Annotated in this window: 61 protein-coding genes (1 of these 61 cut by a window edge); 6 read left to right on the top strand and 55 right to left on the bottom strand. The window is 41.7% G+C overall.

Features of this window, described 5'->3' with window-relative positions; all coding sequences use genetic code 11:
• Together ACTJJQ_RS05620 and rnz are read right to left on the bottom strand one after the other, a co-directional pair.
• A protein-coding gene (locus ACTJJQ_RS05620; protein ID WP_440600014.1) for an aminotransferase class I/II-fold pyridoxal phosphate-dependent enzyme crosses the window boundary here: on the bottom strand, positions 1 to 467 show its 5' portion. Its footprint begins 841 nt before the window's first position; only the first 467 of its 1,308 coding nucleotides appear in the window; its start codon is at positions 465 to 467; its stop codon lies beyond the left edge, outside the window.
• A gap of 139 nt (positions 468 to 606) precedes the next feature.
• Entirely contained in the window at positions 607 to 1,536 is a 930-nt protein-coding gene (rnz, locus tag ACTJJQ_RS05615; RefSeq protein WP_144625425.1) for a ribonuclease Z, read from the bottom strand.
• 222 nt (positions 1,537 to 1,758) lie between these two features.
• Here rnz and zwf point away from each other — a divergent pair, with 222 nt between their 5' ends.
• A complete protein-coding gene (gene zwf / locus ACTJJQ_RS05610) occupies positions 1,759 to 3,234 on the top strand; it encodes a glucose-6-phosphate dehydrogenase (RefSeq protein WP_008342269.1) in 1,476 nt (491 codons plus the stop codon).
• A gap of 50 nt (positions 3,235 to 3,284) precedes the next feature.
• On the opposite strand, the gene ACTJJQ_RS05605 is transcribed toward zwf, so the two are convergent.
• The 9 genes from ACTJJQ_RS05605 to ACTJJQ_RS05565 form a co-directional block, all read right to left on the bottom strand.
• Positions 3,285 to 4,007, bottom strand: coding sequence for a GntR family transcriptional regulator (locus ACTJJQ_RS05605; RefSeq protein ID WP_017357941.1), 723 nt, complete (start codon positions 4,005 to 4,007; stop codon positions 3,285 to 3,287).
• A 175-nt stretch (positions 4,008 to 4,182) separates the two neighbouring features.
• Complete coding sequence (locus tag ACTJJQ_RS05600) at positions 4,183 to 5,589, bottom strand: glycoside hydrolase family 1 protein (protein WP_440600013.1); 1,407 nt, start codon at positions 5,587 to 5,589, stop codon at positions 4,183 to 4,185.
• Positions 5,573 to 6,919: a PTS cellobiose transporter subunit IIC gene (gene celB / locus ACTJJQ_RS05595; RefSeq protein ID WP_007501108.1), complete on the bottom strand. Its 1,347-nt coding sequence runs from the start codon at positions 6,917 to 6,919 to the stop codon at positions 5,573 to 5,575. The genes ACTJJQ_RS05600 and celB overlap by 17 nt, the downstream gene beginning before the upstream one ends.
• 25 nt (positions 6,920 to 6,944) lie before the next feature.
• Positions 6,945 to 7,277: a PTS lactose/cellobiose transporter subunit IIA gene (locus tag ACTJJQ_RS05590; protein ID WP_017357943.1), complete on the bottom strand. Its 333-nt coding sequence runs from the start codon at positions 7,275 to 7,277 to the stop codon at positions 6,945 to 6,947.
• Positions 7,278 to 7,280: 3 nt separating this feature from the next.
• The gene (locus ACTJJQ_RS05585) at positions 7,281 to 7,592 is read right to left on the bottom strand and encodes a PTS sugar transporter subunit IIB (protein ID WP_017367558.1); all 312 of its coding nucleotides are present in this window, start codon (positions 7,590 to 7,592) and stop codon (positions 7,281 to 7,283) included.
• A 573-nt stretch (positions 7,593 to 8,165) separates the two neighbouring features.
• On the bottom strand, positions 8,166 to 8,951 hold the full coding sequence (locus tag ACTJJQ_RS05580; RefSeq protein WP_100325338.1) for an SDR family oxidoreductase: 786 nt from the start codon (positions 8,949 to 8,951) through the stop codon (positions 8,166 to 8,168).
• A gap of 13 nt (positions 8,952 to 8,964) precedes the next feature.
• Positions 8,965 to 9,810 carry a GRP family sugar transporter gene (locus ACTJJQ_RS05575; protein ID WP_024718904.1) on the bottom strand — a complete coding sequence of 282 codons (846 nt, stop codon included), beginning with the start codon at positions 9,808 to 9,810 and terminating at the stop codon, positions 8,965 to 8,967.
• A 255-nt stretch (positions 9,811 to 10,065) separates the two neighbouring features.
• Positions 10,066 to 11,475 carry an NADP-dependent phosphogluconate dehydrogenase gene (gndA, locus tag ACTJJQ_RS05570; protein WP_025207592.1) on the bottom strand — a complete coding sequence of 470 codons (1,410 nt, stop codon included), beginning with the start codon at positions 11,473 to 11,475 and terminating at the stop codon, positions 10,066 to 10,068.
• 98 nt (positions 11,476 to 11,573) lie between these two features.
• Complete coding sequence (locus ACTJJQ_RS05565) at positions 11,574 to 12,830, bottom strand: DNA polymerase IV (protein WP_440600012.1); 1,257 nt, start codon at positions 12,828 to 12,830, stop codon at positions 11,574 to 11,576.
• 120 nt (positions 12,831 to 12,950) lie between these two features.
• On the opposite strand from ACTJJQ_RS05565, the gene ACTJJQ_RS05560 reads away from it, so the two are divergent.
• Together ACTJJQ_RS05560 and ACTJJQ_RS05555 are read left to right on the top strand one after the other, a co-directional pair.
• The gene (locus tag ACTJJQ_RS05560; protein WP_008342247.1) at positions 12,951 to 13,232 is read left to right on the top strand and encodes a hypothetical protein; all 282 of its coding nucleotides are present in this window, start codon (positions 12,951 to 12,953) and stop codon (positions 13,230 to 13,232) included.
• A 25-nt stretch (positions 13,233 to 13,257) separates the two neighbouring features.
• Positions 13,258 to 14,076 carry a membrane protein insertase YidC gene (locus ACTJJQ_RS05555; RefSeq protein WP_007501121.1) on the top strand — a complete coding sequence of 273 codons (819 nt, stop codon included), beginning with the start codon at positions 13,258 to 13,260 and terminating at the stop codon, positions 14,074 to 14,076.
• A 126-nt stretch (positions 14,077 to 14,202) separates the two neighbouring features.
• On the opposite strand, the gene ACTJJQ_RS05550 is transcribed toward ACTJJQ_RS05555, so the two are convergent.
• The 4 genes from ACTJJQ_RS05550 to mce are packed head-to-tail and all read right to left on the bottom strand — an operon-like array spanning position 14,203 to position 17,698.
• A complete protein-coding gene (locus ACTJJQ_RS05550; RefSeq protein ID WP_008342245.1) occupies positions 14,203 to 14,667 on the bottom strand; it encodes a chemotaxis protein CheW in 465 nt (154 codons plus the stop codon).
• Between the two features lie 14 nt (positions 14,668 to 14,681).
• Positions 14,682 to 15,803, bottom strand: a complete 1,122-nt coding sequence (locus ACTJJQ_RS05545; protein WP_440600011.1) for a M20/M25/M40 family metallo-hydrolase — start codon at positions 15,801 to 15,803, stop codon at positions 14,682 to 14,684.
• A gap of 16 nt (positions 15,804 to 15,819) precedes the next feature.
• Positions 15,820 to 17,283: an acyl-CoA carboxylase subunit beta gene (locus ACTJJQ_RS05540; protein ID WP_046343931.1), complete on the bottom strand. Its 1,464-nt coding sequence runs from the start codon at positions 17,281 to 17,283 to the stop codon at positions 15,820 to 15,822.
• Complete coding sequence (mce, locus tag ACTJJQ_RS05535) at positions 17,276 to 17,698, bottom strand: methylmalonyl-CoA epimerase (protein WP_035702812.1); 423 nt, start codon at positions 17,696 to 17,698, stop codon at positions 17,276 to 17,278. The genes ACTJJQ_RS05540 and mce overlap by 8 nt, the downstream gene beginning before the upstream one ends.
• A 101-nt stretch (positions 17,699 to 17,799) precedes the next feature.
• Between mce and prli42 the strand changes: the two genes are divergently transcribed.
• Positions 17,800 to 17,892, top strand: a complete 93-nt coding sequence (gene prli42 / locus ACTJJQ_RS05530) for a stressosome-associated protein Prli42 (RefSeq protein ID WP_017357951.1) — start codon at positions 17,800 to 17,802, stop codon at positions 17,890 to 17,892.
• 39 nt (positions 17,893 to 17,931) lie between these two features.
• On the opposite strand, the gene ACTJJQ_RS05525 is transcribed toward prli42, so the two are convergent.
• The 6 genes from ACTJJQ_RS05525 to ACTJJQ_RS05500 form a co-directional block, all read right to left on the bottom strand.
• Positions 17,932 to 18,441 (bottom strand): L,D-transpeptidase, encoded by a 510-nt coding sequence (locus ACTJJQ_RS05525; protein WP_440600010.1) that lies wholly within the window; start codon positions 18,439 to 18,441, stop codon positions 17,932 to 17,934.
• Positions 18,442 to 18,493: 52 nt separating this feature from the next.
• Entirely contained in the window at positions 18,494 to 19,447 is a 954-nt protein-coding gene (locus ACTJJQ_RS05520; protein ID WP_007501130.1) for an aromatic acid exporter family protein, read from the bottom strand.
• Positions 19,448 to 19,559: 112 nt separating this feature from the next.
• On the bottom strand, positions 19,560 to 20,282 hold the full coding sequence (locus ACTJJQ_RS05515; protein WP_008342240.1) for an amino acid ABC transporter ATP-binding protein: 723 nt from the start codon (positions 20,280 to 20,282) through the stop codon (positions 19,560 to 19,562).
• Complete coding sequence (locus tag ACTJJQ_RS05510) at positions 20,275 to 20,928, bottom strand: amino acid ABC transporter permease (protein WP_008342239.1); 654 nt, start codon at positions 20,926 to 20,928, stop codon at positions 20,275 to 20,277. Before ACTJJQ_RS05510 ends, ACTJJQ_RS05515 begins: the two co-directional genes overlap by 8 nt.
• A 125-nt stretch (positions 20,929 to 21,053) precedes the next feature.
• A complete protein-coding gene (locus ACTJJQ_RS05505) occupies positions 21,054 to 21,818 on the bottom strand; it encodes a transporter substrate-binding domain-containing protein (protein WP_440600009.1) in 765 nt (254 codons plus the stop codon).
• 196 nt (positions 21,819 to 22,014) lie between these two features.
• A complete protein-coding gene (locus ACTJJQ_RS05500; RefSeq protein WP_007501138.1) occupies positions 22,015 to 22,452 on the bottom strand; it encodes a BrxA/BrxB family bacilliredoxin in 438 nt (145 codons plus the stop codon).
• A gap of 167 nt (positions 22,453 to 22,619) precedes the next feature.
• Here ACTJJQ_RS05500 and ACTJJQ_RS05495 point away from each other — a divergent pair, with 167 nt between their 5' ends.
• On the top strand, positions 22,620 to 23,513 hold the full coding sequence (locus ACTJJQ_RS05495; RefSeq protein ID WP_440600008.1) for a YegS/Rv2252/BmrU family lipid kinase: 894 nt from the start codon (positions 22,620 to 22,622) through the stop codon (positions 23,511 to 23,513).
• A 14-nt stretch (positions 23,514 to 23,527) separates the two neighbouring features.
• Here ACTJJQ_RS05495 and ACTJJQ_RS05490 read toward each other — a convergent pair whose 3' ends face one another.
• The 9 genes from ACTJJQ_RS05490 to ACTJJQ_RS05450 form a co-directional block, all read right to left on the bottom strand.
• Positions 23,528 to 23,821 carry a YesK family protein gene (locus ACTJJQ_RS05490; protein WP_008342236.1) on the bottom strand — a complete coding sequence of 98 codons (294 nt, stop codon included), beginning with the start codon at positions 23,819 to 23,821 and terminating at the stop codon, positions 23,528 to 23,530.
• A 68-nt stretch (positions 23,822 to 23,889) separates the two neighbouring features.
• Positions 23,890 to 25,146, bottom strand: a complete 1,257-nt coding sequence (locus tag ACTJJQ_RS05485) for a dihydrolipoamide acetyltransferase family protein (protein ID WP_440600007.1) — start codon at positions 25,144 to 25,146, stop codon at positions 23,890 to 23,892.
• A gap of 19 nt (positions 25,147 to 25,165) precedes the next feature.
• Positions 25,166 to 26,149, bottom strand: a complete 984-nt coding sequence (locus ACTJJQ_RS05480) for an alpha-ketoacid dehydrogenase subunit beta (protein WP_007501148.1) — start codon at positions 26,147 to 26,149, stop codon at positions 25,166 to 25,168.
• A gap of 12 nt (positions 26,150 to 26,161) precedes the next feature.
• A complete protein-coding gene (locus tag ACTJJQ_RS05475; RefSeq protein ID WP_039955993.1) occupies positions 26,162 to 27,154 on the bottom strand; it encodes a thiamine pyrophosphate-dependent dehydrogenase E1 component subunit alpha in 993 nt (330 codons plus the stop codon).
• Positions 27,155 to 27,171: 17 nt separating this feature from the next.
• Positions 27,172 to 28,596, bottom strand: a complete 1,425-nt coding sequence (lpdA, locus tag ACTJJQ_RS05470; protein WP_440600006.1) for a dihydrolipoyl dehydrogenase — start codon at positions 28,594 to 28,596, stop codon at positions 27,172 to 27,174.
• On the bottom strand, positions 28,586 to 29,707 hold the full coding sequence (buk, locus tag ACTJJQ_RS05465) for a butyrate kinase (protein WP_440600005.1): 1,122 nt from the start codon (positions 29,705 to 29,707) through the stop codon (positions 28,586 to 28,588). Before buk ends, lpdA begins: the two co-directional genes overlap by 11 nt.
• Before the next feature lie 33 nt (positions 29,708 to 29,740).
• Positions 29,741 to 30,835, bottom strand: a complete 1,095-nt coding sequence (gene bcd, locus ACTJJQ_RS05460) for a branched-chain amino acid dehydrogenase (protein WP_024718888.1) — start codon at positions 30,833 to 30,835, stop codon at positions 29,741 to 29,743.
• A 25-nt stretch (positions 30,836 to 30,860) separates the two neighbouring features.
• Positions 30,861 to 31,754 (bottom strand): phosphate butyryltransferase, encoded by an 894-nt coding sequence (gene yqiS / locus ACTJJQ_RS05455; RefSeq protein WP_008342231.1) that lies wholly within the window; start codon positions 31,752 to 31,754, stop codon positions 30,861 to 30,863.
• 125 nt (positions 31,755 to 31,879) lie between these two features.
• Positions 31,880 to 33,952 (bottom strand): sigma-54 interaction domain-containing protein, encoded by a 2,073-nt coding sequence (locus tag ACTJJQ_RS05450; RefSeq protein WP_041506974.1) that lies wholly within the window; start codon positions 33,950 to 33,952, stop codon positions 31,880 to 31,882.
• A 149-nt stretch (positions 33,953 to 34,101) separates the two neighbouring features.
• Here ACTJJQ_RS05450 and ACTJJQ_RS05445 point away from each other — a divergent pair, with 149 nt between their 5' ends.
• Positions 34,102 to 34,338, top strand: a complete 237-nt coding sequence (locus tag ACTJJQ_RS05445; protein WP_017357960.1) for a DUF2627 domain-containing protein — start codon at positions 34,102 to 34,104, stop codon at positions 34,336 to 34,338.
• A 33-nt stretch (positions 34,339 to 34,371) separates the two neighbouring features.
• Here the strand turns inward: ACTJJQ_RS05445 and ACTJJQ_RS05440 are convergent, their stop codons facing one another.
• From ACTJJQ_RS05440 to ACTJJQ_RS05320, 25 genes are all read right to left on the bottom strand, one after another.
• Positions 34,372 to 35,109 (bottom strand): glycerophosphodiester phosphodiesterase, encoded by a 738-nt coding sequence (locus tag ACTJJQ_RS05440; protein WP_440600004.1) that lies wholly within the window; start codon positions 35,107 to 35,109, stop codon positions 34,372 to 34,374.
• Positions 35,110 to 35,335: 226 nt separating this feature from the next.
• Entirely contained in the window at positions 35,336 to 36,436 is a 1,101-nt protein-coding gene (locus ACTJJQ_RS05435) for a Rap family tetratricopeptide repeat protein (protein ID WP_007501159.1), read from the bottom strand.
• Between the two features lie 449 nt (positions 36,437 to 36,885).
• Complete coding sequence (spo0A, locus tag ACTJJQ_RS05430; protein ID WP_440600003.1) at positions 36,886 to 37,689, bottom strand: sporulation transcription factor Spo0A; 804 nt, start codon at positions 37,687 to 37,689, stop codon at positions 36,886 to 36,888.
• 282 nt (positions 37,690 to 37,971) lie between these two features.
• Positions 37,972 to 39,249, bottom strand: coding sequence for a SpoIVB peptidase (gene spoIVB, locus ACTJJQ_RS05425; RefSeq protein WP_007501161.1), 1,278 nt, complete (start codon positions 39,247 to 39,249; stop codon positions 37,972 to 37,974).
• A gap of 198 nt (positions 39,250 to 39,447) precedes the next feature.
• The gene (gene recN / locus ACTJJQ_RS05420) at positions 39,448 to 41,181 is read right to left on the bottom strand and encodes a DNA repair protein RecN (protein ID WP_073413970.1); all 1,734 of its coding nucleotides are present in this window, start codon (positions 41,179 to 41,181) and stop codon (positions 39,448 to 39,450) included.
• Positions 41,182 to 41,215: 34 nt separating this feature from the next.
• A complete protein-coding gene (gene ahrC / locus ACTJJQ_RS05415) occupies positions 41,216 to 41,665 on the bottom strand; it encodes a transcriptional regulator AhrC/ArgR (protein WP_007501163.1) in 450 nt (149 codons plus the stop codon).
• Between the two features lie 366 nt (positions 41,666 to 42,031).
• Positions 42,032 to 42,886, bottom strand: coding sequence for a TlyA family RNA methyltransferase (locus ACTJJQ_RS05410; RefSeq protein WP_007501164.1), 855 nt, complete (start codon positions 42,884 to 42,886; stop codon positions 42,032 to 42,034).
• Positions 42,883 to 44,784, bottom strand: a complete 1,902-nt coding sequence (gene dxs, locus ACTJJQ_RS05405; RefSeq protein WP_008342222.1) for a 1-deoxy-D-xylulose-5-phosphate synthase — start codon at positions 44,782 to 44,784, stop codon at positions 42,883 to 42,885. The genes ACTJJQ_RS05410 and dxs overlap by 4 nt, the downstream gene beginning before the upstream one ends.
• A 151-nt stretch (positions 44,785 to 44,935) precedes the next feature.
• Positions 44,936 to 45,832 carry a polyprenyl synthetase family protein gene (locus tag ACTJJQ_RS05400; RefSeq protein WP_434083013.1) on the bottom strand — a complete coding sequence of 299 codons (897 nt, stop codon included), beginning with the start codon at positions 45,830 to 45,832 and terminating at the stop codon, positions 44,936 to 44,938.
• Positions 45,816 to 46,076 (bottom strand): exodeoxyribonuclease VII small subunit, encoded by a 261-nt coding sequence (locus tag ACTJJQ_RS05395; protein ID WP_003215880.1) that lies wholly within the window; start codon positions 46,074 to 46,076, stop codon positions 45,816 to 45,818. The genes ACTJJQ_RS05400 and ACTJJQ_RS05395 overlap by 17 nt, the downstream gene beginning before the upstream one ends.
• A complete protein-coding gene (gene xseA, locus ACTJJQ_RS05390; protein WP_440600002.1) occupies positions 46,060 to 47,418 on the bottom strand; it encodes an exodeoxyribonuclease VII large subunit in 1,359 nt (452 codons plus the stop codon). Before xseA ends, ACTJJQ_RS05395 begins: the two co-directional genes overlap by 17 nt.
• A 70-nt stretch (positions 47,419 to 47,488) precedes the next feature.
• The gene (folD, locus tag ACTJJQ_RS05385) at positions 47,489 to 48,340 is read right to left on the bottom strand and encodes a bifunctional methylenetetrahydrofolate dehydrogenase/methenyltetrahydrofolate cyclohydrolase FolD (protein ID WP_007501171.1); all 852 of its coding nucleotides are present in this window, start codon (positions 48,338 to 48,340) and stop codon (positions 47,489 to 47,491) included.
• A gap of 14 nt (positions 48,341 to 48,354) precedes the next feature.
• A complete protein-coding gene (nusB, locus tag ACTJJQ_RS05380; RefSeq protein WP_008342218.1) occupies positions 48,355 to 48,747 on the bottom strand; it encodes a transcription antitermination factor NusB in 393 nt (130 codons plus the stop codon).
• A 209-nt stretch (positions 48,748 to 48,956) separates the two neighbouring features.
• Positions 48,957 to 49,364, bottom strand: a complete 408-nt coding sequence (locus ACTJJQ_RS05375) for an Asp23/Gls24 family envelope stress response protein (RefSeq protein ID WP_017357965.1) — start codon at positions 49,362 to 49,364, stop codon at positions 48,957 to 48,959.
• A gap of 25 nt (positions 49,365 to 49,389) precedes the next feature.
• The gene (gene accC, locus ACTJJQ_RS05370; protein WP_008342217.1) at positions 49,390 to 50,739 is read right to left on the bottom strand and encodes an acetyl-CoA carboxylase biotin carboxylase subunit; all 1,350 of its coding nucleotides are present in this window, start codon (positions 50,737 to 50,739) and stop codon (positions 49,390 to 49,392) included.
• A gap of 11 nt (positions 50,740 to 50,750) precedes the next feature.
• A complete protein-coding gene (gene accB / locus ACTJJQ_RS05365) occupies positions 50,751 to 51,233 on the bottom strand; it encodes an acetyl-CoA carboxylase biotin carboxyl carrier protein (protein WP_019743732.1) in 483 nt (160 codons plus the stop codon).
• Between the two features lie 194 nt (positions 51,234 to 51,427).
• On the bottom strand, positions 51,428 to 52,060 hold the full coding sequence (locus ACTJJQ_RS05360; protein ID WP_024718861.1) for a SpoIIIAH-like family protein: 633 nt from the start codon (positions 52,058 to 52,060) through the stop codon (positions 51,428 to 51,430).
• The gene (spoIIIAG, locus tag ACTJJQ_RS05355) at positions 52,060 to 52,695 is read right to left on the bottom strand and encodes a stage III sporulation protein AG (RefSeq protein ID WP_373467216.1); all 636 of its coding nucleotides are present in this window, start codon (positions 52,693 to 52,695) and stop codon (positions 52,060 to 52,062) included. Before spoIIIAG ends, ACTJJQ_RS05360 begins: the two co-directional genes overlap by 1 nt.
• A 28-nt stretch (positions 52,696 to 52,723) precedes the next feature.
• Positions 52,724 to 53,356, bottom strand: a complete 633-nt coding sequence (gene spoIIIAF, locus ACTJJQ_RS05350; protein WP_098680824.1) for a stage III sporulation protein AF — start codon at positions 53,354 to 53,356, stop codon at positions 52,724 to 52,726.
• Positions 53,357 to 53,370: 14 nt separating this feature from the next.
• A complete protein-coding gene (gene spoIIIAE / locus ACTJJQ_RS05345) occupies positions 53,371 to 54,564 on the bottom strand; it encodes a stage III sporulation protein AE (RefSeq protein WP_017357967.1) in 1,194 nt (397 codons plus the stop codon).
• Positions 54,565 to 54,583: 19 nt separating this feature from the next.
• The gene (gene spoIIIAD, locus ACTJJQ_RS05340) at positions 54,584 to 54,997 is read right to left on the bottom strand and encodes a stage III sporulation protein AD (RefSeq protein ID WP_440600066.1); all 414 of its coding nucleotides are present in this window, start codon (positions 54,995 to 54,997) and stop codon (positions 54,584 to 54,586) included.
• Positions 54,994 to 55,200, bottom strand: coding sequence for a stage III sporulation protein AC (spoIIIAC, locus tag ACTJJQ_RS05335; protein ID WP_003153142.1), 207 nt, complete (start codon positions 55,198 to 55,200; stop codon positions 54,994 to 54,996). Before spoIIIAC ends, spoIIIAD begins: the two co-directional genes overlap by 4 nt.
• Before the next feature lie 19 nt (positions 55,201 to 55,219).
• Positions 55,220 to 55,735, bottom strand: coding sequence for a stage III sporulation protein SpoIIIAB (spoIIIAB, locus tag ACTJJQ_RS05330; protein ID WP_007501189.1), 516 nt, complete (start codon positions 55,733 to 55,735; stop codon positions 55,220 to 55,222).
• Positions 55,729 to 56,652 carry a stage III sporulation protein AA gene (gene spoIIIAA, locus ACTJJQ_RS05325; RefSeq protein WP_440600001.1) on the bottom strand — a complete coding sequence of 308 codons (924 nt, stop codon included), beginning with the start codon at positions 56,650 to 56,652 and terminating at the stop codon, positions 55,729 to 55,731. The genes spoIIIAB and spoIIIAA overlap by 7 nt, the downstream gene beginning before the upstream one ends.
• Before the next feature lie 66 nt (positions 56,653 to 56,718).
• Positions 56,719 to 57,000: a YqhV family protein gene (locus tag ACTJJQ_RS05320; RefSeq protein ID WP_017367580.1), complete on the bottom strand. Its 282-nt coding sequence runs from the start codon at positions 56,998 to 57,000 to the stop codon at positions 56,719 to 56,721.
• Between the last annotated feature and the right edge of the window lie 229 nt (positions 57,001 to 57,229).

The following is a 57,229-nucleotide window of genomic DNA, read 5'->3' as shown; positions in this document are numbered from 1 at the left end:
ATCATCTCTATGTTAAAATGCTCACAAATGGCAAAATGACGATCATACCCTGGGCTTGGTGCAAGGAATTTTACCTTTGGAAGCTCTCCCCAAGGTGTTTTGCTGCCATATACGCCGTGAGTCATAGCACGTGCAATCGCGTCGTGCATCATATTCAGACTAGAATTACCGCCAATGATGATTTGTTCTGGCTTCAGATTGAGCACACTTGCAAAAAATTTCTTTGTTTCAGGAAGGCCTGTCAAGCCGCCATAGTTTCGCACATCTGTACCATCCTCAGCTGTCATTGCATCCTTTGATGTCACGACATCGAGCATGCCCATAGATAAATCGAGCTGTTTTGGTGAAGGTTTCCCTCTAGACATGTCTAAGTGTAAGTTTTTACTTTTGTACGTTTCATACTCTTTTTGTCGTGCTGCATATAGGTCATTTAATTCTGCTTCACTTAACGCTGTAAAACCGCTCATCTTTGATTGTGCCTCCCGTATTCTTCATAATGTAATTCGTCATTTGTTTTTTCTTCACCATTTTACCACTACCTGAAAAAGAGCGTCATCATAAATATCAAAAAAATCACACAACTATTTTTGACGATTCATCCAATTTTTACAGGGTACGGTCAATAGGAAAAGAAGAGAAATCATGTGCAGCTTCAGTCAGCGGGAATATATCGCGGGCTTCTTTGAGTAATTGTTTCAGTGACTCTTCCCCTTGGTATCGTGCACTAATATGGGTCAAAATCAGTCTTTTTGCGCCTGCTTCCTGCGCTGTTTTTGCTGCCTGTTCTGTCGTACTGTGATAATAATTATAGGCTAGTTCTGCATCTTCTTTCCCAAATGTTGCTTCATGGACTAACACATCCGCATTCTTGGCAAGCCTTGTTATATTCTCGCACAAACGGGTATCTCCTGAAAATGCAACGATTCTCCCTTTTTTAGGGGGTTCCAAATAATCGGTTCCATCAATCATTCTTCCATCTTCGAGTGTAACGGTTTCCCCATTTTTCAACTTTTGATACAAAGGTCCAGGTTTTACACCGATTTTTTTTAGGTCTTCGGCTTTTAGTGCACCGGGTACATCTTTTTCCACGACCCGATAACCGTAAGCTGGGATCCCATGAGACACTCGTCTTGCTTCTACTTGAAAGGTCTCATCTTCAAAAACGATCCCTTCCTCTATTTCTATGATATGCAGCGGATAAGTCAAATGCGTTTGTGTCGCTGAAAGTGCCGCGTTTACAAAAGCTTTAATGCCGCTTGGACCATATATCGTCAATTCATCCTCTCCGCCTTGAAAGGACCTGCTGCCAAGCAGACCCGGGAGACCATATACATGATCACCGTGCATATGCGTGATAAAGATCTTCTCAATTTTTCTTGGTTTAATCGTTGTATGTAATATTTGATGCTGCGTCGCTTCTCCGCAATCAAAAAGCCACACGGCTTTTCTCTCTTCTAAAAGCTTCAGCGCAGTGCAAGTGACGTTTCTTGTTTTTGCAGGAATGCCTGCACCTGTTCCTAAAAAGAGCAGTTCCATTACGATTTCCTCCTACAGCCGGTATACAATCTCTTCATTCATATAGAATACATGAAGACAGGATAAATGTGAATTCAGCGGAATTTTTGAAAAAAGTCAAACTCGGGCAGAAAAAGTCGAATCAAATGTTTGCTTTACGAACAATGAACCTTTAAAATAAAGAAAATGTACATACATTCTCGGTTTTTACAACAATGCTACGAATAAAGTGAGGTACTTTTCGTGAATACAGAAACTAACTATCCAAAAGCAGTCATTGTCATCTTTGGCGCAACAGGAGACCTTGCAAAACGCAAGCTCTACCCTTCTATACATAGACTTTATCATAGCGGAAAGCTTGGAGATCAATTCGCTGTTGTAGGTGTTGGACGTCGTCCTTGGTCTCATGAAGACCTAAGAGCTGTGGTAAAAGAATCGGTCTCTTCTGATGATGCAGAAGCAAAAGCAGAGGAATTTATTTCTCATTTCTATTACCATGACTTTGATGTCTCAAGCCCTGCTTCCTATCAAGCACTGAACACACTTCTTTCTGGTCTTGAAGATACATACAGTATCCCAAATAACCGGATGTTCTATTTAGCGATGGCACCGGAATTCTTCGGAACCATTGCGAAGTTTTTAAAAAGTGAAGGCGTATCAGAAACGACTGGATGGTCTCGACTTGTCATTGAAAAACCGTTTGGTCATGACCTCCCTAGTGCCAAAACATTAAATGAAGAGATCCGAGATGCATTTACAGAGGATCAAATTTATCGTATTGACCACTACCTCGGTAAACAGATGGTGCAAAACATTGAGGTGATTCGTTTTGCGAATGCGATCTTTGAACCGCTTTGGACAAACCGTTACATTTCAAACATTCAAATCACATCGAGTGAATCATTAGGCGTCGAAGACCGTGCGAGATATTACGAGAGTTCTGGTGCACTGAGAGATATGGTACAAAACCATATGCTTCAAATGGTTGCACTACTAGCCATGGAGCCGCCGATTAAGCTCAATACAGAGGAAATCCGTAGCGAAAAACGGAAAGCATTGCGTGCGCTTCGTCCTTTCTCGAAAGATGAAGTGGATCAATTCTTTGTCCGCGGACAGTATGATGCAGGAACGATTGATGGCAATATGGTTCCTTCCTATCTTGAAGAGCAAAATGTGGACCCAAACTCCAACACAGAAACATTCGTTGCAGGGAAACTTCTCATCGATAACTTTAGATGGGCCGGGGTACCATTTTACATTCGTACAGGAAAACGTCTAGAAAAGAAATCCACTCAAATCGTGGTGCAATTTAAAGACATTCCGATGAACCTGTACTATGGAAACGGGAATTCCATGCATCCAAACTTACTTGTGATTCACATTCAGCCAGACGAAGGCATTACCCTTCACCTGAATGCTCGCAAGCTTGATGGCGGAACGTATGCTAAACCAATTAAGCTGGACTATCAAACAAATTACAACGACATCATGAATACACCAGAAGCATATGAAAAGCTGATTCATGACTGTTTGCTAGGTGACGCAACAAACTTTGCCCACTGGGATGAAGTGGCACTGTCTTGGAACTTTGTTGATCCAATTTCAGAAAAATGGGCTGAAACCAAAACGTTAAAACCAAATTATCCTGCTGGTTCTATGGGACCAAAAGAAGCAGATCAGCTTCTTGAAAAAGATGGATATCACTGGTGGAATATATAAAATCAACAAAAAAAGAGCAGTCTCCCGATTGAGGGGGTTCTGCTCTTTTTTTAAAGTCGTGTTTTCGTAATTTCAACCGTTGAAAAATCAAATTTATCATAGCGATGATGGCTAAAGGAATATTCAAACGGCCGGCCTGTGTTTAAATAAGCCACCTGCTCCACTTCTAGCACCGGATCCGTAGGGTCACAGCCTAAATATTGCTGATCAAGCTGATCTGATTTAGCCGCTCTAATTTTTTTGTGCGCTCCTGCCACTTTTAAATGAAGTGTGTTTGTAATGTAGCTATAGATAGACCCCAATAAAACCTCTTCATCTATTCCCTTAATGACATTGACAGGCATAAAGGTTTTTTCTAATACATATGGCTCTTCTTCCACCAAACGGAGCCGAATAATGTCATAGACGGGTGTACTTGAGTCAATGGATAAATGAGCTGCCACCTCTTCACTTGGAAAATGCACATCAAAGCGAATGATTTGGCTCGTCACGTTTTTATCTGCCATCACTTTCGTGAACCCTTTATTTTCATGACCTGATACGTTGATCGCACCTTGATTTAGCGCTGCCTTCACAATAAATGTGCCATGACCTCTTTTTCTAAAGAGCAGACCTTCCGCCACTAAAAGATCAAGCGCACGCTTCATCGTCATTCTGCTGCATTTAAATTCAGCGGCAAGCGAGTTTTCATCTGGAATGGGTTGATCTTCTGGATAATATGCTGTTCCTATTCTTTTTCTAATTTCTTCTGAAATGAGTTCGTACTTTGTCATCTCACACCACCAACTGACTTGTTTTTTCATATCCTATTATAGCGCTTTCTAGCCTTCCTCTCATTCTACACTAAGCCTAGTGCGCTTAAAAGGTTCGAGCCACTTTCATTTCAACCCTTTCATCTTTACATAAGAAAAATACTTGCCCTTTTCAAGGAAAGAGCAAGTATCTTGATTAGAAACCATTATTCTCTGAAACCGATTGAAACCAGTAGCCACTTTTTTTGATGGTACGTTTCCCGTCTTTCTCAAGGTCCACTGAGACAAATCCATAGCGATTTTTATAGGCATTCGACCATGACCAATTATCCATAAACGTCCACAGGTGATAGCCTTTTACATGACTTCCTTCTTGAATGGCTTGATGCACCCATTTAAGATGCTCAGAAATAAAATCAATGCGGTAATCGTCGTGAATCATTCCTTCTTCATCCTGAAACCGCTCTTCTCCTTCGACACCCATTCCATTTTCAGAAATAAAGCATTCAATATTCCCATAGTCTGTCTGGACTTTTTTCAATATATCGTAAATACCCTTTTCATAGATTTCCCAGCCGCGGTACACATTCATTTTTCTGCCCGGCATTTCAAAAGAATCGAAATAATGGTCTGGCATAAATGGTGCATCAGGGTGAGGCATATGTTCCTTTGCTTTCACTCTTCTTGGCTGATAATAGTTGATGCCGAGAAGGTCGATCGTGTTCTCTTGAATGAGTTCAAGGTCTCCTTCCTCCATAGCCGGCATCAATCCTTCTTTCTTTAACACGTCCACTAGCTTTTCAGGGAAATGTCCTTTCACAGCTGGATCTAGGAAGGACCGGTTAAAGAAGGCGTCAGCCATCTCAGCTGCTTCGACATCCCGCGGATTCTGGCTTCGCGGATACGAAGGAGTAAGGTTCAGGATAATGCCTATTTTCCCATCCTGCTTCATCTCTTTATAAGCCGCAATGGCCTTAGCATTTGATAAAATCTCATGAAATCCAACTTGCACTGCCTTTTGGAAATCAACTTCGTTTGGATAATGGAAGCTATACATATATCCACCCTCTACAGGAACAATCGGCTCGTTATGGGTAAACCATTTTTTCACCCGGTCGCCAAATAGCTGAAAACACAATGTCGCATAGCTGACATAATCTTCTACGACCTGCCTGTTTACCCATCCTCCCGTCTCCTGAAGCGCCATTGGCATATCAAAATGATACAAGTTCACAAACGGTTCAATGTCACTCGCTATCAGTTCATTGATCACATCATTGTAAAAAGCCACAGCTTCTTCATTAACAGCCCCTTTTCCCTCAGGTAAAAGGCGTGACCATGATATAGATAGACGAAACGAGTTGTGCCCAATCTCCTTCATGAGGCGGATATCCTCTTTGTATTTACGATAAAATTGCGAGGTCACACCTGGACCGACGCCCTGAAAAAAACGATTCGGCTCTTTTTCAAACCAGTGATCCCAAATGTTCGGTCCCTTTCCATCTCCTGGATAACTGCCTTCTGTTTGCGTAGCAGAGGCAGAAGATCCCCACCAGAAATCTTCTGGAAATGTATATGATTGACTGTTAGTTTCCATCGACATGTATTGAGTCTCCTTCACCTTTGATGTTTGTTTGTTTCGTTTTTTCTGTCGTGACTATTTTTTCATTTTTCACATTCATACGATCAATAAATTTTAGGAACGGGAACCAAATGACAAACACAATCATTAAATTAAACAGCTGAAGCAGACCGCCCGCTAATGAATTTGTTGCCATGACTCCGCTAATAAAGATCGGTACTGTCCATGGAATATTCACGCCTGTCGGAGGCGGCACAATACCTGCGGCCATCGCAAAATAAGAAATACAAGTAATCACCATTGGCGCCAAAATCCATGGAATGAGAATAAGCGGGTTCATCACAATCGGTAAACCGAAGATAATGGGTTCATTGACGTTAAATAATCCTGGTCCTAAGCCGAGCTTTGCTACTTGTTTCAATTGCTTACTTTTAAGAAAAATTAAAATCGTAAACACAACAGCCAGCGTCATACCGGTTCCACCCATACCCACTGTATAGATTTCGATAAACTGCTTGCTGATGATGTTCGGAACCTCACCTGTTTTTGTGTAGCTTTCTAGATTTTGAATGGACAATGTATTCCAAATCGGGTCCATGACAGAGTTGATAATAATTTGGCCGTGGAGCCCAAAGAACCAAAGAATTTGTATAAAGAAAATAGCGATCAAGGTTGGAATGATACCGCTTCCAAGTCCGACAAGCGGCGCCTGAATCGCATTGTAAATCAAGTCATGCATGTTGGTTTTGAACCCTTGTGTAATGATGATATTGATCAGTAAAAAGGTTGTGAGTGTCAAAGTAGCCGGGATGAGTGCAGCAAAAGACTTAGAAACAGCTGGCGGAACCCCTTGCGGCATATTGATGACAAATTTCTTTTGGACAAAATAGCGATAAATTTCAGCAGACAAAAAGCCTGTGATCATTCCAAGGAACATTCCCTTTGCGCCCAAACGATCGACTGGGATGACGCCTGCAATGGATGCACCGCCCTCTTGTTCTAGTAAAAATGGCGTAAGGAGCAGAAAAGAGGCTAAAGCGATCACACCGCCAAAGACAGCTTCCACATCATAGCTTTTCGATAAATAGTAGCCAATCCCAAATACAACAAACACACTCATAATGCTGATGGTCGCACTAGGTGCAATATTCAGTGCAGACTGAACACCTTCCAGTGCTGTTTGACTCATGATCTTATCTAAAAATGGCAGATTCATTAATACGACCATGATGGAACCAAAAATCGTTAATGGGAACGCAAGCATAAAGGCATCCCTTAATACCCCTAGATAGCGATTGTTGTTCAATCTCCCAGCAATCGGAACCAAAATCGCACTTATTTTATCAAACATTGGTTTCCCCCCTTGTTTACACCCTTTATTGTTTCAGTGATTGCAATATCGGTAAGAGCTCTCCCACAAGCTCTTTTATCGTCATCGTTGACATGAAATGATCTTCGGCATGCATGAGCAGCAAGGAGAATGAAATCGTTTCTCCGCTTGCCTCTTGCTGTACCATTTGAAAATGGATATCATGTGCATTCCGCAAGTCATCTTCCGCTTCTTTGAGAAGGTCAGATGCTACTGTTTCATGACCTTCTCTAAATTGTTTAAGAGATTGAAGCAATTTGCTTCGTGCATTTCCGCTGTGTAAGATCAATTGAAAACTGATTTGTTCTTCCGTGAGTCCTTCGAGTGTTTTCTTTTCCATCCTTTAAGATTCCCCCATCAATGAAACCGCTTGTTCATACGCTTTTTGTCCATCTGCTAGCCCATACGCCTGCATATCGATGACCTCTACTTCAATCCCATATTTTTGAGCTTCTTTTTGAAGATCCCCTTTTAAAAAGCTCATTTGCGGTCCAATTAATACAACATCGGCATGTGCCATTTCTTTTTTCGCTTGGTCTTGTCCGACTGCCCAAATCTCTGCTTCCTCCCCTATAGACTCAGCATGTGCCTTCATCTTTGTGACTAGTAAACTCGTAGACATACCTGAACTGCATGCTAATAAAATACGTTTCATTTCTCTCACCCCATTGTTGTAATAAAAGCGCTTCCAGTTAATATTATATATTTTTATTTTTAAATGTCTAGACATTTAATTTTATATGTATGTATTTTATTTCATAAATGACCGTATCAATACTCACATCAAGCTTTCAGAACAAAAGAGATCTCATCCAGATATGAACGAGACCCCTTTTCTTTTAAAAAATACTCTCCGAATGAACCATAAAGTAGCTTTTTCTTCAGAAGATTTGAGAACTTTGTTAAAATAAGTGCTAATGACTTAGCTCATTCAAAAACCCATAAATCATGAGAAGTAACTGCCCCGAGATGGAAACAGATGCTATTCCCACTCAATTTGATGGATAGGTAAACGTCTTTTGCTGCTACTTTTCGAATCTATTCATATCTTTGTAATCAAAATTTGGGTAAAGCCTGTAAAAGAAACAAGCATATTTGAATAAGGCGTATAAACGGATAAAAGCGTGTGAATGTTTATACACACGCTTTTCATTAGTCTTCACATGCACATACTAGATCATAATTTGATGTTGTGTTATCCTCTGGACCCAGCCCGTGATCATCACGATTATCCTTTTCCTGCTTGGAATCCCGGGTACTTGGTCATACCGCCGTCTACATATAACGTCAACCCTGTCACATAGCTCGCCTCTTTTGATGCAAGCCAGACAGCACATGCTGCCACTTCTTCCGGTTTTCCGATATAACCAATCGGTATCAGCTCAATGACGCCCTTTTTCAATGCTGGATCATCAAATTTTTCGGCATTGATCGGGGTATCAATTGCGCCTGGTGCAATGCTGTTTACGCGAATTTTTTTAGGGGCATATTCTAGTGCCAGCGTTTCCGTCAAAAGCTTGGCGCCTCCTTTACTTGCTGCATAATGGACAAAATGAGGCCACGGAATTTGCTGATGGACCGACGACATATTAATAATCGACCCCTCGATCCCGTGTTCTGTCATATACTTTAATGCATCACGGCACCCTAAAAACATACCTGTTAAATTGGTGGACATCACTTTGTTCCAGTTATCTAGCGTCATTTCAGTTGAAGGAACTTCATTTTCAATTCCTGCATTATTGATCATGACATCAAGACTGCCATATGTATCGACAGCTTGATCAATCATCGCCTTCATATCCTCTTCTTTTGAAACATCCCCTTGAATTTTGACAGCCTGTCCGCCACTTTTTTGAATCTCAGCAATCGTGTCGTCCGGGTTTTCTTTATCTGAGAAATAATTGATCACTACATTGGCTTTTTCTTGTCCAAACCGGCGTGCCATCGCCTGACCTATCCCTGTACCTGCTCCTGTGATGAGAACTGTTTTTCCTTTCAAATCTGGATACATTCGCTTAAACCTCCTATTTTGTAAAACCTAGTAGCACACCGCCTGCGATAATCATCAAGCAGCCTGCAATGACAAAGCTTGTTTTAGATGCTTTCTCTTTTAATAAATAAATACCGCCTAAAGTTGAGATGACAATTCCTGTTTGAGACATGGAAAAACTTACTGCTACGCCAATGAGTGGAATCGCCAAAAGAAGTCCTAGATTTCCTGTCGACCACACAAGACCAGCAATGATATTTCTGAACGTATATTTGCTAAACGGGTCTTGCTTTAGACTAATCGCTAACGATGAAAGCAGCATGCCGACAGATTGCGGAACGAGCGCAGACCAGCCATCTATATGAAACCATCTTAAAATGACGACGTATCCTACGTAGCCTACGGTTGAGATGAGCAAAATGATGATTCCCTTTTTAAAATTGCCGCCTTCGTTCCCGCCACTCTTTTTTTGACCGAGGGATGTCATGACAACGCCAGCAATAATAAATAAAATGGCACAAGAACCAATAAGTATGACCGTCATGGTTTGCCATTCTTTGAAGACGATGACACCAAATAATGTCGTGCTCACAAGCTGCATACCCGTTGATAAAGGAACAGCCTTTGACACCCCTAGAAAGGCGACACTTGAAAGCTGATTCATTTGCCCAATACTCCAAAAGATCCCAGAGATAACGGAAACCGCAAAAATAAGCGGTGTCAGTTCCGGCATTTTGATCAAATAGGCGCCGATTGAAAACAAAAAAGCGCCGAGGGTAATGCCGAGTGTTTGCTGATAGGCATTCCCGCCAAGTTTGACACTGATGAGAACAATACTTCCCCAAAATATCGCTGGGAGAAGTGCATATAAAATGCCCACTTCTATCCCTACTTTCTGTTCTTTTTTACTTAGCATCCCTCTTTTTCGGATTTTTAGCCGAATAGATGTAAACACAAAAAAGACCTTACCAAAGGTAAGGTCACAGCGTGTAGACAAACCCTCGCATTCGGTGTCAGTCCTGCAAAGGTTTTCTATCACGCTAAAAAGAAGACAAAGGGCTAAAATCAAGTTCAATTTAGCCCTTTGTCAACAATCTAAGACCTTACCAAGGTAAGGTCTTTTGAGGTTTTATACTTATTTCATCCATTCAGTATGGAAGACGCCTTCTTTATCTGTGCGCTCATACGTATGTGCGCCGAAGTAGTCACGCTGTGCTTGAATTAAGTTAGCTGGAAGGACAGCTGTACGATAGCTATCAAAGTAAGCAAGTGCACTTGAGAATGAAGGAACAGGAACACCTTGTTCTACTGCAAGTGAAATCACTTTACGAAGTGATGATTGATAGCTTTCTACGATATCCTTGAAGTAAGGATCAAGCAATAGGTTTTTCAATTCAGGGTTACGGTCATATGCTTCTTTGATTTGCTGCAGGAAGGCTGCACGAATGATACATCCACCGCGGAAGATCATCGCAATTTCACCGTATTTCAAATCCCAGTTATACTCATCAGACGCTGCTTTCATTTGCGCAAAACCTTGTGCATATGAGCAGATTTTACTCATGAAGAGAGCTTTTCTAACAGCTTCAATTAATGCTTGTTTATCTTCAGCTGATTGAGTTGGCTCAGGCCCTTGAATTAATTGACTTGCTTCCACACGCTCATCTTTCATCGCAGAAATAAAACGAGCGAAAACAGACTCCGTAATGATCGGAAGCGGAACACCTAAATCAAGTGAGCTTTGGCTTGTCCATTTTCCAGTTCCTTTTTGGCCAGCTTTATCTAAGATGACATCTACTAGCGGCTGGTTCGTTTCTTCGTCCACTTTTGTGAAAATGTCAGCTGTGATTTCGATTAAGTAGCTGTCAAGTTCGCCTTTATTCCACTCTGAGAATACTTCATGAAGCTCCCCTGCTGATAAACCAGCGACATGCTTCAAGATAAAGTATGATTCAGAGATCAATTGCATGTCTCCGTACTCGATACCGTTATGAACCATTTTGACATAATGTCCTGCTCCATCTGGACCGATATACGTTGTACAAGGCTCACCATCTACTTTCGCAGAGATGGCTTCTAAAATTGGTTTCACTAGCTCGTGCGCTTCTTTTTGACCGCCAGGCATGATAGAAGGACCTTTAAGTGCGCCTTCTTCACCGCCAGAAACACCTGTACCAATGAAGTGAATACCACTTTCCGCAAGCTCTTGGTTACGTCTTTGTGTATCCTTGTAATATGTATTTCCACCATCAATTAAAATGTCACCTTTCTCTAGGTGAGGCAGTAATGATTGAATGGTTGCATCTGTTGCTGCACCCGCTTTTACCATTAAAAGAATTTTACGCGGCGTTTCAAGCGATTGAACAAATTCTTCAATGCTGTATGTGCCTACAACGTTTTTCCCTTGTGATTCTTGAAGAAACTCTTCTGTTTTGCTGCTAGATCTGTTATAAACGGACACGGAGAAACCGCGGCTTTCAATATTTAGGGCAAGGTTTTTCCCCATAACGGCTAGTCCAACGACACCGATTTGTTGTTTTGACATAATTCTGACGTCCCTTCTAACACACTATATTGATTACTGCTGAAATGATGTACCCTTTGAAATTACCACAACATCACCTCTTTTATCAAGTTTTCAGGCTAGTCATTTCCTCTTTCGTCCTGAAAAAAGTCTTTATTAAAACTTGTACCACTTGTTTTGCTCTCTTTTTCCTTAATGGTCACTCCTCTTTGAATGAGTGGTTTACCGTATTTTTCTTGCAGTCCGTCTAAAAGAGATTGGAGCGGTTCGTCTTTTGCATCTTCTGTATAAGAGAATAAATCAAGCTGCTTGACGGCTGATTTTCGTTCCACAAGATCGGTCCCCGTCACCCCTAAAAGTCTTACTGGCTGGTCATTCCAATGCTTTAGGAATAGCTGCTTTGCCGCCTCAAAAAGATCTTCCTTTCGATCAGTTGGATTCGTGAGTGTGACGCTCCGTGTGATATTTTTCCAGCTTGCATACCGAATCATAATGAGCAGCCGGTTCGCCATCACTTCTTTTCTTCGTAATCTGGCACTCACCGATTGCGACAGTTTTTCTATTAATGAGACGAGTTCATCTGTATCATCAGAATCGTGAGGAAGAGTGGAAGAATTGCCGACAGATTTAAATTCGTATATTCTTTCTGGGTCGACAATGCCGTCATGCTCTCCGTTTGCTTTTTGCTTTAACCTCGGTCCATTGATGCCTAATAACTCTTTCAGCGCATATGCATTCGCTTTCGCTAAATCTTCAATTGTATGAATTCCGATGGTTTTCAGCTTATCTGCCGTTTTCTGTCCAACCCCATGCATGTCACCTGCAGGGAGCGGCCAGAGCATTGTCGGGACATCTCGTTTACGCAAAATGGTAATGCCCATTGGCTTTTTCCAATTAGACGCCATCTTCGCTAGAAATTTATTCGGTGCAATGCCAATACTCGATGGAAGCATGAGCTCTTCTACGAGCCTCGTTTGAATATCATGAGCGGTTTTCACGGCATGCTCAGCATAAGGTGTATCGGTTAAATCAATATAGCCTTCATCAATTGAAACGGGTTCAACTAAGTCACTATATTCTCTTAGTATAGTAAACATTTCTTGTGAGGAGCTGCGGTACCGGTCGAAGTTGGGTGTACGCACAATCAGTCCCGGACATAGCCGCTTCGCTTCCCAAAGTGGCATCGGCGGCTTCACCCCGAGTGCTCTTGCCTCGTAGCTGCAGGTTACAACTATGCCTTTGCGCTCTTTTGCATTTCCGCTAATGGCTAAAGGTTTCCCTCTCAAAGAAGGATCATACGCCATTTCTACCGATGCATAAAAACTATTCATATCAATATGAAAAATGATTCGCCCTTTCTTTTGAGAATCAGCCATTTGCTTGCCTCCTTAGGTGATCTACTTTCCTTCACTTCACCGTGATTTCACCTGTTTGTTCCATTAGACATTTCATATGGTGTATAGTACACTGTGAGTAATGAAATGGATGTGATAATCATGATTATTGATACATTCAATGAAGTCTTTTTCCTTGTTGAATTCTTTACGATTATTCTTCCAGCGCTGACCGCCATTGGTATTGCTTTCTTATTAAAAGACTGCCGAATGAACGAGCACCTCGGAGGACATCGTTTAGAAGAGTTGGATGCATCTTGTTTGAATCGAACAGACTTTCTGTTTATCATATATGATCGCATTACAACTTGGATTAGTAAAGTCATTCGAATGAAAAGATCATCAAATGATGATGAAGACCATTCGCTTCCTCTCTCTTATTAGATTTTATTATTGAGGAGGAAACGAATTGAAACGTTTATTGACTATTTGTACGACTTTATTTTTGATGATGGTAGCGTCACCGGCATTTGCTGCGAGTGCGCAAACAAATACAAGCTCTGATGGGTTTTTCCATCATTATTTTGTTCAGCCTTTTTCTGAGTTGATTATCTGGCTTGCGAACTTTTTCCATGATGACTACGGTTTATCCATTATGTTCGTGACATTGATTGTCCGGCTGCTTATTTTCCCGCTTTTTGCAAACCAATTTAAAAAGCAGAGAGTGATGCAAGAGAAAATGGCACTCGTTAAACCTCAGATTGACCAAATACAAAGCAAATTGAAAAAAACGAAAGAACCTGAAAAACAAAAAGAACTGCAAATGGAAATGATGAAAGTATATAAAGACAACAATGTGAACCCGCTGGCAATGGGCTGTCTGCCGATGCTGATTCAAATCCCAATTGTTCTTGGCTTTTACTCGGCAATTCGCTCAACACCTGAGATCGCAACGCATTCGTTCTTATGGTTTAACTTAGGACAAACTGATCTTTTGGTGGCAATCTTTGCAGGGGCCATGTATTTCTTGCAATTTTATGTCACACAAAAATTCGCAAAGCAATCAGGCACCCAAACAGAAGCTGCACTGAAACAAGCAAAAATCATGGGCATGATTTTCCCAGTCATGATGCTGTTTCTATCAATTAATGCTCCCGCTGCTCTTCCTTTATATTGGATGACAAGTGGACTTTTACTCACCATTCAAACGATTATTTTAAATGTGATGTACCAAAAATCAAAAACAAAAGCTGCGGCAAACGATTCAATTAACCCAGCAGCTGAATAAATGATAGCCCCCTTACCTAAACATGATAAGGGGGCTATATTTGTCTTCTGTAGAGCGCAACAAATAAAAGATTCGTGAGCTCCGGCACGCAAAATGACCCCTTATCCATGGATAAGGGGCCTTTGTTTATGCCAATTCCTCTTTCAATCGCTCAGGCAATTGATCAAGATCCTCAATTTTCCCTAGAAACTTATTAGGGTCCACTTGTAAAATCATCTTGTTCTCTCTCTCAACGACGCCGAAGAAATATTCAGATGCTTTTGTGTTCATATGAAATGGCTTGATCTCACTTAGCTCGATATCAATGATATCTTTTGCATCAGAAACAAGGCAGCCAATCATTTGATCGTTTAATTCAAATAGTAGAACCTTAGACTGTTCGGTTACATCCAGAGGTTTTCCGTGCAGCATGACACCTGTGTCACTGACTGGAATGACCTCTCCTCTTAACGACATGAGTCCTTTAATCTCTTTTGGAAGGTTCGATACTTCTTGTAAATAAGGGACCTTCTCAATCGAGCGTATATGCTCTACGCTGATACCAAAATCCTCTTGTCCCACTTGGAAAATAATGATCTTTTGCGTGCTCACAGAGTCTCCTGCCTTTACGATGGATTTGTCGTTTCTTCGATAATGGCGAGAACCATTTCAGCTGTCTTGACTAATTCTTCAATCGGCATTTTCTCATTTTTCGTATGAATATCTTCATATCCAACAGCTAGGTTGACAGTTGGGATGCCATTTCCAGCAATGACGTTTGCATCACTGCCTCCCCCGCTTGTCTGTAGTTCTGAAGGGCGGCCAATTTTCGCAGCCGCTTTTTTCGCCACTTCAACGACTTGATCGCCGTGTGAGAATTTAAAGCCTGGATACATGATGTCAATTTGTACATCGGCACTTCCGCCCATTTCTTTAGCGGTTTTTTCAAAGGCTGCTTTCATTTTTGCTACTTGTGCTTCCATTTTTGCCGGTTCTAAAGAACGCGCCTCTGCCAGAATATCCACTTGATCACAGACAATATTCGTTTGTGTTCCACCTTCAAAACGGCCGATATTCGCCGTTGTTTCTTCATCAATACGGCCAAGCGGCATGCTGGCGATCGCTTTTGATGCAATCGTAATCGCAGAAACGCCTTTTTCTGGTGCCACACCTGCGTGAGCTGTCTTTCCGTAAATGGTTGCGCGTACTTTCGCCTGTGTTGGCGCAGCCACGATAATGGTACCGACCTTGCCATCTGAATCAAGGGCATAACCATATTTTGCTGTCATCAGTTTCGGATCTAACGCTTTTGCTCCTACAAGTCCTGATTCTTCACCAGCTGTAATGACAAATTCAATCTTGCCATGCGGTAAATTTTTCTCTTTTAGGACACGGATCGCTTCAAACATTGCAGCAAGCCCTGTTTTATCGTCAGCACCAAGAATGGTTGTGCCATCTGTCTTGACATAGCCTTCTTCAATGACTGGCTTAACACCATTACCTGGTACAACTGTATCCATATGAGAAGTAAAATAAATCGTATCTGCCTCTTGATTCCCTTCAAGTGTGCAAATAAGATTGCCTGCTCCATGGCCGGTTGTCTCTTTTGAATCATCTTCAACTACATTAAGCCCTAAACCAGTAAATTTCTCTTTTAGGACTTCAACAATTTTTTCTTCATGTTTCGTTTCTGAATCGATTTGTACAAGTTCTAAAAATTCGTCTAATAAGCGTTTCTCATTGATCATGATGAAGCTCCTCCTCTTATAGCGGCATGTTTCCATGCTTTTTTAACGGTCTATCTTCTTCCTTACTGCGAAGCAGGTCAAATGAGCGAATGAGCCGCTCTCTCGTTTCATCTGGCATTAAAATATCGTCGATTAATCCTAATTGTGCTGCCTTCATGACACTAGGTTCATTGTCCACCTCACGCAAAGCAGGATGAACAATTTCGTCTGCAAACGATTTTCCCATGACATCAATTTCTGCCTCTGGCCATGCATATACAAAGTCAGCACCTAATCCCTTACTATTCATCGCAACGTATGCGCCGCCAAACGCCTTTCTCAAAATCACAGTGATTTTTGGAACGGTCGCCTCAGCATACGCATACAGAAGCTTTGCGCCGTGGCGGATAATGCCTGCATGCTCAGCTTTCTCACCTGGCAAAAAACCAGGAACGTCCACAAGGGTTAAAATGGGAATATGAAATGCATCGCAAAATCGAATAAACCGAGCCGCTTTATCAGCAGCATCGAGGTCAAGGCTTCCTGCCAGCACCTTAGGCTGATTGGCTACAAGACCAATGGAAGACCCTTGTAATCTGGCAAAACCTGTGACGATATTTTTGGAGAAACAACGCTGCGTTTCAAAAAATGAGCCGTGGTCGGTGATCGCTGTCACCACTTGTTTGACATCATAAGTACGTGATGGCTCCTTTGGCAAGATGTTCCCAAGATCGCTCGCATCATGCTTTTGCACCTTACGATGAATGACAGGCCGTCGTTTCGTTGGTATGTACGTTAAAAGCGTTCGAACTGCTTTTAACACGTCTCTCTCATCTTTCCCTGTATAGTGCACATTCCCGCTTGTTTGATGCTGAACTGCTGCACCTCCAAGCCGGTCAGGACAGACCGTCTCTCCTGTTGCTTTTTCTATCACTTTCGGTCCAGTTAAAAACATATGAGCTGTTTGCTCCGTCATGAATACAAAATCCGTCAGTGCAGGTGAATAAACTGCACCTCCCGCACAGGAGCCTAAAATAACGGATATTTGCGGAATTTGACCAGAGTACAGCACATTCCGTTTAAAAATCTGACCGTATCCCTCTAATGATACCACACCCTCTTGAATTCTCGCACCACCTGAGTCTTTTAGACCGATAACAGGCATTTGATTTTTAGCAGCCAAATCCATTAAAGCCGCTATTTTTTTCGCATGCATGTCCCCTAGCGAACCCCCGTACACGGTCGCATCTTGTGCATAAACGCCTACTTGTCTCCCATGAATCAGTCCCGTCCCAGTGACAACGCCATCCCCTAAATGTTCTGAGCGGCAGCCTTTAGCAAATGACTGAATTTCCATAAAGCTGCCTTCATCAAGAAGTTCATGAAGCCGCTGCCGAACAGTCAGCTTTCCTTTGTTTCGGTGAGCTGCTGCTCGTTTTTCACCGCCGCCCCTTAAAGCTTTCTCGCGCCATTCAGACAAGTCATTGAACGATTCATGCATCTTCCTGTTTCTCTCCTTTCAAAGGTTCACACAATTCAATTAGCACACCTGACGTTTCTTTTGGTGAAATAAACGCAATGCGATTTCCGTTCGCACCATTTTGTGCGCCCTTTTGAATGAGCTGCATGCCGAGCTCCTCAAGTTGACTGAGATCAGCCTGAATGTCACCTGACTTTAATGCAATATGATGAAGCCCCTCTCCTCTTTTTATTAAAAAGGTATGTAATGTGCTGTGATCCTCCATCGGTTCAATCAACTCAATGTGCAGATCACCTAGGGAAGCAAAAGATACTTTGACCCCTTGATTCGGAAGTACTTCTATGTCTGAAAATTCCCAGTTAAACAGCCTAGAGAACGTACGTGCTGTTTTTTGAATTGAGAAAACGGCAATGGCTATATGATCGATTTGATTCATCCGTTCACTTCCTTTGTACATCACTTGTCGCCTGCGTAAAAACGAGCTAGAATAAAGAAAGGTGCGCTCGTCGCAAAAACATTTGATTATAGGGGTGCGATATGTCTCAGAAATTCATGAAATTTATGGTATTGCTCATGATTAGCTTACTGTTAATTTCTTCACTTTTAGCAGGAGCGGCAGCCTTTTTATAAAGTGTTGATAAAAAAGCAGACAAGCAGGTGATTCGTTTTTTAACGAATGGCCTGTTTGTCTTTGGCCAGTTTTTCAAATGCATCGCTTGATGTCGTGATCCATACCTTTGTACCAACTGGAAGCTGATCAAATAGCCGTTCTACATCTTGATTATGAAGACGTACACAGCCTGCCGTAATAAATTTCCCTATCGATGTCTCATCACTTGTTCCATGAATGCCATAGGTTCTCCCGTCGGTTCCTAGCGCATCAAATCCAATCCACCTTCGGCCGAGTGGGTTATTCTTCGCACCGCCTTCAATATTTTTTCTTCTGTAATAAGGATCTTTCGCTTTGATCATAATCGTAAATTCACCTTCTGGCGTTAAATCAGCTGTTTTGCCAGTAGAAGCCGGGTAGACTTTTTGAATTTCCCCATGATCAATATACGCAAGCTCGTTCGTTTGTTTATTAATAATGACATACGGGTCTCCTGGAAGCGGGTTTTGCCCGAGCGGCCAGATGGGTGAAAGGGACATGGTCAGCACAGTATAAAATAAAAGACGCATAGGCTCCTCCTTTTTCATTAGATTGACCAATGAAGGAGGAACTCATGCGTCTTTATTCTTTCATCCCTTTAAAATAGCTTTTCAGCACCAAATATTGTTCCATTTCTCCGAGAAAATGAAAGAGTGCGGCTCTAGCCTCAAATTCTTCACGTGTTTGCGGAAGCGGCAGTGCATCAAACTCTTCTTTCATATCAATCAGGCGTCTTAAGAACTTATGCGCCGTGTTCCCTGGGTGAATATGTTCTCGTAAATCTCTAATATATTCTGCAATGATTTGCCCATGCTCCGTTGTAACAGATATGGACGTAATTTTCGGAAGCACCCGCTCAATGATTTCAAATTGCTTTTGTCTCATGTTGAAATAATGATAATACAGATTTTCATGTCTTAAGACATGATTTTCAACATCACGGTATGCAAGAGCTTTCGCTTCTTTAATCAATTGATGCGTCTCTGGTATTTCTTTTCCTGTCCAGTCTTGTTTTCCGGTCATTAAATATTGCTCGATTTCTTCAAAGATTTTCGCAAAATTCGCTTCAATTTGTTCACTGTATTGTTTCAGCTTTTTATCAACGCTAGGCATATACAGGTTCATAATGAGTGCGACCCCTACACCAATGGTGATAAGTAAAAGCTCATTCCAGATGAGATGAAGCGTAATGCCTCCAGACATATACAAATGAAGGATGATCACTGAACTTGTGACAATCCCTTCTTTAATCCGAAGCAAGACCGTTGTTGGAATAAAGACGAGCAGCATCAGTCCAATGACGAAAGGATGATACCCAATCAGATCAAAAAACAAATAAGAAAATAAGATGGCAAGACTGCATGCGGCAAAGCGGGCCCCAGATGCGAGGAGTGACCTTTTTTTCGTCACCTGAATACAAAGGATCGTAATAATGCCGGCAGCTGAATAGTTTTGCAGACCGAGCATTTGTGCAATGTAAATGGCTAGAGCTGTTCCTAATGCTGTTTTCAGCGTTCGGTAGCCGATTTTAAACATGATGTGATTCACTCTTTTCTGTCTACTTTTGTGAAATGATGAACTTTTTTTTACTTTCCCCATTATAATCAAAAAAAGAAGGAGATGTTAAGTCTCCCCCTCGTTTTTTTCATTATAATATTTTTTGCAAGAAATCTTGAGCACGCTGTGAAGACGGAGATTCAAAGAATTCTACAGGATTTGCATCCTCTACAATTTTCCCATCATCCATAAAGATCACACGGTCTGCCACTTCTTTTGCAAAGCCCATTTCATGTGTGACGATCATCAGCGTCATCCCAGATTGAGCGAGCTCTTTCATGACCTCTAATACTTCCTTTACCATTTCTGGATCAAGAGCAGACGTCGGCTCGTCAAAAAGCATGATGTCTGGTGTCATCGCAAGGGCACGTGCAATGGCGACACGTTGCTTTTGACCACCTGACAACCGATTCGGATAATCATCTTTTTTCTCTAAAAGTCCGACCTTTTTTAAAAGATCCTCTGCCTGCTTGATGCTGTCTTCCTTCGATTGGTTCTTTACATTCATTGGCGCATACGTAATATTTTCTAGCACTGTTTTGTGCGGGAATAAATGAAAATGTTGAAACACCATACCAATATTCTCGCGCACTTTTAGTGCATTTGTTTTTGGATTGGTAATTTCCGTCCCCTGAATCGTAATCACTCCAGAAGTCGGTTTTTCAAGTAAGTTAATACAGCGAAGAAATGTTGATTTTCCTGAACCAGACGGCCCGATGACAGCTACCACTTCGCCTTCTTTAATCGTGGTATCAATCCCTTTCAACACTTCATTTTTACCGAAAGATTTTGTGAGTTTCTCTATTTTAATCATTTGATTTTAACTTCCTTTCCACCGATTTGCCGACGAAGGTAAGAATAAGCACGATGACATAATAGATGAGACCCGCAAAAATAAGCGGTTCAAGATAGTTATAGGTGACGGCACCTGCTTGATAGGCTCGTCTCATGACATCGCCCAGTCCAATGACTGTGACAATCGCTGATTCTTTTGTCAGTGTAATCGTTTCGTTCACTAGTGCTGGGGAAATATTTTTGAATGCTTGCGGAAGCAATAAGTCCTTCATCATTTTAGCATACGGGATACCTAAAGCAACGGCTGCTTCTTTTTGCCCTTTATCAATGGCATTGATTCCCGCACGAATGATCTCAGAAACGTACGCCGCCGAGTTTAGTGAAAAGGCGGCTACAGCAGCCCAGTATTGATCAATTTGAAAGCCGAGCAGCTGGGGAAGACCAAAATAAATAATCAAAAGCTGAAGCACAAGCGGTGTGCCTCGGAAGATTGACGTATAAAAATCGGCAAGCCAGATAAGCGGCTTAAATACACTAATTTTACAGAGCGTTAATAAGATTCCTAAAATAAAACCAAGGAACAGTGATACCACAACAATAGAAAGCGTTACTTTAAGACCTTCTAAAATAAAGGGCATCTGAGGTATTACATCTTTAAAATCCATCATGATATTCTCCTTTTTTCCTTCAGATAAAATTAAAGAATAAACAGGAAAAAAGTTCAACACATGTTGAACTTTTCAGCGCTTTCTACTTGATTTTCATGAATGACGCTGATCCTTTTCCTGACTTACTTTTCATCAGCAAACCATTTTTTAATGAGTTTATCAAGTTCGCCATTATCCTTCATTTCTTTTAATGATTTATTGAATTTCGCTGTTAAGTCGCTATTTTTTTTGAATGCAATGGCTGAACCTTCGTTTGAGCTATTCAATCCAAATGCTTGGAAATCTTTTTCCTTTTTCAAGTAGCCAGCCGCTACTTTATCTTCAATAATGGCTGCATCAAAACGGCCTGCTTTAATTTCTTGAATGATATCAGAGATTTTATTACGATCTTCAACCGTTAAGTTATATTTCTTTTGCAATCCGTTTGCTTCATCTTGCTGGATAGAACCTAATTGAACGCCAACCGTTTTGTCTTTTAAATCTTTCTCTGTTTTTATACCGCTAGATTTTTTTGATACAACCAAGTTTTCAGCGTTGTAGTAAACATCTGAGAAATCAACTTGTTTTTTACGCTTTTCAGTAGGTGTCATGCCTGCAAGCACAATATCAGCTTTATTTGTTTTAAGAGCTGACACAAGGCTTGCAAAGTCCATATCTTGAATTTCTAGCTTGTAGCCGTTCTTTTTCGCTAGAGCTGTAGCAAGGTCGACATCAAAACCGATAATTTTATCACCGTCTTTTGATTCAAATGGCGGATAATCTGCTGAAGTCGCCATAATGAGTGTTTTGTCGTCTCCTGATGCGTTTGAATTATTAGAAGAAGTTCCGCATGCTGCTAATACAGCTGCAAGACCAGCTGTCATAAGTAATAATAACCACTTTTTCATATGATAATGCCTCCTAGTATTTACAATCATGAGTAGATTTGAATATTTATTCACTATAATGTATTTTAAACACTTTCTTTTTGATATGCAATAGTATTTTGCTAAAATTATTTTGATTCTTATGTCATATAAAACAAAAAAACAGACCGATCAAAAGACCGGACTGCCTCTAAATGATTCATTCAAAAGTAACATGTTACACTTCTTCGCAATACTCATCGAAAGCGGCTTGAAGTTTTGACACCACTTCCATCGGTTCATGTCCTTCGATTTCGTGACGTTCGACCATTTTAATGATTTTCCCGTCTTTTAATAGAGCAAATGATGGTGAAGATGGCGGGAAGCCTTCAAAGTATTCACGTGCTCTTGCGGTTGCTTCTTTGTCCTGTCCAGCAAACACTGTGAGCAATTGATCTGGACGCTTATCGTAATGAACAGAATAACCAGCCGCTGGTCTAGCAATACCGCCTGCACAGCCGCACACTGAATTCACCATGACAAGTGTCGTTCCTTTTTTCGTCAGCGCTTCATCGACTTCTTCAGCTGTTGTCAGTTCCGTATAACCTGCCTGTTTAATCTCTTCTCGTGCTTGTTTAACAATATCATTCATAAATAAATTAAAATCAATATTCATAACCGTCCACTCCTTCTACGTACCAAACCATTTTAACTACATCATATCAAGGAAAACGCCGGCGGGCAAATGTCTTGTTTCGCCCCCTTCACTTTTTTCAAACGTCGTTTATGACCTGTGGAATTGGGGAAAAGTGATAGTAAAGTGATGAAAGGGAGAACTGCGTGATGGCACAATTCAAAAAAGCGATACTCATTTATAACGGAAATGCTGGACAAAAAAACATGGAAAAAACACTAGGTCAAACAGTACCTCTTCTTTCTTTACATATTGATGAACTCATCCTTAAGCCTACAAAACAGCCGAATGATGCCTATCATTTCTGTCGTGAAATGGATGAGTCGGTTGAATTGCTGATTATACTTGGCGGAGACGGAACCGTCCATGAATGTATGAATGGAATTGGCGGTTTAGAAAAAAGGCCGACTGTAGCGATCTTACCTGGCGGGACGTGCAATGACTTTTCTAGAACGCTGGGCATCCCTCAGCAGATGCCAAAGGCCGCTCAAATGGTGATAGATGGCACTGAAAAAAAGGTCGATTTAATCAAAACAGAGGATCGATACCTTTTAAATTTTTGGGGGATTGGTCTCATCGCAGATACCTCAAACAATATTAATGATAAAGAAAAAGCTGTCCTCGGAAAAATCAGCTACTTCACGAGCGCTCTTCGAACCCTTCAGCAGACAGAACCTTTCTACGTACGCATTGAAACCGAAGAGGAAAACTGGGAAGAAGAAGCTGTGATTGTCCTTGTCATGAATGGGCACTTTATCGGTACAAATAAAATAGATCTGCCAAATGCTTCAATTGATGATGGAAAAGCCGAAATTTTAATTTGCAGAAATACGAGTTTCTCTGCTTTAAAAGAGATTTTTTCAATGAACCGCGAAGAGCTAGAGGATTTTAAAGGTGACCTGTCTCTTATACAAGCATCCCGCATTCATATTCATACTAAAGAGGAAATGGATGCAGATACAGATGGTGAAGTATACATGACCGCTCCTTCTTCCCTTGAAGTATTAAAACAGCATTTGACCTTTATCGTTCCGGCAGAATAAAGAAAACGCCTGCATCATTTCGATGCGGGCGTTTTTTTGATATAACGTCTGTATAAATATTCAAGTGCATACCCTAGCAGTGTACCTATCAGAAGGGAAATGCCTAATAAACTATTGGCGACTCCTTTAAATCCTCCTATCATCAACAAGCAATAGGCGATTTGAATGATTGAAACGATCGATATGATGAGCAGTAAGCGTTCAGGATGATTGCGTGATTTGGAAATATACCGAAGAAAAGCGAACGCAATGGCTGTGATAAACATCAGACCGATCGTAAGAAAAGCAAAAAAATCTAGTCCAGACATCTCATCGCTCCTTTCTGATTGATATGGAAATCCCCCTCTCATTGTGAGAAGGGGACATATAAATGAGCTTAATAGACGGACGTCTCTTCGTCAATGCCTTCAAGAATTTGTTTGATTCTTTGCAGGAATCTACCGCATACAAGACCATCGAGTACTCTATGATCTAATGAAAGACAAAGATTCACCATATCTCTTGCGGCAATCATTCCATTTACAATCATCGGGCGCTTTACAATAGATTCTACTTGTAAAATGGCTGCTTGCGGATAGTTAATAATCCCCATTGATTGAACCGAACCAAATGATCCTGTGTTGTTCACAGTAAAAGTGCCGCCTTCCATGTCACTTTGCTTCAGTTTGCCTTGTCTGACCTTGAAAGCAAGTTCATGAATTTCTTTGGCGATTCCCTTAATCGTTTTCTCATCCGCATCTTTAATCACTGGGACAAAAAGAGCGTCATCTGTCGCAACAGCAATGGAGACATTGATCGCTTTCTTTTGAACAATTTTATCACCAGCCCACATGCTGTTCATTTCAGGGAATTCCTTTAAGGCCTGAGCCACTGCTTTGACAAAGAATGCAAAGAACGTCAAATTAAAGCCTTCTTTTGCTTTGAATTGATCTTTTAGCTGATTTCTTCTTGTCACAAGGTTTGTCACATCCACTTCCATCATCGTCCAGGCATGTGGAATTTCATGCTTGCTTCTTAGCATGTTTGCGGCAATCGCCTGTCTAATCGGCGTGACCGGCAGTTCAACATCTCCAGGCATTGAAGAGATGGAAGGAGCCGCTTTTGCTTGTGACGGCTTTGCAGGTTCTGTTTGACCCGTACCTTCACTCACAGGTGCTGCCGTTTCTTTTACGCCTCCACTTTCGATAAGCTTCAGCAAATCTTTTCTTGTGATTCTGCCGCCAGCTCCCGTTCCTTGAACAGTCGCTAAATCAATTCCGTGCTCATCTGCTAAACGCAGGACTGCCGGAGAGTATCGTTTCTTTTGACTCTGATCCACATTTGTTTGGTCAGGTGCTGGTGCTTCATCTTGCGCAGGCGCCTCTTCTATTTTCGCACTCTGCTGCGCACTGCCTTCTACTTCAATTTCACAAAACACTTCTCCTACTTGAAGTGTATCACCTTCTGCAGCCGCTAGTTTAGTGATTGTTCCTGTAAAGGATGACGGAACCTCTGCATTTACTTTATCTGTCATGACTTCCGCAATCGGATCGTATTTATTCACATGATCACCAGGTGAAACGAGCCATTTGCTAATGGTTCCTTCTGTTACACTTTCACCAAGCTGAGGCATTTTCATTTGTTCAGTTGCCACTTTGAAACCCTCCTCTTTCTTAAAACGCCGCTAGTTCTCTCATTTCAGCTTCTACCTTATCCGGATTAACCATGAAGAATTTCTCCATTGTCGGTGCATAAGGCATTGCAGGGATATCAGGTCCTGCTAGACGTTTAATAGGCGCATCTAAATCAAACAAGCAGTGCTCTGAAATGATGGCAGCTACTTCACTCATGATGCTTCCTTCTTTTGTATCTTCTGTTAACAAGAGTACTTTCCCTGTTTTTGATGCCGCTTCAATAATCGCTTCTTGATCAAGCGGGTACACTGTACGTAAATCGAGAATATGAGCAGAAATTCCGTCCTTCGCAAGGCGCTCTGCTGCTTGGAGGGCAAAATGAACACAAAGGCCATATGTAATGACCGTAATGTCATCGCCTTCTCGTTTCACATCCGCTTTTCCAATAGGAAGCGTATAATCCTCTTCAGGCACTTCTCCTTTAATGAGACGGTATGCACGTTTGTGTTCAAAGAACAATACAGGATCTGGATCACGCACTGCGGCTTTTAACAACCCTTTGACATCATAAGGTGTAGAAGGCATCACAATCTTTAAGCCTGGCTGATTGGCAAAAATGGCTTCGACCGATTGTGAATGATAAAGCGCCCCGTGTACGCCGCCCCCGTAAGGAGCACGAATGACCATTGGGCAGCTCCAATCATTATTGGAACGATATCTAATTTTTGCAGCCTCTGAAATGATTTGGTTGATGGCTGGCATAATAAAATCCGCAAATTGCATCTCCGCGATCGGACGCATTCCATACATAGCAGCCCCAATACCTACACCTGCAATCGCTGATTCGGCAAGAGGCGTATCCATGACGCGTGCTTCTCCAAATTGCTCGTAAAGACCCGCTGTTGCTTTAAATACGCCGCCTTTTTTCCCGACATCCTCTCCGAGCACAAACACTTTCGGATCTCGCTCCATTTCTTCTTTCATCGCTAGTGTAATAGCGTCTATATATGACATAACAGGCATTTTTCTTCCCCCTTACTCCGCATACACGTAACGAAGTGCGCTTTCTGCATCGGCATAAGCTGCATTTTCCGCTTCATCAGTGGCTTCGTTTACGATTTGCATGATTTCTTTGGTCATGTCTTCTTTCATTTCAGAACTCATGACATTTCCTTCGATTAAGTACGTTTCATATTGAATGAGCGGATCTTTCTTTCTTGCTTCGAGCACTTCTTCCTTTTCTCGATAGCTAGAATCATCGTCATCACTTGAATGCGCAGTTAACCGGTAAGAAATGGTTTCGATCAATGTTGGTCCTTCGCCTCTTGCCGCACGGTCTCTCGCTTCTTTGACCGCTGCATACACTTCAAGCGGATCATTTCCATCAACCGTCACACCAGGCATTCCGTACCCTATTGCACGATCTGAAATACGCTCACATGCCACTTGTTTGTCATACGGGACAGAAATCGCATACTTATTGTTTTCACACATGAAAATAACAGGCAGCTTATGCACCGCAGCAAAGTTGGCGCCTTCGTGGAAGTCTCCTTGGTTTGAAGAACCTTCACCGAACGTAACAAAGCTAACAAAATTCTTTTGCTCTAGACGCCCGGCAAGTGCGATGCCAACCGCATGAGGAACCTGTGTTGTCACAGGTGATGATCCAGTCACAATTCGGTTTGATCTTTGCCCAAAATGACCTGGCATCTGTCTCCCGCCTGAGTTTGGATCGTCTTTTTTCGCAAAACCAGACATCATCAAATCTTTCGCCGTCATCCCAAATGCAAGGACAACCCCCATATCACGGTAATAAGGTAAAACGTAATCCTCTTCCCTATTGAGGGCAAAAGCGGCACCGACTTGCTGCGCTTCCTGTCCTTGACAAGAGATGACGAATGGAATTTTTCCAGAACGGTTTAAAAGCCACATCCGTTCATCAATTTTTCTTGCTAAAAGCATGGTTCTATATATGTCAATCGCTTGTTCATCTGATAATCCTAATTCCTGATGACGCATGTTACTCATCATGTTTCCCTCCTTGATTAAAAATGGATCGCCTTTCCGTCAACAGCCAGTGCTGCCTCGCCAATTGCTTCTGACAAGGTTGGGTGCGGGTGGATCGTCTGCCCCACTTCCCACGGAGTTGCATCTAATACTTTGGCTAATCCAGCTTCAGATATCATATCTGTTACATGAGGACCAATCATATGAATCCCTAAGATATCATCTGTCTTTTGGTCAGCAATGATTTTGACAAATCCATCAGACTCTCCAAATACAAGCGCTTTTCCGATGGCCATGAAGGGAAACTTCCCAATCTTGACTTCGTAGCCTTGCTCTTTTGCCGCCTGTTCAGTCAGTCCAACACTAGCGGTTTCTGGGTGAGAGTACACACATTTAGACACGAGCGTTTCATCAAGCGGCTTTGGATCTTGACCAGCCATATGTTCTACTGCAATCATGCCTTCATGTGATGCGACATGCGCCAGCTGAAGACCGCCAATGACATCACCTATTGCGTAAATATGCGACTCTTTCGTTTGATAATGCTCATTCACGACAATGCCTTGCTTTTCTGTCTGAATGTCCGTGTTTTCAAGTCCTATGCCTTCCACGTTTGGCACTCGGCCAACTGAAAGAAGCAGTTTCTCTGCTTCAAACGACTGAGTGTCTCCACCTTGTTCCACTTGGATCTTGACCAAATTCTCATGCTTTTCGGCAGTATCTGGCAGAACCTTCGCATTTGTCACTAAGGTAATCCCTTTCTTCGTCAAAAGCTTTTCCATTTCTTTAGAAATATCTTGATCCTCTGTTGGCAAAATGCGATCTGCAAATTCGATCACTGTGACTTTTACGCCAAAATCATTGAGCATAGAAGCCCATTCGATTCCAATCACGCCTCCGCCGACAATCAGCATGGACTGAGGGAGTTCTTGCAGTTCAAGTGCTTCGTCTGATGTAAGGATGTGTGTTCCATCTGCTTCAAGTCCGGGTAGGACGCGCGGTCTTGATCCAGTCGCAATGATGACTTGCTTAGGAATCAGCATTTCATTTTCATCACCATTCGCCATTTCTACCGAGATGGTGCCTGGCATTGGCGAAAAAATCGAAGGGCCTAGGATACGGCCTATTCCTTCGTATACATCAATTTTTCCTTGTTTCATTAAGTGTTTGACGCCGCCTGCTAATTTGTCGACAATCTCTGTTTTTCTTTTTTGTACGCTTGCAAATTGTAAGGCAATTCCGCTTGCTTCAATGCCAAAATCAGCGGCACGTTTGACCGTTTGATAGACTTCTGCACTTCTAAGCAGCGCTTTAGATGGAATACAGCCTTTATGAAGACATGTTCCACCGAGCTTTGATTTTTCTACGACTGCTGTTTTCAATCCAAGTTGAGAGGCACGAATGGCCGCTACATAGCCGCCTGTGCCTCCACCAAGAATGACGAGGTCATATTCAGTTGCCATGACTTGTCACTCCTTTCTCCGCCTTTTGATCATTTGGGTATTCTTTTGGTGATTCTTCTTCTTTTAAAATGCGAAGCGCCCCTTCTGCTAAGGATTGCAATTCATTTTCGCCTGGGTACACAACAACATCTGAAATCCAGTCAATGTATCCTCTAATGCTTGACGTAATTTGTTTGCTGTAGGCAAGGCCGCCTGTTAACACAATGACGTCTACAGCTCCTTTTAAGACCGCACTAGCCGCACCGATTTCTTTGGCGATTTGATAGCACATCGCTTCATAAATAAGCGCCGCACGCTCATCGCCTGTTTCAATCATTCGCTCTACTTTTACTGCATCTGTCGTACCAAGATAGCCTGCAAGACCGCCTTCGCCAATAATGCGTTTGAGCATTTCCTCTTGCGAATATTCACCAGAAAAGCATAAATTAACAAGGTCACCTGTTGGAAGAGTACCTGCCCGCTCTGGGCTGAAAGGACCCTCGCCATGAAGACCGTTATTCACATCAATGACTTTTCCTTTTTGATGTACACCAATCGTAATTCCGCCGCCCATATGGGTAATGATCATGTTCAAATCTTCATAACGTTTTCCAAACGAAGCAGCCGTTTTTCTTGCGACTGCTTTTTGATTTAACGCATGAAAAATGCTTTTCCGCTCAATTGTTGGCAGTCCTGAAATACGAGCAATCGGCTGTAGTTCATCTACGACTACGGGATCAACAATAAAAGCTGGGATGTTAAGACCAAGTGCAATTTCTCGGGCAATGATTCCGCCTAGATTAGAGGCGTGCTGGCCAGCATACCCTTCTTTTAGATCTTCAACCATTTGCTCATTTACTTCATATGTGCCACCTTCAATCGGACGAAGAAGACCACCGCGTGCGCAAACTGCATCAAACTTTGAGATGTTCATCCCCTGTTCATGCAGTGTTTTCAAAATGGTTTCTTTACGAAATGAAAATTGATCAATGATATGAGGAAACTGCTTGATTTCCTCATCTGTATGTCTTAATGTCGTTTCAAAAATAGATCGTTCATTATGAAACACACCGATTTTTGTTGAAGTAGAGCCAGGATTAATAGTGAGTATACGCCATTCTTTTGTCAGCAAAAACAAAACCTCCGTTTCAACTCATTCATCCATTTAGCGACGACTTAAAATATGTTGACCATTTTGCAGGAATTGGCTTCTTGATTTGCGCATTCTTTCAATCCGCTCTTCAGCCAATCGGTCTGCCGCTTTATAAGTTGGAATGGCATCACGGTTAGAGATTTCAATCACTCGCTCAATGTTTTGGTAAATGCCTTCTACTTTTTTCATTGCACGATCGGCATTATAGCCATAAAGCTCATCTGCAACGTTAATCACACCGCCTGCATTGATCACATAATCCGGTGCGTACACAATGCCCATTTCATGAATAAGATCTCCATGATGTGTTTCTCTCAGCTGGTTATTCGCTGCACCTGCAATGACTTTTGCCTTTAATTTAGGAATCGTCACATCGTTAATGGTTGCACCGAGTGCACATGGTGCGTAAATATCACATTCTTGATCATAAATATCATCAGGGTCTACCGCTTTTGCACCGAAGTCTTCTACAGCTCGCTGAACTGAGTCTTTGTTGATATCAGTAACGATAAGCTGTGCGCCTTCTTCATGCAGGTGTTTACATAGGTTGTAAGCCACGTTTCCAACACCTTGAACGGCAATTGTTTTTCCTTCTAATGAATCTGTACCGAATGCTGCTTTTGCAGCTGCTTTCATGCCTTTATATACACCGTAAGCAGTCACTGGAGATGGGTTTCCTGAAGAACCAAATGCAGGAGAGATGCCTGTGACAAAGTCTGTTTCTTCATGGATAAGATCCATATCTTCTACCGTTGTACCGACATCTTCAGCAGTGATATAACGGCCATTTAATCCTTGAATGTAACGGCCAAAAGCACGGAACATTTCTTCATTTTTTTCTTTTCTCGGATCACCAATGATGACCGTTTTACCGCCGCCAAGGTTAAGCCCTGCCGCCGCATTTTTATAAGTCATACCTCTTGCAAGACGCAAGGCATCTTCGATAGCTGCTTCTTCATTTTCATATGTCCACATTCTTGTTCCGCCGAGTGCTGGCCCAAGTGTTGTATCATGAATGGCAATGATGGCTTTTAAACCAGACTGTTCATCCTGACAAAATACAAGCTGTTCATAATCGTATCGTTCCATATATTTAAAAAGTTCCATTTTCTATTCCTCCTAATACTTTCGCTTAATTAGATGTACAGATGGCAAGTGCAATTGAATAGAGCTTGCTTTCAGCTGAATCAGACCGGCTTGTTAAAGCAATCGGTGCTTTCGCTCCTGCCACCACAGCTCCCACTTTTGCATGAGCAAAGTAGATGAGAGATTTATAAAGAATGTTGCCTGCTTCAATGGTTGGCACAAGCAAAATATCTGCATGACCAGCCACATCACTCGTAATATTTTTATGAGAAGCTGCCGTTTGAGAAATGGCATTATCTAAAGCAAGCGGCCCATCAATCAGGCAGCCAGAAATTTGACCTCTTCGATTCATTTGCGCAAGACTTGCAGCTGTGAGCGTCGAATCCATCGCTGGGTTTACGACTTCTACCGCTGATAATACCGCCACTTTGGGCATATCATTTCCGACAGCTTGCGCGACTTGAACGGAATTCACCGTAATTTCTTTCAGCATATTTAAATCAGGCGCAATGTTCATCGCAGAGTCCGTCACATAGATAAAACGGTCAAAGCCCGGTACTTCGAAGGCTGCAACATGTGAAAGGACACTCGCTGTCCGAAGACCATATTCTTTATTTAGGACAGCTTTTAACAGTACGGCTGTCGGGACATGACCCTTCATGAGAATATCTGCATGATTTTCACTTACTGCCTGAACGGCAATTTTTGCAGATTCTTCTGGTGAATCTGAATGAATAATATCTATCCAGTCTTCATTGATCTCATGCTGTTTGACTAGCTCCTTTAGGTTGCGTTTGTTTCCAACCAGCAGGAAGCGAGCGACTTTTCGTTCGATTGCCATTTTGATGGCATGAAGCACTTCTTCGTCTTCTGCATGAGCCACAGCCGCTGTTTTATTCTGCAGCTGCGAGGCTTTGATAATCAGATCGTCAAGCTTCATACTTGCCCACCTTTCCTTGTGCTCGGTTCCTCTTTTTATATGCAAGTTCCGTGCCAGCTTGAAATGTGTGAAAAATAAGCCTTTTTGCAAAGAAATTATGCAATTTCTTGCAGGTTACGTGCATGTTACTGCATGCTATCTTTTGCAAGCTGATACTTATCCATTTTATAGTAAAGATTTCGAATGCTGATCCCTAACGTTTTCGCTGTTTTTGTGCGATTGAATTGATGTTTTTCAAGGGTTTGTTTGATCAACTGCGCTTCAAATGCTTCTACAGCATCCGAGAGCGTCTCCCCCTCAAATTGACTAACAGCCAGTTCCTGCTGCTCTTTTTCCTCATGCTCGTCTGACTCCATGAAGGCGATATGCGCTTCATCGATCCATTCTTCTTGCGGATTCAAAAAGATCATCGCTCGTCCAAGCACATTTTCAAGCTCTCTCACGTTGCCTGGCCAGCTATATGATCGAAGTCTATTAAGCGCACGATCTGTTAAGCCGCTGACGTTTCGCCCATAGTCTAAATTGATCTTCTGGATGAGGCGTTTACTTAATGATTCAATATCTTCGAGACGCTGTCTGAGCGGTGGGATCGATATCGGGTATCTGTTCATTCGATAATATAAATCCTCTCTGAACTTTCCTTCTGCCATCGCCTTTTCAATATTGACATTTGTCGCTGTGATCACACGCACATCAACCGGTATCGCTTTCGTTCCGCCTACCCGAACAATTTCTTTTTCCTGCATGACACGCAGCAATTTCGCTTGGGTACTTGGCGTCATTTCACCGATTTCATCTAAAAAGATACTGCCGTGATTGGCTTCTTCAAACAGCCCTTTTTTCCCGCCACGCCTTGCACCAGAAAACGCTCCTTCCTCGTAGCCAAACAGTTCTGACTCTAAAAGAGTTTCTGATAAGGCAGCACAGTTGACACGGACAAAGCGGTTGTACTTGCGATCACTTTCATTGTGAATGGCATGCGCAAACAGCTCTTTCCCAGTACCTGATTCTCCGCGGAGTAAAATGGTTGCCGGCGTTTTTGCACCCAGCTTTGCCTGCTCAAGTGCGACAAGCATTTGTTCACTTTCTCCAATAATGTCTTCAAATGTGTACTTTGCTTCAAGTGTTCGAATGAGCTGTCTTGCTTTATTTAATTCATTCGTCAATGATTGAATTTCGGATACATCGTGAATGACCCCGACACTGCCTTTTAGAATGCCGTCCACAATAACAGGTGCTACATTGACGATGACATCTTTTTTATTTGGACCAACCTTCATTCTGACGCCTCGAACTGGTCTTCTTGTTTCAAGCACCTTTAAGTGCATGCTTTCCCCTTCGGAAATATCAGCGCCTGCCGGTTTCCCCACGACCTCTTTATCCGTTAAACCGGTCATTTTCGTATAAGCACGGTTGATCAAAATACCTTTTCCCTGCTCATCGACAACCGATATGGCTTCATCTGATGATTGAATAATGGCCTCAAGCATCGTTCTTACTTCTTTGAGGTTCGTTACTTCCTCCGCAAGCTCCACCGCATCTGTAATGTCTTTAAAGATGGATAAAGCACCTAACATTCTCCCCGCGTCATCAATAATCGGCAGACGGGTGGTCACAATTTGAATTTGCTGATTCAAAAATTGCTTTTGGTTAAATTCTGGCTCCCTTGACCTTAATATATCGGGAAGTTTCGTGTTCGGAATCACTTCTCGAATGTGACGGCCAATCGCATCCTTTTGCGAACACCCCACCATTTTGGCAGCCGATCGATTAAACAGGACCACTTCTTCATCCATATTAATAAAAATCATGCCATCATTCGTTGCATTAAAAATGCGGTCATGTTTATAGGTTTGTTCCTTCAATATTTGAATAAGCTGTTGTTTCTCTGCCATTAATTCTGAAATGACGTATGCCATCGAGCTAGGCACAATCACAGCATGCTCTGGTTTTTGTTCAATTAGTTCCTTCAGTACAGCAGAACTGCCTGTGGTTTCAATGATGATATCAATGTCATCTTTTATGTATTCTTTCCAATCCGTCGTCGTCTCAATTCCATTCTTTTTCGCTTCATCCATCCCCGGTGCCTCGAGATCAAGGTCGGCGATCGCAATGATTTGAACCGTATTTGTTTTCAGCAATGTTTCAAGCAGTGCTGATCCACCTTGTCCTGCACCGACAATCAAGACTCTCTGCATCCCGTTACCCCTTTATATGAAAAATTTTGCACACCATATTTTTCCGTTGCAAAAAATTGCACAACACCTATATTACCACGTTTTCCTTTCTTGACAAAATATTTTTTGAATTAGACAATGGAAGTAAATGACGTTTAAGGGGACATTTGATGGGGAGAATACTGGCATTAGTGATTATTTTAATACCTGGAGCCTTTGCAGCACTTGGCATTAAGCTGCTGCGTGACACTGTTTTCGGCATCATCATTGCACCATTTCCATATTTATGGCTGCAAGGAATTGCAGGGTTGTTATTTTTAGGGGGAGGTCTTTACGTTGTTGCAGGATTTATTTTATATAGGGACCGTAAACGAAATAAAGTAACAACTCGTTTTAAGCAAAGGTAATCATGAAAAAGACCCGCTGTTGATAGCAGGTCTTTATTTCATTTCTTCTCTTATTTTGACGGCTCGATCAGGAAAATCAGTAAAGATTCCATCAACACCCAATCTCAACATATTTTTTATTTGCTTCTCACTGTTTACAGTAAACGGTCTAATCACTTGTTGGTCCGCATGGAGAGCGGCTACTACTTCTTTTATCACCCCAGCGCCCTTTATATTCGGATGGTAGCCCTTAGCCGGGATTGTTTTTAAATACATGTCCGGCTGATGAATCACATCCATCGTGAGGACTGCCAGTTCAATGTGCGGCATCAGCTTGTGAAAAAGAGCTAAACTGCCGTGATGAAATGATGAGACAAGTACTCGTTCCTCTATTTGAAAGTGCTCAATTTGCTCTTTTACTTTTTCTTCAATCCCTGGATATCGATAAATAGAGTTTTTTAATTCGATGTTGATCATAAAGGATGGTCTCTGCGTCACTAGCTCTAATACTTCTTCTAATAGAGGAATGGAGACCGCACCCGTTTCTTCATAGAAAGAATGACTCGCATCTCCTCTTTTTAACTCTTCATATGTATAGTCTTTCACTAACCCTTTCATATTGGTCGTTCGGTTCAGCTTTTCATCGTGAATGACAGCTAGTCTGCCGTCTTTGGTGAGCTGAACATCAAGCTCAATCCCATCCGCTCCAGAATGGAGTGCGTGCTCAAAGGCAATCATGGTGTTCTCTGGATAGTTTCCTTTAAAGCCTCTATGTGCAAAAATTTTCGTCATATGCCACCTCTAAATATGATGATTACCTATATTATGACGTGTCTGTTTTCGTTTTGCCAGTTTGAGCACATAAAAAAACCTCTTCTAATAAGAGAGAAGAGGTTGACAGGTAAATTCGATCACGTAATCGCTCTGATGGCTTGCTCTGTCGTCTCTGCGTCAAGAGCAAAAAGGGAAGAAACAACTGCGACTGCTGTAACGATTGTTACACCTAACAACAACTTTTTCATAAGATAACCTCCACTTTCTTTTGAAGTATTTGCGCATCGAATTTCTTTTCAAGAAAACGAATGGCATTTTGATAATCATTTCGTTCCTTGAAGTATTTCGATATTTGTTCAGACAAATCCTCAAGCTCCACATATAATCTATTTTTTTCTATGTAGTCTAATTTTTCAGAGAATACGTCTGCTGCTCCACTATTTTCGCACATCAAATCCAAAATTTCAAATTTTACTATATATTCATTATTTTGGATATCGCAGCTATATTGAATCCCCTCTTTAATATATTCTTTCGCCTCATGATCTCCTAAATGAACTAAGGCATTTGCGAGAACATATAAAGATTGGATGAAATAATGGCTATTGTCGCGATGAATTTGAATGCTCATCCCTTTTTTGGCGTATTGCGCACTTTTTTCATAATCATGTTTTGCGTAATAAAGAACCGCTAAATTGTGATAGCACTTCCCAATCAGCACTTCATTGTTAATGCGCTTACTTTTCTCAAGTGCCTCTTGGTACTTTTCCTCAGCTTCATCAAACTGTAGTAAATCGATACAGTTGCTCGCATGTAAGATCAAGCTGTCAATCGCCTGTGCGGTATATTCTTCATGCGCTTTAAACGTATCAATGGCTTTTTTAATATGATTAATGGAAATGAAATTTTGCTTCAGTTCGTAATAAATGGAAGCGACTTTATGATGAAAAGTTCCGACTTCAAGATCTTCATTCACACGTTTTAGCCGCTGCTCAGCAATCTTATAAAAACTAATCGCCTCATCATATTTTTTGACATAGGCAGCATATTGGCCTTTATAAAAGTAAAAATAAAAATTAATAATGTCATCTGCTTTTTCATCCAGCGTTCCGACACTTTTCATAATCTGATTGGCTTTTTCAATATTTCCAAGTAACATTTCATGTCTGCCGTCGACTAGCTGATAATAAAGAAGAACTTCTCGATCCTCATCTGTATTTTTTAGCAAATTCTGAATTTTCTCTTTATAGACAGCAGATTTTTCTAGGTCATTCTGAGAAATGACCCTCGTCCACTTGCTAATTTCGTTCGCAACCTCAGCAGAGTGGATTTTCAGCTTTCCCATAACCTCACCCTCTTCTTTTCATTATTATAGCATAGTAAAAGAATGTGAAAATTATTAAATTCGACAATGGGAATATTCAGTTCAAATGGCACAATCTCTAAGAAGCCAGTGACTTTAAAACGCCAACCAATCAGGTCAATAGAAATAGAACTTTCGATCTCATTTACTTTATTTACTAATTACATAAGACCTTTTCCTCTCATCCTTTTTCTTACGAATGAGCGTTTTCTTCTTCTATAAGCCAATTGATTAGCGTAGCTGATTACCACTATTTTATGTCCTATTCATTTCTTTCATGCTTTATTTTTCATTTTATTCTGAAAATAAAGCGACCCGTTTGTCCAATTTAAACATTAAAGATGATTTTATCAACATATCCATTTTTTAGCAATATTTTACAAAAATAAAAAAACGCCTCATTGAAGAAACGTTTTTTTATGGAAGGTGACTTAGCTTGCTCTATGCTCTAAACGCAGACGATCAGCCACCATGGCAATAAATTCGGAATTGGTCGGTTTGGCTTTTGACATGCTGACTGTGTAGCCAAAGAGTGACGAAATGGAGTCAATATTCCCTCTGCTCCAAGCCACTTCAATGGCATGACGAATCGCTCGTTCTACCCTGCTGGCTGTCGTGTTAAATTTCTTTGCAATGTCTGGGTACAATACTTTTGTAATACTGCCGAGTAGTTCTATATCATTGTACACCATTGAAATGGCTTCTCTTAAGTATAAATAACCTTTAATATGAGCTGGCACGCCAATCTCATGAATAATCGTCGTAATGCTCGCATCTAAGTTCTTACGTTTCGATTCAGGTTTGCTGCGAAGGACACTGTTTTGGATAGATGAAGATCGATGGCTGACTTGTGTGCCGTTTCCACTGACTTGACGAATATGACCTACGAGGTTTTCCATATCGAATGGTTTCAAAATGAAGTAGGATGCGCCCAAATCGACTGCTTTTTTCGTTACGTCTTCTTGTCCGAAAGCCGTCAGCATAATGACACTTGGCTGTTTGGTCATTTCATTGTTTTCACGGAGGCGTTCCAGTACAGCAAGACCATCTAAATGAGGCATGATAATATCTAAGTGGAGAACGTCGGGCTCTTTATCTTTAAATAATGTCAGACATTCCTGACCATTATACGCCACGCCAAGTACTTCCATATCTTCCTGTCCCTCAATATACTCTGTCAAAAGGCCAACAAGTTCTCGATTGTCATCAGCTACACACACTTTAATTTTCTCCACGTTCTTTCCTCCCCAATGTCGATTCCTTAGTCTTTTGCATTTCTCTTCTGAGTGTTCAATTCGACAAAACCATGCTATCCCCTTTAAAAAAGTTTAATTTTCCGAATAATAGAGCATTATCTAGCTTTTTCTACGTTTTTCTTAATGAATCGACGATTATTGCAATTTGACAACACACTGTTTTCCATTTTGTCGAAAAATCTCTTTTCCCTTATTTTATAACATGATGGAAGAGAAAGAAAGGGTAGAAAAAAACTGCCGGAAGATTCGCGGCAGTTTTCATCAGCTTGCTTTTTTGTTTTTTTGATAAAGGTCAATTCCTGCTTCTGACAGCATCCATTCAATGTGTACGCCGTATCCGCTTGTCGGGTCATTGACGAACACGTGAGTGACCGCTCCAATGACTTTGCCATTTTGGATGATCGGACTACCGCTCATTCCTTGAACGATCCCGCCCGTTTTGCTTAATAAGCGTTCATCTGTTACTTTAAGCACCATTCCTTTTGTTGCCGGGAATTTTTGTGGTGTTGTGCTGACGATTTTAATATCAAATTTCTCTACTTTATCATGGTCCACAACCGTTAATATTTCGGCTGGACCTTCTTTTACTTCATTTGATAATGCGACTGGAAGTGGTTTGTCTGCTACATGATTTTCAAGTTTTTCGGTTAACGTACCAAATATACCGAATGGACTGTTACGTGAAATATCACCTATCGTTTTTCTTTCGGAAGAAAACCTGGCCAATTTTTCTCCAGGGTTGCCTCCTGTCCCTTTTTCAATGGATGTGACAGTTGATCTGACAATTTCACCATTGTCGACCACGATTGGTTTTTTTGTATCCATGTCAGAAATCACATGCCCAAGGGCGCCATATTTTTTAGAAGATGGTTCAAAGAAGGTCATCGTCCCGATTCCTGCTGCGGAATCACGAATATAAAGACCGATTCGATAAGTACCTTCACTTGCATCTTTCGCGGGTGTTAATGTCGTTTGAAAGGTTTTATGGTCTCTTTTTATGAGTAAATGAAGGGTTTCCCCCGTTTTTCCGGCTTTCTGAATAAATGGGGTGAGGTCATTCATCTTCTCCATTTTCTGACCATTGATCTCAATGATCATATCCCCTGATTGAATGCCTGCGGCTTCACCTGGTGATTTTTTGCCGTCTGCTGTTGTGATTTGATGAAAACCGACAACGAGAACTCCGACAGAGTGGAGTTTGACGCCAATGGATTGTCCTCCAGGAATGACTTTTAATTCGGGAAGAACATCGACTTTTGTTTTCTTAATAGGAAATCCTTTAAAATCATAAACAATTTCGGCTTTTCCCGCCTTTTGTCCCGTTACTTCAAGTTGATTCTTTTTCTCTGAAAGACTAAAGGCTGGTGAAGAAGCATTGGCTGACGCTTCAATGGATGTATCAATCGAATGCTTCTCGTGTTCAAATACTGCGACAGTTGTTGGAATGCTGATATATTCCTTCACTATGCTCATAAACCCTGTACTTATTAAAGAAACAAGGAGAATCACACCAATGGCTTTTCTCATCTTTTCGGGCATTCATTTTTCACTCTCCTCGCTCCTTACCCACACCAGAACATTAATGTTTTGGCTACATCTTTACTTTTGCCTTCTTAGCGAGGATTTATAACCGGCACCTTTAGAAAATGATTGGATAAATTGATAAAAGAAAAAGACGATTTCATGCGTATATACGGCGAATATGAGACAATATAAAAAAGGCAGCTGTTGTTTCAGCTACCCTGTCGTTTTGACATCATTTGCTTGGTGCAGTAATTCTTTTGCATGCTGTTTTGTGAGCTCAGTGACTTCTACACCAGCAATCATTCGGCCGATTTCACTCACTTTTTCATCATCACTTAGTGGTTTGACGTTCGTCATTGTTCTACCAGCTTTAGCGCGTTTAGAAATAAAAAGATGTGTATCAGCCATTGCTGCGACTTGCGGCAGATGGGTAATACAGAGTACTTGTGAGCCTGCTGCTACTTTATAAATTTTTTCAGCAATGGCTTGTGCGACTCTGCCGCTAACGCCCGTATCCACTTCATCAAATATAATGGACGTCACTTCTTGTTTCGCTGAGAAAATACTTTTCACTGCCAGCATGACACGCGAAATTTCTCCTCCAGATGCTACTTTTGACAAAGATTTCATCGGTTCACCCGGATTTGTAGAAATGACAAATTGCGCTTGATCTATGCCATTTTTCCCGAGCTGTACGGGTTTTCCATCTAAAAGCGGGCAGTCCGTACTGCCAAATGGTGCATATCGAATCGTAAAAGCGGTATCAAAAGAAGACTTCTCCATATATAAATCCTTCAATTCAGCTTGAATTTGCTTCGCCAGTTTTTTCGCCCATTTTTTACGGAGCTCTGACACGTTGAGCGCTTCAAGCAATGCATCCCGGCTTATCGCGTCAAGTTTGTTTTTAAGTGTCTGCAAATGGCTGTCTCGATTTTGGATTTGGTCTATCTCCTCTTCAATCTTAGCCGCATATTCTAAAATTTCCTCAACGGTTGTGCCGTATTTTCGCTTCAGCTGCTTCATCTCATTTAACCTAGACTCAATAAAATCAAGACGGGCTGGGTCAAATTCTAATTGATCAAGCATGCTGCGCATTTGAAAAGTAGAATCTTCTAATAAATAATAGGAGTTTGACACTTGCTCAGAGAGCTTTTTCAGATCGTCGTTGATCTCAGAAACTTGCTCAAGCTCGCTTGAAGCCATTCCAACCCAATCAAGTCCTCCCTGCTCATTACGCAGAGCATTATATGCGTTTTGAAGCGAGGAAAAGATTTTTTCAAAATTGCTAATTTGATGACGTTCCTCTTGAAGCTTCTCATCTTCTCCAGGCTCTAATTGTGCCGCTTCAATCTCTTCCAGCTGAAATTGCAATAAGTCTAACCGGTGAACCATTTCCTGTTCATTTTCAGACAGCTGTTTGAGCTTTTGCGCTGTCTTCATATATTGATCATACGCTTCCTGATACTGTGAGAGAGCAGGTGCAATTTCATCTGCTCCAAATTGATCAAGCAAATGCAAATGATTTTCATCTTCCATTAACAGCTGATTATCGTGCTGTCCATGTATATCAAGCAAAAGCCGGCCAACTTCTCTTAAAAGCGAGATGGTGACAAGCTTACCATTAATGCGGCAAATGCTTTTCCCGCTTTGATTGATATCACGGCGAAGAATCATCATTTCATCAGATGCATCAATTCCTTGCTCCTCACAAAGGGCAAATACAGGATGATCTGCTGGTACAAGAAAAAGACCTTCAAGCTCTGCTTTTTTTTCGCCATAACGGACAAATTCGGATGATCCTCTTCCCCCTACGAGAAGTGAGACAGCGTCAATCATGATTGATTTTCCGGCACCTGTTTCCCCTGTTAGAACTGTGAGTCCTTTTTCAAACGAAACCGTTAACTCCTCAATGATTGCAAAGTTTTTAATGGTTAGTTCTGCTAACACTCATTTGACACCTCTTTTTGTAAACCTGATCTCTTTATAGAAGCTCTAAAATTTTGGACGAAACGGTATCCGTATCGTCTGGCGTGCGGCAAATGATTAAGATGGTATCATCCCCACAAATGGTTCCCATAATTTCTTCCCAATCTAAATTATCCATTAAAGCACCGATGGCTTGAGCGTTCCCAGGCATTGTTTTTAGAACGATTAAATGACTGGCAGCATCCATTTTAATAAATGCGTCCATTAAGGAACGCTTTAATTTTGATAGCGGGTTAAACCGCTGATCTGCAGGAAGGCTGTATTTATATGTTCCATTATTTGTTGGCACTTTGACTAAATGCAGTTCTTTGATATCTCTTGATACGGTCGCCTGTGTGATGTTATATCCATCCGCTTTCAAAATATCGACTAATTCGTCTTGTGTTTCGATTTCTTGGCTTGCGATAATTTCTCTAATCTTAATATGTCTTTGACCTTTGTTCATTTTGACCCCCCTAGGCGTTAGAATCTCAGTTTGTCTTTACGTTCTATGTTATATGATGCACACTTCAAAAAACAAGCATTACGTGAGAAACGGTTAATTCTGATCTTTTGACCATGTAAAAAGGAATAATAGCGAGATATTATTCCTTTCAGCATGTAGACAAACCCTCGCATTCTTTGTCAGTCCTGCGCTCTGGTGCTCACGAATCCAAAATTCGCTCCGCGCCAGTACTCGCCCTTCCTAGACTGCAAAAGTTTTCTATCACGCTGAAAAGAAGACAAAGGGCTAAAATCAGGTTCATTTTAGCCCTTTGTCAACAATCTAAAAGGAATAATAGCGAGCTATTATTCCTTTTGTTTCAATAATTCATGTGTCAGCCGGCTCAGGACTGTTTTTCTTTTCTTTCAATACGGCATGGGCTTCTTTGACGACTTTTTCAAGTTCAGATACTGGAAGTGCCGTATTCTCTTCTTGATCAGGATGCAGGACCAAGTGGAGGAGAAATTCGATATTTCCATCTCCGCCTGTAATGGGTGAAAAAGAAACATCCTTTACATCATAGCCTTCTTTTGCAGCAAATTGATTCATTTCTTCTAGCACACCAAGATGTACAGAAGGTTCTCGCACAATGCCTTTTTTTCCAACAAGCTCTCTGCCCGCTTCAAACTGCGGCTTTACTAGCGCAATACAGTCGCCGCCTGGGATAAGAATATGCTTTAATGCGGGAAGAATGAGTTTGAGCGAGATAAATGATACATCAATAGATGCAACCTCTGGTAATCCTTCGGTGAAATCTGCCGGAACAGAATGGCGGAAGTTGGTGCGTTCCATGACGATCACCCGATCATCCTGTCGTAATTTCCACGCAAGCTGATTGTAGCCAACATCCACAGCATAGGATTTGACTGCTCCATTTTGGAGTGCGCAATCTGTAAATCCCCCTGTTGATGAGCCGATATCAATTAAAAGCTTTCCTTCAACGGTTAAATCAAATTCTTGAAGTGCCTTTTCGAGCTTTAGCCCACCTCGGCTGACATATTTCAGCGGATTCCCCTTCACAGTCAGCGGGGTATCACGAGCGATTTTTTCTCCTGGCTTATCCAAACGGTTTTCATTTGAGTAAACGATCCCTGCCATAATGGCGCGTTTTGCTTTCTCTCTCGTTTCCATTAGTCCTTGTTCGACTAATAAAACGTCAAGTCGTTCTTTCTTTGATGTCATGATCCAATTCCTTTTCTTGGTGCTGCGGGAAGCAGGTCACGTAACGTTTCAGCAGCCTGTGTTTTCGTCAGTCCAATTTCCTCAAGTAGCGCATCGACACTTCCATGCTCAATAAATTCATCTGGAATGCCCATACGTTCTACTTTTATATGAGACGCTTTTTTGTCGTGAATATATTCTAGTACGCTGCTGCCAAATCCACCCTGTAGCACCGCTTCTTCTATTGTTAAAATTGGCAAACCTTCAGACAGTATCTCATTTAACATGCCTTCATCAAGAGGCTTAATGAAACGTGCATTGACAACACGAATTGATTTTCCTTCTTTTTGCAGTTCTTCTGCTGCCTGCAGCGCCATTTTAATGGTTGTACCGAATGTTAAAATGACAGCATCTTTCCCGGGACGAAGAACTTCCCAAGAACCAATTGGGATGGTTTTCAGCTGTTCATCCATTTTGACGCCTAGTCCATTTCCACGCGGGAAGCGCATGGCAATTGGACCATCATCATATTGAATGGCTGTGTTGACCATATGCTGTCCTTCATTTTCATCTTTTGGCATCATGAGAACCATATTCGGCATATGACGCATGAAAGCAATGTCAAACACACCTTGATGCGTTTCTCCATCTGCACCGACAAGACCTGCACGGTCAATTCCAATGAACACATTGAGATTTTGACGGCAAATATCATGCAGCACTTGATCATAAGCTCTTTGGAGGAATGTTGAATAAATCGCTAAAAATGGCTTCATGTCCTGTGTAGCAAGTCCAGCTGCCATTGTTGCAGCGTGCTGCTCTGCAATTCCAACATCAAACATTCGCTCTGGGAATTCTTTTGCAAACCCTTCAAGCTTTGAGCCAACAGGCATTGCAGGTGTAATTGCGACAATCCGCTCATCTTGCCGTGCCAGCTTTCTGACGGTTTCACTGACGAGACCACTCCATGACGGTGCAGCTGCTGTCGGTTTCACAAAGTCACCTGTATCAATTTTGTATGGACCTGTTCCGTGCCATGTGCCGATCTTATCAGATTCGGCCGGCTTATAGCCTTTTCCTTTTTTCGTGATGACATGAAGGAGAACCGGGCCTTTTGTTTTCTTTGCGTACTCAAGATTCTCAAACAAATCTTCATAGGAATGTCCATCTACTGGTCCTAAGTAAGTAAAGCCCATTTCCTCAAAGAACATACCAGAGACAAGCAAATACTTCAGACTGTCCTTGATACGTTCTGCTGTTGCAGCAAGCTTCCCGCCTACTGCTGGGATACGCTTGAATAAGTATTCAAGCTCGTCCTTTACCCATTGGTATTTACCAGCTGTACGTAGTCTGCCAAGCATTGTATGGATCGCACCAACGTTTGGCGCAATACTCATTTCATTGTCGTTTAAGATCACAATCATGTCTTTTTTTTCATCCCCGATATGGTTCAGTGCTTCTAACGCCATACCGCCGGTTAGTGCACCATCGCCGATAATCGGGAGAATGTATTCATCTGTTCCTTTAATGTCACGCGCTGCCGCCATTCCCATTGCACCAGATAATGAGGTTGAACTGTGTCCAGTCTCCCAAACATCATGTTCACTTTCATTTCGTTTAGGGAAACCGCAGAGCCCTTTATATTGACGAAGTGTATCAAACTCGGCGCCTCTTCCAGTTAACAGCTTGTGAACGTAAGACTGATGTCCAACATCCCAAAGAAATTTGTCTTTCGGGCTGTCAAATACTTTGTGAAGTGCAACAGTAAGTTCAACGACACCAAGGTTTGGACCAATGTGCCCACCAGAGTTCGCTAACGACTCAATTAAAAACGTGCGAATGTCCGCACTAAGCTCCTCTAATTCTGCATTTGACATTCCTTTTAGAAACGTTGGATTTTTTATTGATAAAAGATCCAATCAGGATCAACTCGCTTTCAACAAAATTTCTATCTACATATATAATGCCTTATTCCTATGAAAACCAATTCAGGAATAAGAGTTGTCTCATCATGATAAACTGTTTACAGTTTACCACAATTGCTCGAGGACCCTCAAATCTAGGCTGTTTTTAGTGATCTCGTGAGGCAATCAGATCGCATAAATCATGCAGCAATTTTTGCTCTAACTCAAGATTTGAGACAATTTCTTTCGCACGAGTAATATGTTCATCCAGCTTTTCTTTTGCTCCTGAAAGCGTTAATAAAGAAGGATATGTCGACTTTTCATTTGCTGTATCGGAGCCGATCCGCTTTCCTATTTTCTCTTCGCTGCCTTCAAGATCTAAAATATCATCACGGATTTGAAAAGCAATGCCAATATGATAGCTGAATTCTCTCAGCTTTTCGATCTCATCATCAGGTGCACCTGCCAGTATCGCACCAGCAACCACACTAAAGGTGAGTAGCTTTCCTGTTTTGCGAGCATGAATCGATTCTAATTCAGAAAGAGGGATTTGTTTCTGTTCTGCTTCCATATCATCAAATTGCCCGCCAACCATTCCGAGTGCACCTGCTGATGTAACAAGTTCATCGATGATTCTAAGCTTTTGATCAGCAGGTACATCGTCAGATAATTGCGATGTAATCAGACGGAAGCTTTCAGTGAGCAGCGCATCACCTGCAAGAACGGCTGTTGCCTCGCCATAAACTTTATGGTTGGTCGGCTTTCCTCTGCGCAGATCATCATCGTCCATACAAGGAAGATCATCATGTATCAAGGAATACGTATGAATCATTTCCACTGCACAGCCTACTGGTATACCGTCTTCTTCCCTTTTTCCATACGCATCTAAAAGAGCAAGAACAAGAACAGGACGCAGTCTTTTTCCGCCAGCTTTCAGAGAATAAAGCATAGAAGATTTCAGTTCTTCTGGAATAGACAATTCCTGCACGTATGTAAATAAATAATCTTCAATTGCTTGTTTTCGTGTTGTTAAAAATTCGTTTAAGTTACTTGTCACCAGCATCTGCCTCCTTCACTGAAAAAGGAGCCAGTTCACCGTCCTCTTTTAAAATGAAATCCATTTGCTTTTCAACATGCTGTAATTTTTCATGGCAAAGTTTTGAGAGTGTCATGCCCTCTTGGAAATAGTGGATGGCTTGTTCTAGCGGTACATCGCCTTCTTCGAGCTTTCCCACAATCTCTTCAAGTCCTTTCATGGCCTCTTCAAATGTCATTTGTTCTTCTTTTTGTTTATTTGATTCTGTCATGATGATTGCCCTCCTTCTCAATAACCTCACAAATCAGACGTCCATCCTTCATTGTAATCGTCAGTTGATCCTTCATTTCTACTTGATTCACACTTTTAATGAGCTCATCTTCTTTATAGGCTAAACTATAGCCTCTTTCCATGACTTGAAGCGGATTTAATGCATTTAGTTTACCAAGAACCGATTGGAACTGCGAATGAATTGATTTCATTTGCACATTCATGCTCCGAATGAGCTGTTCTGTTTCATTGGCGTGGCGTTTTTTCGCCTGAAGCAGCTGCTCTTTTGGATGAAGCGGCTTCAGCCTATATGTTTGGCGGTCAAGTTGACTGCGTTTTTGTTCCATTTGTCTTGTCAGCTGTTTTTGAAAACGATCAAATACCATATCAAATTGCTGCTCTTTTTGCTCTTGTAATCGCTTTGGAAAACGGAAAGCATAAGAGGATTGAAGTGCCACAAGACGGTCTTTTGCTTGTGACGTTCGATTTTTCACTGCTCTTGTTAACCGAATGTCGATTGATTTGATTCGTTCGATTAAGTCGGCGGTGCTTGGAACAGCTAGTTCTGCTGCTCCTGTTGGTGTGGGTGCTCTCATGTCTGCAGTGAAATCACTAATGGTAAAGTCTGTTTCGTGCCCAACCGCAGAAATGATTGGAATGTCTGATGCGAAGATCGCTCTTGCGACTGCTTCTTCATTAAAGGCCCAAAGTTCTTCAATCGATCCTCCGCCTCTCCCGACAATCAAGACATCACAAAGCTGTTTTTCATTGGCTTCTTTAATCCGTTCCACAATCGAACGCGGAGCATTTTCTCCTTGGACTAATGCCGGAAGCACAATGATCTTGGCCTGCTGATAGCGCCGATTGATCGTGGTAATGACATCTCGAACAGCTGCTCCCGTTGGGGATGTAATAACACCAACAACCTCTGGAAATTCAGGAATTGTTTTTTTATAGCGCTCATCAAATAAGCCTTCACTTGCTAGTTTCTTCTTCAGCTCTTCATAGGCAAGATGAAGAGCACCAACACCATCAGGCTGCATTTCTTTTGCATATAATTGATAGCTTCCGCTCGGTTCGTAGACTTGAATTCCGCCACGTACGAACACTTTCATTCCGCTCTTTGGTGAAAAAGGCAGCTTGGACGCGGAGCGCTGGAACATGACAGCTTGCATACGTGCATTTTCGTCCTTTAAGGTGAAATAAACATGACCTCTTGAATGAATCTTCACATTTGATAACTCACCTTTGATCCAAATATCTTCTAAATGAGGGTCAACATCAAATTTTCTTTTTATGTATTTTGTAAGGGCTGTGACCGTCACAAAGGCTTTTTCACTCATGACGTATTCCTCCTCTTCAAAAACGCACATTCATCCACCGGCAGCACGCAGGTGGATGAATGGATCAAGCTTATGATAATGTACGTTTTGCTGATTTAACCGTATTGTGTGCAAGCATCGTAATTGTCATTGGACCCACTCCGCCAGGGACTGGTGTGATGTAAGAAGCTTTTTCTTTTGCTGCTTCAAAGTCAACGTCCCCTACAAGTTTCCCCGTTTCTAGACGATTGACTCCTACATCAATGACAATAGCGCCTTCTTTAATTTGGTCAGCTTTAATAAAGTTTGCTCGACCGACGGCAACAACTAAAATGTCCGCTTTTAACGTATGTTCTGAAATGTTCGCCGTTCTTGAATGACAGTAGGTGACGGTTGCATTTTCGTTTAATAGCAATTGTCCAACTGGTTTGCCGACGATATTGCTTCGTCCTACAACGACCACTTCTTTACCAGAGAGATCCACACCTGTTTTGTTCAATAATTCAACAATACCTGCTGGTGTGCAAGGGAGGAATGTGTCTTCCCCAAGTAGCATTTTCCCGATATTCAGCGGATGAAAACCATCTACGTCTTTCTCTGGTGAAATTCGTTCAATGACGGCTTTTTCAGAAATATGTTTTGGCAGTGGAAGCTGAACAAGAATTCCGTGGAATTGATCATTTGCATTGTACTGATCAATCATCTTTAGCAATTCCTCTTCTGTTAAAGAAGCATCTAAATGATCAAGCTGGAAATGCATGCCCATGGCTTCTGCTGCTTTTTTCTTCCCGCGTACGTAAGAAAGTGAAGCCGGATCATCACCGATTAGAATAACGGCAAGACCAGGTGTGACTCCTTTTTGTTTTAGCTCTTCTACTTCTTTTGCTAATTGTTCACGCTTTTCTTTTGCTGTTTCTTTCCCATCGATGATTGTTGCTGTCATGTCGAATCCTCCTATTACTGCTTTAGGTCGTTTTTAATGTTTGAAAGTACACCATTTACAAATTTCGGCGCCTTATCGTCACCGAACAATTTAGCCAGTTCAATGGCTTCATTCATTGAAACACTCACCGGGATATCTTCTTGATATACCATTTCGTACACAGACAGCCTTAAAATGGCTCTGTCTACGTTCGCAATACGATCAAGTTTCCAATTCACAAGATGCTGTGAAATCATGTCATCGAGCTTGTCCTTTTGTTCGAGCACACCGAAAACCAGTTCCTCGAAAAAAGGATCTGATTCTTGTTCATCCAGCGCATGTGTAATGGCCTCTTTCGGATCAATATTGCTGACATCAATTTGAAATAATGTTTGTAGCGCCTTTTCTCTTGCAGTTCTTCTTTTCATTATTTACTCCTTTAACCACTTTATCCGCTTGTCGTTAAGCCATACAGAGATCATAACATATTTTGACCGTAGTCGCACCAAGATCCATGCGAGCTATGACGAAAAACGAATCACTCCATGCGTGACGTAATCATCATGCGGAATTTTCCCAAAAATGGGCTTTAAAAAACCAAAGAGGCAATGCCTCCTTGGTTTCACTTCAACCCTTTTTACATTTCTTGATCAACTTCAGCTTCAGCTGTTTTTGTATCAAATTGAATGCCGACGACATGAATGTTGATTTCATTAATCGTTAAGGCCGTCATGTTTAAAAGGGTTTGACGGATATTTTCTTGAACAGCAGTGGATACCTTTGGAATGGATAGGCCAAATTCAACCACACAATACACATCAATTGTGATGCCTTCATCAGAGACATCTACTTTCACACCTTTACGGTGATTTTTCTTCCCAAAGCGTTCTGCCACATCAGCAGCGAAGTTGCCGCGCATTTCCGCAATTCCTTCGACCTCTGATGCAGCGATCCCAGCAATGACTTCAATCACTTCTGGCGCAATTTGCACTTTTCCCAATTGATCTTCATCAAGGTTCATTTCAAGCAAATTGTTTTCTGACACGATCATTCACCTCCGAAAGCTGTTATTATTTCATAATTTGATACGTTTCTAAAAACTTCGTATTAAAATTACCGCTCACAAATGTTTCGTGCTCTAGTAATCTGAGGTGGAATGGAATCGTTGTGTAGACTCCTTCAATGACGAATTCTTGAAGCGCACGTTTCATTCTTGCAATTGCTTCTTCTCTCGTTTTACCATATGTGATCACTTTCGCAATCATACTATCGTAATATGGCGGAATCACATAACCAGGATAAGCGGCAGAATCAATACGTACTCCTAAACCGCCTGGCGGGAGGTACATTTTAATTTCACCAGCAGAAGGCATGAAGTTTTTCTCAGGGTTCTCTGCATTAATACGACATTCAATCGCCCAGCCTTCGTATACGACATCCTCTTGCGTAAGAGAAAGCTTTTCACCTGAAGCTACTTTGATCTGTTCTTTGATCAAATCAACACCAGTGACCATTTCCGTTACAGGATGCTCTACTTGGATACGTGTATTCATTTCCATGAAGTAAAACTTCTCTTCATTATAATCGTAAATGAATTCAACCGTTCCAGCACCTGTGTATTCAACAGCTTCGGCTGCTTTTACGGCAGCTTCACCCATTTGCTCACGAATATCTGCATTTAGTGCAGGTGATGGCGTTTCTTCCAAAAGCTTTTGCATTCTTCTTTGGATAGAACAATCACGTTCACCTAAGTGAATGGTATTCCCATGCTGATCAGCAAGGACTTGAATTTCAACGTGTCTAAAGTCTTCAATGAATTTCTCCAAATAGACACCTGGGTTCCCGAAGTTTTGTGCTGCTTCCTGCTGCGTGATGGTGACACCGTTAATGAGCTCTTCTTCTGTGCGAGCCACACGGATACCTTTACCACCGCCGCCTGCAGTTGCTTTAATAATGACAGGATACCCAATACCAGCTGCTGTTGAAACAGCATCATCAAGATCTTTTACAATTCCTTGAGAACCAGGGACAATTGGAACACCAGCTTGCTTCATTGTTTCTCTTGCCACATCTTTCGTTCCCATTTTGGAAATTGCTGACGCAGTTGGTCCAACAAAGATGACATTACATTCCTCGCAAAGCTCTGCAAAGTCTGCATTTTCAGCAAGGAAACCATATCCTGGATGGATGGCATCTGTACCTGTTAGTTTTGCCACACTGACAATATTTGTCACATTTAAATAACTATCTTTTGAAGCAGTCGGTCCGATGCAATATGCTTCATCAGCCATTTGAACATGCAGCGCATCACGATCCGCTTCAGAAAATACCGCAACTGTTTCAATTCCAAGCTCTTTACAAGCACGGATGATTCTAACTGCGATTTCTCCTCTGTTTGCAATTAATAGCTTTTTAATCATGATCGTACTCCTTACTCTGCTTTCACTAGAAAGAGGGGTTGTCCGAATTCTACAAGCTGACCGTTTTCAGCTAATACTTCGACGATTTCGCCTTTTACTTCTGCTTCGATTTCATTAAACAGTTTCATCGCTTCAACGATACATACAACTGAGTTTTCCTTCACTTTAGAACCTGTTGTCACATATGGATCTGCTTCTGGTGAAGAAGAAGCGTAAAATGTGCCAACCATTGGGGATGTGATTTTATGCAGGTTTTCAGACGCAGTTGCCTCTTGTGCAGGGGCTTCGGTCTGAGCTGGAGCTTGTGCTTTAGGAGCTTGTTGAGCTGGAGCTGCTTGGACAGGAGCCACTGGTGCTTGTGCCGCAACTTGCTGAACGACTTCTTTATTTTTCTTTAACTTGATTTTTGCACCTTCGTTTTCGTACGTAAATTCATCAATTGTTGATTCGTCAATTAATTTAATTAGTTCATGAATCTCTTCAATTTTTAACATGGATTTGCACCCCTATGTATGGATTTATCTTTTTTTATAGGCTAGTACTAAAAGTACATACTATAACCATCTTACAGGAGGATTTCGTTGAATTCAACTATTAATGTGATGAGACTCCTCGCACAAGCACCTGAAAAAGGGCGTCAACCCGCATGAAAAAACGCCCTTTTCAGAAAAGGGCGCTTGTGCATTTTTTATTGATTCGATGGCTCAAAAGTGACGGCTACGTTATCAAGCCCTCTCATTTCTTTTGTGACCAAATCAATAATATCTGCTGCTTGGGACTTTGATTTTTTATCAGAACGAACCGTGATGTTCACTTTATCTCCTTCTGCACTGACGAGCGCATCTTTATATCCTTTTGTTTTGATTAATGTCTCCAGCTGACGCTCTGTTCCTTCTGCCTCACTAAGTGCTGTCATTTGATCATAAGCTTCACTTTTCTCTTGCGCTGTTGCATCATCGCTAGACACGATTTCGTTATACTCTTCACGCTGCTTGCTGCGCTTATCTTCCAGTTCAAGTCTGTAGGTTGTGAAAAGTTCATCGTCGGTCTGCTCTGAAACAGCCTTTCCTTCTTCTCCACTTGTTTCAACATCTTCTTGTTTCGCATTGGTTTCTTTGTCAGTTGATTTCTCTTCTGCGTTCTTTTCGGTTCCTTTGTCAGTCCCTTTTTCTGGCTCAGCCTTTTTCTCTTCCATTCCTTTTGATTTTGTATCTTCTACTGTCACAGCATTCTCACCTTGTGGAGACATGATATAGTACACACTTAATACGACAACTAAACTTAGCATCGTTAATAGCCAAACCGTTTGTTTTTTTAACATCATTCCGAATCCTCCTTGATTTTTTTAGGGGCAACAGCCACTCTATGGCTCGGTACATCAAGCACTCGTGTAACCGCTTCAATGATGGTTTTCTTTATTTGAACGTTGTCTACTCCTTGAGCAACAACGAGGACACCTCGAATGGCTGGCTTTTTCGTTTGGACAACAACAGGTGTTTCTTCATTTCCATTTTTAATAATGACAATCTCTTCTTCTTTTGTTTGATCCGTGACACTTCGCACGCCGCCTTCTTTGTCTGTTTCCTCGGTCGTAGTGCTTTTATTGGATTTGTTTTTTTCAAACACTTTTAAAGAAGTTGCGTCTACATTTACTACGATAGAAACATCCTCAACACCAATGATCGTTTCTAAAATCTCTTTCAGCTGATTTTCGTATTCTTGTTCAACATCCTCTATCGAGTTGTTTGACTTACCTGAAGAGGATGGTTTGAACACCGCCTGCTCTTCTGAGGATGTTTTTTTAGACGCAGGAACAGCAGCCTCTTGTTTGCTTGATGGCGGTGACAAAATTTGACTGACTAACATGAATGACACGCCGATGATGAAGACAAGCAGTAAGTAATGGTGCTTCGTTAATTTTGGTTTCCCTTCACCTTTTTCAGGTGCTTGGAACATTGATTTCAGTTTTTGTCTCCAGTCTTTGTTATTCATGATCTGCTGCGTCACCTCCCTCAATGTTCAGCGCAATGTGTTCAGGCCGTGTATTCCATACATCTGCAAGCGTCTCTTTCACCCTCGCCATCTCTTTTGCTGACGCCCCGGCGCTTTCCTCCTTTTGCCTGGAGAGATCAATGTCGACCTTTGCCACCGTTTCTACAGCATCACCTGTGAGCGGGACAAGGACTGCTTTGATGCGAAATTGATCTGCCTCCATATTCTGATCAAGGTGCTCCTCATCTGCCAACACTTCTACGTGTTTCATTTCATAGCTCTCCTTCTCCAGTGGCTCCTTTGCGCTTTTTTCTAGTTGGACAGCCATTTGCTTTAAAATATATGCACGCTGTGAAGCTTGTATTTCTTTTTTTTCTAAATTCACCTGATTTTTTATTTCTTCTGATTGCGCTTGGTCCTTCCCTTTCATGATTTCTGAGAAAATTTGGTCCGGATCTGCCCGGAATAACGCAAAGATCGGATTGAGCATCACCACAATCAACAATAAGCTGACGACCATTTTTGCATACTTCTGCATGCTTGAATTGGGAAGCAAAAGATCAATCACAATCGCAAATAAAATAAACAGAATAATACTTGTGATCCATTCTGTGAGAAAACTCAAATGGTGTCCCCTCCTTACTTCATCATCATGGTGAGGTTGCCAGCTGTGATGATAACGGTAATGCTTAAAAAGAACATAAGCGATACAACAGCTAATGCAGCAAATATATAAAGAACACTTTTTGAAATGACATCAAGGCAGCTTATAATCGGCCCGCCCCCTAAAGGCTGAAGAATCGCAGCGGCCAGTTTATAAATCAGAGCGAGCGACAGCACTTTAATCGCTGGGAAAGCCGCAATTGAAATCAAAATGGCGACGCCTACAAGGCCAACCGTATTTTTCAGCAGCACAGAGGCGCTGATAACGGTATCTGTCGCATCAGTAAACATTCTGCCAAGGACAGGGATGAAATTTCCGGTAATAAACTTGGCTGTGCGAAGAGCGATTCCATCCGTGATAGCAGCAGATGCCCCCTGTACAGAAATGACGCCGAGGAATACAGTTAAAAAAACAGCGAGCCCGCCAATGGCGACATTTCTTAACAGCTGGGCAAGCTGGGTCACTTTGTATTGTTCGGTCAATGTACTGACGATGCTCAAGATCGCTGATAAAAAGATGAGCGGAAGAACGACATATTGAATAAAAACACCGCTCGTGTTCATTAAAAACAAAATCACAGGATGAAAGAATCCGGCTGAGACAAGCCCGCCTGATGAGGCAATAAGTGCTAATAAAAGAGGAATAAGAGCAAGAATAAAACTAGTCATCGTTTGAATGGCTTCTGTTGCATAAGAGATCGCAACATGAAAACTGTTTAATGCAATAATGATAAGCACCATATAAACAAGAGCGTATGCAACTTTACTAACAGTGCTTTGTTCAAACGCATTTTGCAAAAGCTGCAAAAGCGAACAAAAGATGGTGAGTAATATAAGTGTGCCTAAGAGCTTTCCATTGGCAATCAGCTCATGAAACAGATAATGAACAAAAGCCTTCAGCCACGTTTGGGGAGATAGCTCTTTATCGCCATCGATCATTTCCTTCACTGTACCTTTTTGGCTTTCAGGCAGAAATCCGCCATACTCGTCCAATATCGTTTCCCAAAAGTCACTGATAGAATGAAGCTCTAAGGCATCAGCCTGTCCACCCGCAACTTCTTCTGCGACCGGTTCTTCACTTGATAAAGGCACACTTTCTTCTGCACCTGCATACGGAACGATCATCCAAAAGAACATCATAAACCCTAGCACAGCTGTCACCCGTTTCATCATCATCACCTCTTTTCCATCAAGTCATGGACGGGATCATACCTAGGATCGTCTCAATGATGACCGTTAAAATCGGTACCGCCATGACCAAAATAAGAATCTTGCCGCCAAGCTCTATTTTTGAAGCGATGGCGCCTTGTCCCGCATCCTTTGTGAGCTGGGCACCAAATTCTGCAATATAGGCAATGCCAATGATTTTCAAAATGGTTTCAACGTATTTCATATTGACGCCTGCGCTTGCTGCAATTTTTTCAATCATGGAGATAATGGCATAGATTTGATCGATTAGATAAAGGAAAATGACACACCCAGTAAACACAATAAGCATAAAGGCGAAGGTTGGCTTTTGTTCTTTGACAATTAATGCTAGAAAAGTAGCGATTAAACCAAGTCCAACAATTTGAATGATTTCGATTTGTAAGCCCTCCCCTATCCTTGAAATAGAAATACGGCTTTAATCTTCTTAAACAAATCATCCACAATGGTAGCAACCATAAATAAAATGTAGATAAATCCAAGCAGTGTCACCCACTGTGCGTACTCTTTTTTCCCCATTTGATCTAAAATCGTATGGAGAAAAGCCACAACGATACCCACTCCCGCAATTTGGAAAATGACGTTTACATCAACGCCCATGCTCTCGACTCCCTTCTTCTCACATCAATAACAGAATCAGTAGTAACCCACTTAGAAAACCAAGACTTCTCACCATTTTTTCATTTTTCGCTTGGGCAACTTCAGCTTCTTTTTCCTCTGATTCCAAATGGCCTAAAGCTAGCTTGATATATTTTTGCTGAGCCGTCACATCATGCTGACCAAGGGTTTCTCCAAAGTGCTTCAGCGCCTCATATTCGCCTTTTTTTAATACGGTTTTTTTCCATACATCCTCTAGACTTTCATTCCATGCATGCCTCGCAGAAAAGGTTCCGACGTTGAGTTTTTCTGCAAATTGTTCAAATAGCCGATTCACAGGTGGTCCTACTTGGGACGCAATTTGGTCAGCGGCTCTAGCTAAAGGTGTTTGACCATACATAATTTCAGCTTCAAGAGATTGGAGTGCAAACCGGAGCTGGCGGATTTGCTTTGGCCGATCACTGTACCGCTTCGCAAACTCGAATCCTCCCCATGTCGTAGCCGCAACAATGAAAATAGCACCAATAAGCTTTAACATACGTCCACTCCCCGCCTCCTCTTCAGCTCTTGTCCCTCTTGGTCAAATATCCGTCCGATCGTGCCAGGCCCCTTTTCTCTATTTAATTCCACATATCGATCAAACACACGAAGCTGCCATAACGGTTCAAATGATGGCCGTTTAGATAAGTCTTCAAGAGAATACCCATGAGCTGAGACGATAATGGTGACTCCAGCATGGATTGCTTCTAGCAGTGCCTGTACATCTTCACTTTTTCCGATTTCATCGACAATGATGACTTCTGGGCTCATGGACCTGATCATCATCATTAACCCTTCAGCCTTTGGGCACGCATCAAGTACATCAATCCGGTGTCCAAAAGAATGCTGCGGCACTCCTCTTATACAACCTGCGATTTCAGATCGTTCATCTATAATCCCTGTTTTTCTAGGAGAAATGGCTGTTGTTCCTGTACTGACAAGACGTGCTAGATCACGCAGCAATGTCGTTTTCCCGGTTTGCGGCGAACCTATAATCAGTGTGTTACACCAATGTTTTTCATATAAATAAGGGAGAAACGGCAAAGCAATTCCGATCTTCTCTTTTGCGATGCGAATATTAAATGAAGAAATATCTCTTAAGCCTTTGACGAATCCATTTTCGACGATGACCTTTCCAGCAAGCCCAACCCGATGTCCGCCAGATATGGTGATATAGCCCTGTTTTAACTCTTCCTCCAGTGTGTACATGCTGTAATTACTGAGCCTGCCTAATAGCTGAGCCGCATCTTCACCTGTTGTATGATAGGAAAGAAAGCGGGGTTTTCCTCCTTGCATCAGCTCAATTGGGCGATCGGTGCGAATGCGGATTTCTTCTATTTGCGCCCACTCTGCTTCTTTTAACATGCTGAGTTCTTGTCCAATTGAGTGCGGGAGAATATCCAACAAACTCCGCAACGAATTCCCCTCCTTTTTTTCTTCTCTAAAATGTATGATGCATGCCGTTAATTATGCCAAGCCATTTCACTTATAAATTCCAACAAGAATAAATACGACACCAATGAAAATAAACACAAGCTTCGCATAGGATAACTGCCCTGCAATTTGGTAGATTCCAATCGTCATCGTGATAATAAAAATGAGCGGCCCGATGATCGCTAATATACTATTGATGACAACCGCTTTACGCACATCATTTGTCACTAAAATGAGGATGGCGGCCGTTAGTTCAATCGCGGCAGATAAAAACCTCATCCCTGCCATGGCAGCGACTGATGGGTGTATACCCGGGAGAAATTGTTTCATATAGAACCTCCAGCTTTTTTTACACTATATGCTTCACTAGCTAGAAGTAGTCTTGTTTTTCAAAAGGAAGAGAGATGGATGAGAGAATAGAGTAAGGGGTGTCATAACGAGGCGTCCTATTTTTCAAATAAAAAAAGACTGTAAACACGAAGTTTACAGTCTCAGATAGTTGACAAAGGGATAAAATGAACTTGATTTTATCCCTTTGTCTTCTTTTCAGCGTGATAGA

The sequence above is a fragment of the Bacillus sp. 22483 genome, assembly GCF_052044605.1.
GTDB lineage: Bacteria > Bacillota > Bacilli > Bacillales > Bacillaceae > Bacillus > Bacillus altitudinis.
Note: the sequence above shows the minus strand (reverse complement) of the source record. Positions and strands in the feature narration are given on the sequence as shown.

Bases quoted from the DNA above. Each gene is read 5' to 3' on its own strand.
- rnz (WP_144625425.1), bottom strand. From the start codon at position 1,536: ATGGAACTGCTCTTTTTAGGAACAGGTGCAGGCATTCCTGCAAAAACA.
- ACTJJQ_RS05605 (WP_017357941.1), bottom strand. From the start codon at position 4,007: ATGACAAAGTACGAACTCATTTCAGAAGAAATTAGAAAAAGAATAGGA.
- ACTJJQ_RS05600 (WP_440600013.1), bottom strand. From the start codon at position 5,589: ATGTCGATGGAAACTAACAGTCAATCATATACATTTCCAGAAGATTTC.
- celB (WP_007501108.1), bottom strand. From the start codon at position 6,919: ATGTTTGATAAAATAAGTGCGATTTTGGTTCCGATTGCTGGGAGATTG.
- ACTJJQ_RS05590 (WP_017357943.1), bottom strand. From the start codon at position 7,277: ATGGAAAAGAAAACACTCGAAGGACTCACGGAAGAACAAATCAGTTTT.
- ACTJJQ_RS05585 (WP_017367558.1), bottom strand. From the start codon at position 7,592: ATGAAACGTATTTTATTAGCATGCAGTTCAGGTATGTCTACGAGTTTA.
- ACTJJQ_RS05580 (WP_100325338.1), bottom strand. From the start codon at position 8,951: ATGTATCCAGATTTGAAAGGAAAAACAGTTCTCATCACAGGAGCAGGT.
- gndA (WP_025207592.1), bottom strand. From the start codon at position 11,475: ATGTCAAAACAACAAATCGGTGTCGTTGGACTAGCCGTTATGGGGAAA.
- ACTJJQ_RS05565 (WP_440600012.1), bottom strand. From the start codon at position 12,830: ATGGCTGATTCTCAAAAGAAAGGGCGAATCATTTTTCATATTGATATG.
- ACTJJQ_RS05560 (WP_008342247.1), top strand. From the start codon at position 12,951: ATGATTATTGATACATTCAATGAAGTCTTTTTCCTTGTTGAATTCTTT.
- ACTJJQ_RS05545 (WP_440600011.1), bottom strand. From the start codon at position 15,803: ATGATCAATGAGAAACGCTTATTAGACGAATTTTTAGAACTTGTACAA.
- ACTJJQ_RS05540 (WP_046343931.1), bottom strand. From the start codon at position 17,283: ATGCATGAATCGTTCAATGACTTGTCTGAATGGCGCGAGAAAGCTTTA.
- mce (WP_035702812.1), bottom strand. From the start codon at position 17,698: ATGAATCAAATCGATCATATAGCCATTGCCGTTTTCTCAATTCAAAAA.
- prli42 (WP_017357951.1), top strand. From the start codon at position 17,800: ATGTCTCAGAAATTCATGAAATTTATGGTATTGCTCATGATTAGCTTA.
- ACTJJQ_RS05525 (WP_440600010.1), bottom strand. From the start codon at position 18,441: ATGCGTCTTTTATTTTATACTGTGCTGACCATGTCCCTTTCACCCATC.
- ACTJJQ_RS05520 (WP_007501130.1), bottom strand. From the start codon at position 19,447: ATGTTTAAAATCGGCTACCGAACGCTGAAAACAGCATTAGGAACAGCT.
- ACTJJQ_RS05515 (WP_008342240.1), bottom strand. From the start codon at position 20,282: ATGATTAAAATAGAGAAACTCACAAAATCTTTCGGTAAAAATGAAGTG.
- ACTJJQ_RS05510 (WP_008342239.1), bottom strand. From the start codon at position 20,928: ATGGATTTTAAAGATGTAATACCTCAGATGCCCTTTATTTTAGAAGGT.
- ACTJJQ_RS05505 (WP_440600009.1), bottom strand. From the start codon at position 21,818: ATGAAAAAGTGGTTATTATTACTTATGACAGCTGGTCTTGCAGCTGTA.
- ACTJJQ_RS05500 (WP_007501138.1), bottom strand. From the start codon at position 22,452: ATGAATATTGATTTTAATTTATTTATGAATGATATTGTTAAACAAGCA.
- ACTJJQ_RS05495 (WP_440600008.1), top strand. From the start codon at position 22,620: ATGGCACAATTCAAAAAAGCGATACTCATTTATAACGGAAATGCTGGA.
- ACTJJQ_RS05490 (WP_008342236.1), bottom strand. From the start codon at position 23,821: ATGTCTGGACTAGATTTTTTTGCTTTTCTTACGATCGGTCTGATGTTT.
- ACTJJQ_RS05480 (WP_007501148.1), bottom strand. From the start codon at position 26,149: ATGCCTGTTATGTCATATATAGACGCTATTACACTAGCGATGAAAGAA.
- ACTJJQ_RS05475 (WP_039955993.1), bottom strand. From the start codon at position 27,154: ATGAGTAACATGCGTCATCAGGAATTAGGATTATCAGATGAACAAGCG.
- lpdA (WP_440600006.1), bottom strand. From the start codon at position 28,596: ATGGCAACTGAATATGACCTCGTCATTCTTGGTGGAGGCACAGGCGGC.
- bcd (WP_024718888.1), bottom strand. From the start codon at position 30,835: ATGGAACTTTTTAAATATATGGAACGATACGATTATGAACAGCTTGTA.
- yqiS (WP_008342231.1), bottom strand. From the start codon at position 31,754: ATGAAGCTTGACGATCTGATTATCAAAGCCTCGCAGCTGCAGAATAAA.
- ACTJJQ_RS05450 (WP_041506974.1), bottom strand. From the start codon at position 33,952: ATGCAGAGAGTCTTGATTGTCGGTGCAGGACAAGGTGGATCAGCACTG.
- ACTJJQ_RS05445 (WP_017357960.1), top strand. From the start codon at position 34,102: ATGGGGAGAATACTGGCATTAGTGATTATTTTAATACCTGGAGCCTTT.
- ACTJJQ_RS05440 (WP_440600004.1), bottom strand. From the start codon at position 35,109: ATGACGAAAATTTTTGCACATAGAGGCTTTAAAGGAAACTATCCAGAG.
- ACTJJQ_RS05435 (WP_007501159.1), bottom strand. From the start codon at position 36,436: ATGGGAAAGCTGAAAATCCACTCTGCTGAGGTTGCGAACGAAATTAGC.
- spoIVB (WP_007501161.1), bottom strand. From the start codon at position 39,249: ATGCCCGAAAAGATGAGAAAAGCCATTGGTGTGATTCTCCTTGTTTCT.
- ahrC (WP_007501163.1), bottom strand. From the start codon at position 41,665: ATGAACAAAGGTCAAAGACATATTAAGATTAGAGAAATTATCGCAAGC.
- ACTJJQ_RS05410 (WP_007501164.1), bottom strand. From the start codon at position 42,886: ATGACATCAAAGAAAGAACGACTTGACGTTTTATTAGTCGAACAAGGA.
- ACTJJQ_RS05400 (WP_434083013.1), bottom strand. From the start codon at position 45,832: ATGCTGGTGACAAGTAACTTAAACGAATTTTTAACAACACGAAAACAA.
- ACTJJQ_RS05395 (WP_003215880.1), bottom strand. From the start codon at position 46,076: ATGACAGAATCAAATAAACAAAAAGAAGAACAAATGACATTTGAAGAG.
- xseA (WP_440600002.1), bottom strand. From the start codon at position 47,418: ATGAGTGAAAAAGCCTTTGTGACGGTCACAGCCCTTACAAAATACATA.
- folD (WP_007501171.1), bottom strand. From the start codon at position 48,340: ATGACAGCAACAATCATCGATGGGAAAGAAACAGCAAAAGAAAAGCGT.
- nusB (WP_008342218.1), bottom strand. From the start codon at position 48,747: ATGAAAAGAAGAACTGCAAGAGAAAAGGCGCTACAAACATTATTTCAA.
- accC (WP_008342217.1), bottom strand. From the start codon at position 50,739: ATGATTAAAAAGCTATTAATTGCAAACAGAGGAGAAATCGCAGTTAGA.
- accB (WP_019743732.1), bottom strand. From the start codon at position 51,233: ATGTTAAAAATTGAAGAGATTCATGAACTAATTAAATTAATTGACGAA.
- ACTJJQ_RS05360 (WP_024718861.1), bottom strand. From the start codon at position 52,060: ATGTTAAAAAAACAAACGGTTTGGCTATTAACGATGCTAAGTTTAGTT.
- spoIIIAG (WP_373467216.1), bottom strand. From the start codon at position 52,695: ATGTTCCAAGCACCTGAAAAAGGTGAAGGGAAACCAAAATTAACGAAG.
- spoIIIAE (WP_017357967.1), bottom strand. From the start codon at position 54,564: ATGAAACGGGTGACAGCTGTGCTAGGGTTTATGATGTTCTTTTGGATG.
- spoIIIAC (WP_003153142.1), bottom strand. From the start codon at position 55,200: ATGGGCGTTGATGTAAACGTCATTTTCCAAATTGCGGGAGTGGGTATC.
- spoIIIAB (WP_007501189.1), bottom strand. From the start codon at position 55,735: ATGTTAAAGCTTATTGGTGCTATTTTCATTGTTGCGGCTACGACATGG.
- ACTJJQ_RS05320 (WP_017367580.1), bottom strand. From the start codon at position 57,000: ATGAAACAATTTCTCCCGGGTATACACCCATCAGTCGCTGCCATGGCA.